67 protein-coding genes and 3 tRNA genes (2 of these 70 running past the window's edge) are annotated in these 51,789 nt (G+C 64.2%); 31 read left to right on the top strand and 39 right to left on the bottom strand.

Annotated features, from left to right (window positions below; all coding sequences use genetic code 11):
* The 5 genes in view from AC3WN8_RS03200 to AC3WN8_RS03180 are tightly spaced (at most 10 nt apart) and all read right to left on the bottom strand, a layout consistent with a single transcriptional unit that may run on beyond the window.
* A protein-coding gene (locus AC3WN8_RS03200) for a carbohydrate-binding protein (protein WP_492667931.1) crosses the window boundary here: on the bottom strand, nt 1–4,405 show its 5' portion. The gene continues 83 nt to the left of window position 1, outside the view; only the first 4,405 of its 4,488 coding nucleotides appear in the window; it begins with the start codon at nt 4,403–4,405; its stop codon lies off the left edge, out of view.
* A gap of 10 nt (nt 4,406–4,415) precedes the next feature.
* Nucleotides 4,416–4,829, bottom strand: a complete 414-nt coding sequence (locus tag AC3WN8_RS03195; protein ID WP_492667930.1) for a DUF6950 family protein — start codon at nt 4,827–4,829, stop codon at nt 4,416–4,418.
* Entirely contained in the window at nt 4,819–5,430 is a 612-nt protein-coding gene (locus AC3WN8_RS03190) for a hypothetical protein (protein WP_492667929.1), read from the bottom strand. The genes AC3WN8_RS03195 and AC3WN8_RS03190 overlap by 11 nt, the downstream gene beginning before the upstream one ends.
* A complete protein-coding gene (locus AC3WN8_RS03185; protein ID WP_492667928.1) occupies nt 5,431–6,024 on the bottom strand; it encodes a hypothetical protein in 594 nt (197 codons plus the stop codon).
* Nucleotides 6,021–8,576, bottom strand: coding sequence for a phage tail length tape measure family protein (locus tag AC3WN8_RS03180; RefSeq protein ID WP_492667927.1), 2,556 nt, complete (start codon nt 8,574–8,576; stop codon nt 6,021–6,023). Before AC3WN8_RS03180 ends, AC3WN8_RS03185 begins: the two co-directional genes overlap by 4 nt.
* A 64-nt stretch (nt 8,577–8,640) precedes the next feature.
* Here AC3WN8_RS03180 and AC3WN8_RS03175 point away from each other — a divergent pair, with 64 nt between their 5' ends.
* Complete coding sequence (locus tag AC3WN8_RS03175; protein ID WP_492667926.1) at nt 8,641–9,084, top strand: hypothetical protein; 444 nt, start codon at nt 8,641–8,643, stop codon at nt 9,082–9,084.
* On the opposite strand, the gene AC3WN8_RS03170 is transcribed toward AC3WN8_RS03175, so the two are convergent.
* From AC3WN8_RS03170 to AC3WN8_RS03045, 26 genes are all read right to left on the bottom strand, one after another.
* Nucleotides 9,081–9,305: a hypothetical protein gene (locus tag AC3WN8_RS03170; RefSeq protein WP_492667925.1), complete on the bottom strand. Its 225-nt coding sequence runs from the start codon at nt 9,303–9,305 to the stop codon at nt 9,081–9,083. The two genes, AC3WN8_RS03175 and AC3WN8_RS03170, sit on opposite strands and share 4 nt — an antisense overlap.
* Nucleotides 9,306–9,364: 59 nt before the next feature.
* A complete protein-coding gene (locus tag AC3WN8_RS03165; protein WP_492667924.1) occupies nt 9,365–9,754 on the bottom strand; it encodes a hypothetical protein in 390 nt (129 codons plus the stop codon).
* A 2-nt stretch (nt 9,755–9,756) separates the two neighbouring features.
* A complete protein-coding gene (locus AC3WN8_RS03160; protein ID WP_492667923.1) occupies nt 9,757–10,188 on the bottom strand; it encodes a phage tail tube protein in 432 nt (143 codons plus the stop codon).
* A gap of 22 nt (nt 10,189–10,210) precedes the next feature.
* Nucleotides 10,211–10,615, bottom strand: a complete 405-nt coding sequence (gp17, locus tag AC3WN8_RS03155; RefSeq protein WP_492667922.1) for a tail completion protein gp17 — start codon at nt 10,613–10,615, stop codon at nt 10,211–10,213.
* Nucleotides 10,616–10,618: 3 nt separating this feature from the next.
* Nucleotides 10,619–11,056, bottom strand: a complete 438-nt coding sequence (locus AC3WN8_RS03150) for a hypothetical protein (protein ID WP_492667921.1) — start codon at nt 11,054–11,056, stop codon at nt 10,619–10,621.
* 2 nt (nt 11,057–11,058) lie between these two features.
* Nucleotides 11,059–11,409 (bottom strand): phage head completion protein, encoded by a 351-nt coding sequence (locus AC3WN8_RS03145; RefSeq protein WP_492667920.1) that lies wholly within the window; start codon nt 11,407–11,409, stop codon nt 11,059–11,061.
* Nucleotides 11,409–11,981 carry a head-tail connector protein gene (locus AC3WN8_RS03140; protein ID WP_492667919.1) on the bottom strand — a complete coding sequence of 191 codons (573 nt, stop codon included), beginning with the start codon at nt 11,979–11,981 and terminating at the stop codon, nt 11,409–11,411. Before AC3WN8_RS03140 ends, AC3WN8_RS03145 begins: the two co-directional genes overlap by 1 nt.
* Before the next feature lies 1 nt (nt 11,982).
* Nucleotides 11,983–12,204 (bottom strand): hypothetical protein, encoded by a 222-nt coding sequence (locus AC3WN8_RS03135; RefSeq protein ID WP_492667918.1) that lies wholly within the window; start codon nt 12,202–12,204, stop codon nt 11,983–11,985.
* A 13-nt stretch (nt 12,205–12,217) separates the two neighbouring features.
* Nucleotides 12,218–12,472: a spike base protein, RCAP_Rcc01079 family gene (locus AC3WN8_RS03130; RefSeq protein ID WP_492667917.1), complete on the bottom strand. Its 255-nt coding sequence runs from the start codon at nt 12,470–12,472 to the stop codon at nt 12,218–12,220.
* A gap of 10 nt (nt 12,473–12,482) precedes the next feature.
* Nucleotides 12,483–12,905: a hypothetical protein gene (locus AC3WN8_RS03125; RefSeq protein ID WP_492667916.1), complete on the bottom strand. Its 423-nt coding sequence runs from the start codon at nt 12,903–12,905 to the stop codon at nt 12,483–12,485.
* Entirely contained in the window at nt 12,902–13,144 is a 243-nt protein-coding gene (locus AC3WN8_RS03120; RefSeq protein ID WP_492667915.1) for a hypothetical protein, read from the bottom strand. Before AC3WN8_RS03120 ends, AC3WN8_RS03125 begins: the two co-directional genes overlap by 4 nt.
* A 50-nt stretch (nt 13,145–13,194) precedes the next feature.
* Complete coding sequence (locus tag AC3WN8_RS03115) at nt 13,195–14,436, bottom strand: phage major capsid protein (protein ID WP_492667914.1); 1,242 nt, start codon at nt 14,434–14,436, stop codon at nt 13,195–13,197.
* A gap of 89 nt (nt 14,437–14,525) precedes the next feature.
* Nucleotides 14,526–15,188 carry an HK97 family phage prohead protease gene (locus AC3WN8_RS03110; RefSeq protein WP_492667913.1) on the bottom strand — a complete coding sequence of 221 codons (663 nt, stop codon included), beginning with the start codon at nt 15,186–15,188 and terminating at the stop codon, nt 14,526–14,528.
* 8 nt (nt 15,189–15,196) lie between these two features.
* Nucleotides 15,197–16,432 carry a phage portal protein gene (locus tag AC3WN8_RS03105; RefSeq protein WP_492667912.1) on the bottom strand — a complete coding sequence of 412 codons (1,236 nt, stop codon included), beginning with the start codon at nt 16,430–16,432 and terminating at the stop codon, nt 15,197–15,199.
* Nucleotides 16,432–18,237 carry a terminase large subunit gene (locus AC3WN8_RS03100; protein ID WP_492667911.1) on the bottom strand — a complete coding sequence of 602 codons (1,806 nt, stop codon included), beginning with the start codon at nt 18,235–18,237 and terminating at the stop codon, nt 16,432–16,434. Before AC3WN8_RS03100 ends, AC3WN8_RS03105 begins: the two co-directional genes overlap by 1 nt.
* Nucleotides 18,182–18,562, bottom strand: coding sequence for a hypothetical protein (locus AC3WN8_RS03095; RefSeq protein WP_492667910.1), 381 nt, complete (start codon nt 18,560–18,562; stop codon nt 18,182–18,184). Before AC3WN8_RS03095 ends, AC3WN8_RS03100 begins: the two co-directional genes overlap by 56 nt.
* A gap of 29 nt (nt 18,563–18,591) precedes the next feature.
* Nucleotides 18,592–18,894 carry a hypothetical protein gene (locus AC3WN8_RS03090; protein WP_492667909.1) on the bottom strand — a complete coding sequence of 101 codons (303 nt, stop codon included), beginning with the start codon at nt 18,892–18,894 and terminating at the stop codon, nt 18,592–18,594.
* Nucleotides 18,860–19,471 carry a type I phosphoribosyltransferase gene (locus AC3WN8_RS03085; protein ID WP_492667908.1) on the bottom strand — a complete coding sequence of 204 codons (612 nt, stop codon included), beginning with the start codon at nt 19,469–19,471 and terminating at the stop codon, nt 18,860–18,862. Before AC3WN8_RS03085 ends, AC3WN8_RS03090 begins: the two co-directional genes overlap by 35 nt.
* Nucleotides 19,472–19,597: 126 nt before the next feature.
* A complete protein-coding gene (locus tag AC3WN8_RS03080; RefSeq protein ID WP_492667907.1) occupies nt 19,598–19,804 on the bottom strand; it encodes a hypothetical protein in 207 nt (68 codons plus the stop codon).
* Nucleotides 19,805–19,806: 2 nt separating this feature from the next.
* Nucleotides 19,807–20,004 carry a hypothetical protein gene (locus AC3WN8_RS03075; protein ID WP_492667906.1) on the bottom strand — a complete coding sequence of 66 codons (198 nt, stop codon included), beginning with the start codon at nt 20,002–20,004 and terminating at the stop codon, nt 19,807–19,809.
* Between the two features lie 44 nt (nt 20,005–20,048).
* The gene (locus tag AC3WN8_RS03070; protein WP_492667905.1) at nt 20,049–20,372 is read right to left on the bottom strand and encodes an HNH endonuclease; all 324 of its coding nucleotides are present in this window, start codon (nt 20,370–20,372) and stop codon (nt 20,049–20,051) included.
* A gap of 14 nt (nt 20,373–20,386) precedes the next feature.
* Nucleotides 20,387–20,463, bottom strand: a tRNA-Met gene (locus AC3WN8_RS03065).
* 138 nt (nt 20,464–20,601) lie between these two features.
* Nucleotides 20,602–21,102, bottom strand: a complete 501-nt coding sequence (locus AC3WN8_RS03060) for a hypothetical protein (protein ID WP_492667904.1) — start codon at nt 21,100–21,102, stop codon at nt 20,602–20,604.
* 219 nt (nt 21,103–21,321) lie between these two features.
* Entirely contained in the window at nt 21,322–21,882 is a 561-nt protein-coding gene (locus AC3WN8_RS03055) for a hypothetical protein (protein ID WP_492667903.1), read from the bottom strand.
* On the bottom strand, nt 21,875–23,401 hold the full coding sequence (locus tag AC3WN8_RS03050; protein ID WP_492667902.1) for a YfjI family protein: 1,527 nt from the start codon (nt 23,399–23,401) through the stop codon (nt 21,875–21,877). Before AC3WN8_RS03050 ends, AC3WN8_RS03055 begins: the two co-directional genes overlap by 8 nt.
* Entirely contained in the window at nt 23,398–24,417 is a 1,020-nt protein-coding gene (locus AC3WN8_RS03045) for a CHC2 zinc finger domain-containing protein (RefSeq protein WP_492667901.1), read from the bottom strand. The genes AC3WN8_RS03050 and AC3WN8_RS03045 overlap by 4 nt, the downstream gene beginning before the upstream one ends.
* Before the next feature lie 306 nt (nt 24,418–24,723).
* Between AC3WN8_RS03045 and AC3WN8_RS03040 the strand changes: the two genes are divergently transcribed.
* From AC3WN8_RS03040 to AC3WN8_RS02965, 16 genes are all read left to right on the top strand, one after another.
* Entirely contained in the window at nt 24,724–25,431 is a 708-nt protein-coding gene (locus AC3WN8_RS03040) for a S24 family peptidase (protein WP_492667900.1), read from the top strand.
* A gap of 191 nt (nt 25,432–25,622) precedes the next feature.
* Complete coding sequence (locus AC3WN8_RS03035; RefSeq protein WP_492667899.1) at nt 25,623–25,844, top strand: hypothetical protein; 222 nt, start codon at nt 25,623–25,625, stop codon at nt 25,842–25,844.
* Nucleotides 25,841–26,110: a hypothetical protein gene (locus tag AC3WN8_RS03030; RefSeq protein WP_492667898.1), complete on the top strand. Its 270-nt coding sequence runs from the start codon at nt 25,841–25,843 to the stop codon at nt 26,108–26,110. Before AC3WN8_RS03035 ends, AC3WN8_RS03030 begins: the two co-directional genes overlap by 4 nt.
* Nucleotides 26,107–26,595, top strand: a complete 489-nt coding sequence (locus tag AC3WN8_RS03025; RefSeq protein ID WP_492667897.1) for a hypothetical protein — start codon at nt 26,107–26,109, stop codon at nt 26,593–26,595. Before AC3WN8_RS03030 ends, AC3WN8_RS03025 begins: the two co-directional genes overlap by 4 nt.
* Nucleotides 26,582–27,208 carry a hypothetical protein gene (locus AC3WN8_RS03020; protein ID WP_492667896.1) on the top strand — a complete coding sequence of 209 codons (627 nt, stop codon included), beginning with the start codon at nt 26,582–26,584 and terminating at the stop codon, nt 27,206–27,208. The genes AC3WN8_RS03025 and AC3WN8_RS03020 overlap by 14 nt, the downstream gene beginning before the upstream one ends.
* Nucleotides 27,205–27,852: a hypothetical protein gene (locus AC3WN8_RS03015; protein WP_492667895.1), complete on the top strand. Its 648-nt coding sequence runs from the start codon at nt 27,205–27,207 to the stop codon at nt 27,850–27,852. Before AC3WN8_RS03020 ends, AC3WN8_RS03015 begins: the two co-directional genes overlap by 4 nt.
* The gene (locus AC3WN8_RS03010; RefSeq protein ID WP_492667894.1) at nt 27,849–28,469 is read left to right on the top strand and encodes a hypothetical protein; all 621 of its coding nucleotides are present in this window, start codon (nt 27,849–27,851) and stop codon (nt 28,467–28,469) included. The genes AC3WN8_RS03015 and AC3WN8_RS03010 overlap by 4 nt, the downstream gene beginning before the upstream one ends.
* Nucleotides 28,466–28,789: a hypothetical protein gene (locus tag AC3WN8_RS03005; RefSeq protein WP_492667893.1), complete on the top strand. Its 324-nt coding sequence runs from the start codon at nt 28,466–28,468 to the stop codon at nt 28,787–28,789. The genes AC3WN8_RS03010 and AC3WN8_RS03005 overlap by 4 nt, the downstream gene beginning before the upstream one ends.
* A complete protein-coding gene (locus AC3WN8_RS03000; RefSeq protein ID WP_492667892.1) occupies nt 28,786–29,106 on the top strand; it encodes a hypothetical protein in 321 nt (106 codons plus the stop codon). The genes AC3WN8_RS03005 and AC3WN8_RS03000 overlap by 4 nt, the downstream gene beginning before the upstream one ends.
* On the top strand, nt 29,103–29,396 hold the full coding sequence (locus tag AC3WN8_RS02995; RefSeq protein ID WP_492667891.1) for a hypothetical protein: 294 nt from the start codon (nt 29,103–29,105) through the stop codon (nt 29,394–29,396). Before AC3WN8_RS03000 ends, AC3WN8_RS02995 begins: the two co-directional genes overlap by 4 nt.
* Entirely contained in the window at nt 29,389–30,603 is a 1,215-nt protein-coding gene (locus tag AC3WN8_RS02990) for a DUF6551 family protein (protein ID WP_492668019.1), read from the top strand. Before AC3WN8_RS02995 ends, AC3WN8_RS02990 begins: the two co-directional genes overlap by 8 nt.
* Nucleotides 30,603–30,860 (top strand): hypothetical protein, encoded by a 258-nt coding sequence (locus AC3WN8_RS02985; protein WP_492667890.1) that lies wholly within the window; start codon nt 30,603–30,605, stop codon nt 30,858–30,860. Before AC3WN8_RS02990 ends, AC3WN8_RS02985 begins: the two co-directional genes overlap by 1 nt.
* Complete coding sequence (locus AC3WN8_RS02980; protein ID WP_492667889.1) at nt 30,857–31,144, top strand: hypothetical protein; 288 nt, start codon at nt 30,857–30,859, stop codon at nt 31,142–31,144. Before AC3WN8_RS02985 ends, AC3WN8_RS02980 begins: the two co-directional genes overlap by 4 nt.
* Nucleotides 31,141–31,386: a hypothetical protein gene (locus tag AC3WN8_RS02975; protein ID WP_492667888.1), complete on the top strand. Its 246-nt coding sequence runs from the start codon at nt 31,141–31,143 to the stop codon at nt 31,384–31,386. The genes AC3WN8_RS02980 and AC3WN8_RS02975 overlap by 4 nt, the downstream gene beginning before the upstream one ends.
* Nucleotides 31,383–31,520, top strand: a complete 138-nt coding sequence (locus AC3WN8_RS02970) for a hypothetical protein (RefSeq protein WP_492667887.1) — start codon at nt 31,383–31,385, stop codon at nt 31,518–31,520. The genes AC3WN8_RS02975 and AC3WN8_RS02970 overlap by 4 nt, the downstream gene beginning before the upstream one ends.
* A gap of 224 nt (nt 31,521–31,744) precedes the next feature.
* Complete coding sequence (locus AC3WN8_RS02965) at nt 31,745–33,088, top strand: tyrosine-type recombinase/integrase (protein WP_492667886.1); 1,344 nt, start codon at nt 31,745–31,747, stop codon at nt 33,086–33,088.
* Nucleotides 33,089–33,115: 27 nt separating this feature from the next.
* On the opposite strand, the gene AC3WN8_RS02960 is transcribed toward AC3WN8_RS02965, so the two are convergent.
* Nucleotides 33,116–33,191: transfer RNA gene (locus AC3WN8_RS02960), tRNA-Ala, on the bottom strand.
* 230 nt (nt 33,192–33,421) lie between these two features.
* On the opposite strand from AC3WN8_RS02960, the gene AC3WN8_RS02955 reads away from it, so the two are divergent.
* Entirely contained in the window at nt 33,422–34,219 is a 798-nt protein-coding gene (locus AC3WN8_RS02955; protein ID WP_492667885.1) for a DUF2171 domain-containing protein, read from the top strand.
* 117 nt (nt 34,220–34,336) lie between these two features.
* On the opposite strand, the gene AC3WN8_RS02950 is transcribed toward AC3WN8_RS02955, so the two are convergent.
* A tRNA-Tyr gene (locus AC3WN8_RS02950) sits at nt 34,337–34,420 on the bottom strand.
* 127 nt (nt 34,421–34,547) lie between these two features.
* Nucleotides 34,548–35,441 carry a KPN_02809 family neutral zinc metallopeptidase gene (ypfJ, locus tag AC3WN8_RS02945; RefSeq protein WP_492667884.1) on the bottom strand — a complete coding sequence of 298 codons (894 nt, stop codon included), beginning with the start codon at nt 35,439–35,441 and terminating at the stop codon, nt 34,548–34,550.
* 161 nt (nt 35,442–35,602) lie between these two features.
* On the opposite strand from ypfJ, the gene AC3WN8_RS02940 reads away from it, so the two are divergent.
* The 5 genes from AC3WN8_RS02940 (at nt 35,603) to AC3WN8_RS02920 (ending at nt 40,351) form a co-directional block, all read left to right on the top strand.
* Entirely contained in the window at nt 35,603–36,772 is a 1,170-nt protein-coding gene (locus tag AC3WN8_RS02940; RefSeq protein ID WP_492667883.1) for a patatin-like phospholipase family protein, read from the top strand.
* A gap of 124 nt (nt 36,773–36,896) precedes the next feature.
* The gene (locus AC3WN8_RS02935; protein ID WP_492667882.1) at nt 36,897–37,682 is read left to right on the top strand and encodes a 3-hydroxybutyrate dehydrogenase; all 786 of its coding nucleotides are present in this window, start codon (nt 36,897–36,899) and stop codon (nt 37,680–37,682) included.
* Nucleotides 37,683–37,827: 145 nt separating this feature from the next.
* Nucleotides 37,828–38,388 (top strand): DUF4893 domain-containing protein, encoded by a 561-nt coding sequence (locus AC3WN8_RS02930; protein ID WP_492667881.1) that lies wholly within the window; start codon nt 37,828–37,830, stop codon nt 38,386–38,388.
* A 95-nt stretch (nt 38,389–38,483) separates the two neighbouring features.
* Complete coding sequence (locus AC3WN8_RS02925; protein ID WP_492667880.1) at nt 38,484–39,797, top strand: amidohydrolase; 1,314 nt, start codon at nt 38,484–38,486, stop codon at nt 39,795–39,797.
* Nucleotides 39,797–40,351, top strand: a complete 555-nt coding sequence (locus tag AC3WN8_RS02920) for an ASCH domain-containing protein (protein ID WP_492667879.1) — start codon at nt 39,797–39,799, stop codon at nt 40,349–40,351. The genes AC3WN8_RS02925 and AC3WN8_RS02920 overlap by 1 nt, the downstream gene beginning before the upstream one ends.
* A 94-nt stretch (nt 40,352–40,445) precedes the next feature.
* On the opposite strand, the gene AC3WN8_RS02915 is transcribed toward AC3WN8_RS02920, so the two are convergent.
* The gene (locus tag AC3WN8_RS02915; RefSeq protein ID WP_492667878.1) at nt 40,446–41,945 is read right to left on the bottom strand and encodes a flavin-containing monooxygenase; all 1,500 of its coding nucleotides are present in this window, start codon (nt 41,943–41,945) and stop codon (nt 40,446–40,448) included.
* A 192-nt stretch (nt 41,946–42,137) separates the two neighbouring features.
* Here AC3WN8_RS02915 and AC3WN8_RS02910 point away from each other — a divergent pair, with 192 nt between their 5' ends.
* From AC3WN8_RS02910 to AC3WN8_RS02890, 5 genes are all read left to right on the top strand, one after another.
* Complete coding sequence (locus AC3WN8_RS02910; RefSeq protein WP_222991968.1) at nt 42,138–42,557, top strand: rubrerythrin family protein; 420 nt, start codon at nt 42,138–42,140, stop codon at nt 42,555–42,557.
* A 138-nt stretch (nt 42,558–42,695) separates the two neighbouring features.
* The gene (locus tag AC3WN8_RS02905) at nt 42,696–44,033 is read left to right on the top strand and encodes a heterodisulfide reductase-related iron-sulfur binding cluster (RefSeq protein ID WP_492667877.1); all 1,338 of its coding nucleotides are present in this window, start codon (nt 42,696–42,698) and stop codon (nt 44,031–44,033) included.
* Nucleotides 44,034–44,038: 5 nt separating this feature from the next.
* Nucleotides 44,039–44,632: a DUF3501 family protein gene (locus tag AC3WN8_RS02900; RefSeq protein WP_492667876.1), complete on the top strand. Its 594-nt coding sequence runs from the start codon at nt 44,039–44,041 to the stop codon at nt 44,630–44,632.
* A 181-nt stretch (nt 44,633–44,813) separates the two neighbouring features.
* Nucleotides 44,814–45,206 (top strand): hypothetical protein, encoded by a 393-nt coding sequence (locus tag AC3WN8_RS02895; RefSeq protein ID WP_492667875.1) that lies wholly within the window; start codon nt 44,814–44,816, stop codon nt 45,204–45,206.
* A 327-nt stretch (nt 45,207–45,533) separates the two neighbouring features.
* Entirely contained in the window at nt 45,534–45,848 is a 315-nt protein-coding gene (locus tag AC3WN8_RS02890) for a hypothetical protein (RefSeq protein WP_492667874.1), read from the top strand.
* Nucleotides 45,849–46,087: 239 nt separating this feature from the next.
* Here AC3WN8_RS02890 and AC3WN8_RS02885 read toward each other — a convergent pair whose 3' ends face one another.
* Nucleotides 46,088–47,689, bottom strand: a complete 1,602-nt coding sequence (locus tag AC3WN8_RS02885) for an isocitrate lyase (RefSeq protein ID WP_492668018.1) — start codon at nt 47,687–47,689, stop codon at nt 46,088–46,090.
* Between the two features lie 142 nt (nt 47,690–47,831).
* Here AC3WN8_RS02885 and AC3WN8_RS02880 point away from each other — a divergent pair, with 142 nt between their 5' ends.
* A complete protein-coding gene (locus AC3WN8_RS02880) occupies nt 47,832–49,217 on the top strand; it encodes a helix-turn-helix domain-containing protein (protein WP_492667873.1) in 1,386 nt (461 codons plus the stop codon).
* 408 nt (nt 49,218–49,625) lie between these two features.
* Here AC3WN8_RS02880 and AC3WN8_RS02875 read toward each other — a convergent pair whose 3' ends face one another.
* Genes AC3WN8_RS02875 through AC3WN8_RS02865 form a run of 3 tightly spaced genes read right to left on the bottom strand, consistent with a single transcriptional unit; the run spans nt 49,626 to nt 50,349 of the window.
* The gene (locus tag AC3WN8_RS02875) at nt 49,626–49,817 is read right to left on the bottom strand and encodes a hypothetical protein (protein WP_492667872.1); all 192 of its coding nucleotides are present in this window, start codon (nt 49,815–49,817) and stop codon (nt 49,626–49,628) included.
* Between the two features lie 51 nt (nt 49,818–49,868).
* Nucleotides 49,869–50,111, bottom strand: coding sequence for a hypothetical protein (locus AC3WN8_RS02870; protein WP_492667871.1), 243 nt, complete (start codon nt 50,109–50,111; stop codon nt 49,869–49,871).
* Between the two features lie 31 nt (nt 50,112–50,142).
* Nucleotides 50,143–50,349, bottom strand: coding sequence for a cold-shock protein (locus tag AC3WN8_RS02865; RefSeq protein WP_489068499.1), 207 nt, complete (start codon nt 50,347–50,349; stop codon nt 50,143–50,145).
* Nucleotides 50,350–50,655: 306 nt separating this feature from the next.
* On the opposite strand from AC3WN8_RS02865, the gene cofE reads away from it, so the two are divergent.
* The gene (cofE, locus tag AC3WN8_RS02860; RefSeq protein ID WP_492667870.1) at nt 50,656–51,456 is read left to right on the top strand and encodes a coenzyme F420-0:L-glutamate ligase; all 801 of its coding nucleotides are present in this window, start codon (nt 50,656–50,658) and stop codon (nt 51,454–51,456) included.
* Nucleotides 51,453–51,789, top strand: the 5' end (the start) of a protein-coding gene (cofD, locus tag AC3WN8_RS02855; protein ID WP_492667869.1) for a 2-phospho-L-lactate transferase. The gene runs 599 nt beyond the window's last position; the window shows 337 of its 936 coding nt (coding positions 1–337); its start codon is at nt 51,453–51,455; its stop codon lies beyond the right edge, outside the window. The genes cofE and cofD overlap by 4 nt, the downstream gene beginning before the upstream one ends.

Raw genomic sequence — 51,789 nt, 5'->3', positions numbered from 1 at the left:
GGATATTGTAGGGGTTGCCGGCAACGATGGAGCCGGCCGGGCTGGGGCCGTTATAGTTCAAGGATCCGCCCAGCGTCCCGACGACGGGTTCGTCGCCGTTATAGGTGAGCGTATGCGTCAGGAATTGCACGCCCGTCGGCGACCAAACCCCCGGCGACGTTTCGATTTCGGCCTGCACGGCGAGATCGCCGACATTGTTGTTTATCCGAACGAACATCTGGAAGAAGAAAAGGATCGACGGAATCGTTGGCACGAGGGTCAGCGGGCCGATAACGGGCGTCCAACTGGTCGACGTGATGTCGACGGTTGTTGGCGCATCGAAAACGTACGGCTTTCCGTCCTGCGGGATCAGGTCGTAGACATAGACAAGCGATACCTTCTGGACGACGTTCACGTTGTCCCTGGACGATACAACCGTGAAAGTGCCCTGTTCCATCACACCGGTAATGGTGATCACACCGCGCGAGCCTGCGGTATTGCTGATCGAAGCCGTGATACCCGTCGTGACGTTGATCAACGACCAGGTCGTCGACTCCGACACGTCGACCAACCCTTGGTAGCGATACATTCGCAGGGTCTTTGGATATGATTTGACGACGCCGGTGTACGAAACATTGACCGTCTGGATCTCGTTGACGCCTTTCAGGAGCGGCACGGTCGCTTCGGTATTGTTCGCATTCGGCGCAGATCGCGAAAGATATGCGTTCACAATCTGATACTGGCTCGACGTGATCGCGCCATGCGCGTTGCGGTAATATCCGCCCTCGACATAGGCGGCATCTGCAGGCGCGAGGACGGGCGTGCCATTGACCGTTGGCCAGTCGCCCGTGGGGGTCATTGCCGTCGTGTTGAACAGCTTCTGTGTCGTACCGACCTGGTTGCCGTCCACGTCGCGGAAGATCAGGTAGATGCCTCCGCCGATCGCGCCGGATCCCACACCCTTGCCGCCGGTATAGCCCCAATAGAAGGCTTCACCCTGCCCACGCACCGGTAGCTTTTCGAACACTTCGGCGAAGAACTCGCTGGACGGCGTCGTGGTCGACACGATCCGCACGAAGTTGGCATATTTATAGCCGAGCGCCGCGCCATTGGTCTGAATGCTGAAGGGTGCAGCCAGTGCGCCGCCAGTGAAAAGACTATCCAACGTGTTGAGCTGGGGATCGGGCCAGTCGTTCCAACTGCTCCCGCCGACGCCATCGGTCCACACGCTTGCCGAGGCATATTTGCCGCCGCCGCCCGTGTCATAGATGAACACGATGACGCCGCGCGTCGTGCCCGCCGCCGCGATCACCTGAGCTTCGGTCATTTGGAAATTGCCGCTGACCACCGTGCCATAGGTCGGCGCTGTGCCCACGATCACATTGTCGGCGTTGCGAACCTCCCATGTCACCGTGCCAGCCGTGAAATTCTCACGCTCGGGGACAAAGACGAAAGTCTGCGTCGTGGGATCGAGCCGCCCCCAGGCGTTGCGGGTCAGGCGGTCGCGGGTCTGGGTCAGCTTGAGGCCATAGGCCTCCTGCCCGGCAAGCGCCTTGCTGACGACGATCGGCACCGTCGGATAATCGACGCCGCCATAGGTCGCTTTGAAGACGACAGAGGTTTGCCCCAGCCCTGCCGCGAGCCCGGTAATCTTGAAATACCCCTTGGGCTTGCCCGTCGTCGGCGTGTTCGTCGCCGTGTTGACCGTCGCCGTGCCCCCACCAGCCGAGACCACCGCCAGGGTGACGCCGGCAGTATCGTTGCTCGGCCCCACCAAGATCGCACTGGAGGTACGGAAATAGAGTTGCCCCTCCAGCGACGTCAGGTAGCCGGGGTCGACGGTGCCGTCCGCCTCGGCGGGCACAGTGAAGCCAAGAGCGTTTGACTCTGTGCGATAGTCGTCGTTGCGCAAGAGGTTCGGTGTCGCGAGCCACAGCGAAGGCGTGATGACGAATGTCGTCGCCGTGCCCGCCGCCCAGGCGAAGGTTTCCCAGAGATAGGATCCGACTGTCACCGCGGGCTCGGTCTGGCTCCAGCCGTCCAGGCTGCCCGACAGGCTGTTGTCGGCGAATGTGAACGTGATGTTGTTGTCCGGCACTGCCGGCGCGACGTTGGTTGCTGTCCGCTTGTACAGGGTCACCAGCGACGTGCTGATCCCCGGCTCACCCGGGATCCCCCTATCCTTGGTGACGCGATAAGTCTTGTCGATCTGCTTGCCGCCGGCGCCGCCGATCGTCGCCCGGACGACGAAGGTCGCAATGTCCGCAGTCAGCGAATGGACGGTGATCCAGCCCTTGGGCTTTCCCGAAACAGGAACATTCGTCGCGGTGTTGATCGATATGTCACCGTCAGGCTCGCTCACGACGGTGAACGCAACGGCCGCGTCATTGGTAATGTCGGCCTCGTCGCGCTTGACCATGAATTGCGAGCCGAGCGCGGCGAGATTGGCTGGTGAAACGGTGCCGTCCGCCGCGGCAGGAACGCCGGTAGCGCTCACAGTCAAAGCCGAATTTGACAGGGTCTCAGCCTGGGTCAGCGCCGGAGCCGACCAGGCACCGGTCAGGATCGAAGCCGTCGGTGCGGTGGATGCGGGATAGGCGCGGATTTCCCAGCGGTTCGAACCGCTGCCGATGCCAGGATCGCTAAGCGACCACCCCGATAGCGTGCCGGTGAGCGCGCCCGTGAGAAACGTATAGGTCAGGGTCGTCGCGGGGACGGCCGGAGGCGTCGCGCTATCGCTGCGGCGATACAGAACCACCGTGGAGGTGTTGACGCCGGCGGCGGCGAACACGGCCACATTGGCATTGGGCGGCGGGGATCCGGCGGACGATGTGTGCGCCGTGGTGACAACATAGGTCGATCCGCCATAGGTGAATAGATCGTCGACGAGATAGGCGGTGCCGGCGGCCCATGCGCCGCGAGAGTTATAGTCATTTCGGCTGAGAACCGCTGCGTCATCGATCTCCTGCGGTGCGGTCAGGGTGGGCGTGGGCGGCGGTGTACCAGTCCTGCCGAGCGCATAATCGTGCTTGGCCTCGGTCTCGCCGATCAGCGACAGCGTCACCTTCAGCGTCGCCGGGTCGACCGACTTTCGCAGGATGATGCAAGGCTGCTCCATCAAGCCTGCATCGGGCAAATCGACAATGAGCATGTCGCCCGCGCCAAATCCGCGCAGCCGCGGCTTGCAGACAATATCGATCGGGCCCAGCTCGCGCGCATTGACCAGGTCATAGGCGGCGAGCTGCGCGACCTGGTCCTTGTCCTGCACCAGATTCCACTGGCGCTCCTCGTTCTTCTCCTCGCCGTCCTCGGTCACATAGGTGGGAACCGTGACGAGGGCAGAGGGGACATATTCCCACTTGTGCGCCTCGCTGCGGTATTTCGGCACGATACCGTTGATGCGAGCCCGCCACGTCTGCATGGCGGTGACGCTGATGTCCTCGTCCGACAGGTCTTCGGCCGTGATCGTGTCGAGGGCGATCCGGGGCGCGTTTATGCGGAGGCCAATCTTCCCGCCCGTGAACACAGGCTCCGCGCCGCCGGCCGCGAGAATATCCTTCAGGTTCTGCCAACGGTCGCCCGGCTCGTAGATGGTGCCGCCGACCTTCCAGCCGTTCGCATCGCAGACATTCGCCAGCTCGACGAAATGCGCGACCTCGATGCCGTCGACCGATTGGCCGATGCCGAAAACCTTCTTGCTGTTCTGATACCGGCCATAGACATAGGTGAGGGCGTGCAGCGCCGGATTCTCGGTATAGGTCCAGGTCGCCTCATTGTTGATGCGTTGCGTGCCGGAGCCGCCCGGATAGGTGCTGTCCGCGCGAGGGTCATAGGCGCGAACCCCCTCCCAAATCGCGCCGAGCTGCGGAACGCCGCCCGCGAAGACCTTGCCCTTCTTGTCGAATTTCAGGTTCCACAGGATGGCCGCTTTGCCCGACAGCTTATGCGCCGCCGTCCAATTTGGCATGCCGGCCCAGTTCGGTGCGAGCGCCGCCGCTTCGGGCGTCGCGCCAAGCTGGTGCGCGGCGTAAAGGAAACCAGCCCAATAGCCCGTGCCAGCGGTGCCGGACATCGGCAGGGCCGCGAAATCGGCATATTTCCCCACCAGGCCGTTCACCGGGCCCGCGACCGAATAGGTCATCACGAGGCCGCGATACGGATTGGGCACGCTGTTGACGGTGCCGCCATAGCCGACGTCGTGGCGCATCACGCCGCCCGAATAGGTGCGCCCCATCAGGTACGGCGATGGCGCATCGGCCATAACAAGGATGCCGCTCGCTGATCCGCGAGCCGCGGGCTTCTTCGCAGTGAGCTGCGCGCCGATCGAGGCGGTGACCGCCACGGCCGCCGCGATCGGCTGCCACGGGCCGGGGATCATGGCGACGACGCCGGCGACAGCGGCGACGGCGCGAAATACGGAACTCATTCGCGCCCCCTCATGTCCGCCATGCGGCCTTGATTTCGAATGGTGTCATCGGGCGAAGCCCGCTCAAATCGTCCGGGTGCCAGCCCAGCACCTTGCCGCCCGCGAAAATGACGATGCTATCGAACCCGTCATTGCCCTCCAGGAGCGCCAGGTCGCCGACGATCATGCGCGCAGGTGCGATCCGCTCGAGCATCGAATCCAGCAACGCGGTCATGTCAGCGAAACCGGTCTGTTTCAGAGCGCGCCGCGCGCCAGTGGGCGACTGGAAATCCGGGATGCGCGGCGGCCGATGTCCCAGGTTGCGGAGCTGGGTCCGGGCAAGGTGGATGCACGTTGCTTGCGCCTTCCAGTCGAAGGGCCGGGTGCGAAATTTCTTGATCGTTCGATTGGTCGCTGTCGTGCGGGCGGCCAGGTCAGTACCCATTGATCAACTCTTGAAGCTTGGTGCCGCCCCAGGCGGGAACGAAACCGGTCATGCTGGATCCGCGCGGAGCCGCCTCGACGCCCCAGGCGACCGAAACGCTGAGCCCGGTGGCGTTGTCCTCGCCCAGCTCGCCGGGCCAGACGGTCTTGTGAAATCGCGGGCTAAGCGAATTGCCCTCGTTGATCGCGAACAGGCGTTCGAGCCGGGACACGAAATTCATGTCGAGGCGGCGCGTACCTCGACCGGTGCGAAGGGTGGTCTGATCGGCCTGCATGTCGGCCTGAAGGTCAGGCGTGCCGATCACTGCTCCGGTCGCTTCGTTGACCTCTGCGATCCAGAACCGCATGCGGCTGCCTTGCATGCCGGGGGCCGACAGGTCCGCCGCGGCTGCCGTGGTCTTGGGCAGGAAGGTCAAGCGGCCCGCCGGCACCTCGTCGCCGACGCCTTCCTCCAGCGATTCGACCTTTTCGATCGTGCCGAAATCCGCGTCGGAACTGGAATATTGCTCGGCGCCCACATTCAGGAAGCCGCCGTCGCACAGGCGCAGCGTCTTACCGGGCAGCTCGATCTTGACCAGCCCGACCAGGAGAACGCGGTCCATCTATTCCGCCTCCTCGATCGTGAATGCGATGCTGTTCATGTGGTTGACGGCCAGCCGCCATTCGGCTTCGTCGCCGACGACCATGCCCTCGATCATCGGTGCGACCAGATGGACCGCGCACCCGTCGGCGAAGCGGACGCGGAGCATCGGCTCGATCGACAGCGCGATCAGCCCGCCGCCGCTCGCGGTCGACGCGGCGCTGATATTGTGCAGATAGTGCTGGCCGGTCGCCGAGACGATCGACACCCAATAGCCCTCAAGCGCCTCATAGCCGGGCGTAGCGTTTCGGACGTTGAGGGTCAGTCCTGCCTGTCCCGCCCCGTTGACGACGGGCGATCCGGGCGCTCCCTGGTCGACGCCGAGCAGGGGCATGGGGATGCGGATCCCCTCGCGCTTGCCGCGGATCAGCCGTGAGACAAAGACCTTGCCGTCATCGGCCGGGATCGGCGGATAGGTGACGTCGATCGCAAAGCGGTTGCCCTGCCGATTGAGACGTAGCAGCTTCCCACCGAGACCCGGCCGCAACACGCCACCGAAATCGATGAGGCGGGCGGACGCGTCATTTGGTGAGGGGATTGCGGGAAGCTGGATCAACGGACCAAGCTCCGGCTGCGCTTATAGGCAACCATCCCCGCGCCACCGACGGTGCCAGCCTGAGCAGAGCCTGCGCCGATCGCGTTCATCTGGTTGAGCAGGTCCTGCGTCATGACCGCGCCGCGCAGGTCGAAACGGAACACGTCACCACCTGGGCCGCGATCCGCGCCCTTCTTGCGGATGTCGACGACCTCGTCCTTCGAACCCCAGAACTGGACGAGGTTGCGATCGATGCCGGGACGCCCGCCGATTTCGAAGCTGCCGCCGTTCGCGAACTTGGGAAAGTTCGCGCTCGATTTGCTGGTCAGGCTCGTCGAGCCGTCCGGATTAGGCCCGCCGCCGAACGTGCCGGATCCAAAAACAGTGCCCAGCGCCTTGCCGATCGAACTGAATATATCACCGCCGCTCCCACCGCTTTGCCCGGCGGCCCCGAAGATGCGACTGAAAAGGTCCGCCAGACCATCGGCGAGCTTGTTCATGGCGGCCTCAAGGCCCCGCGCCGCGGTGTCGGTCAGCCACGATTTGAAGAAACCTTTGAAGTCGCCGTTCAGCGCAGCGCGCAGGCCGTCGCTGAAGGTGTCGCGAAAGGTCTGACGCAGATTGGCGGCGGTTTCGTCCGGGATCGTCTTTGGCAGGAGTGGTGGCGGGTCGCGGTCGAGGACATCGGAATCGGGGAAGTCGAGGTCGTCTTTGCCCCAGCGTTCATCCGCATACTTACGCGTGCGCCGCCGTAGCGCGTCCGCGATTTGCTCTTCGGTGAATCCATCTTTTGCGAGGACCTTCGGCATGTCTGCCATGTCGGCCTTAAATTCATTGAACAGCTTCAGCTCTGGATAGAGCTCGCCCATCAGGCCGCGCACTTTGTCACGCAACGACTGAAATGCCTGTTCGGCTTTAGTTGTCGCCTTCTTCGTCGGCTCGACCATCTCCTTGTCGAGCCGCGCCATATGCTGGCCGATCTCGTCGACCATGTCGGGGATGTAGCTATGGCCGACGACGACGTCGTAGAGCCAGGCGAAGGCCTCGCCGACGCCGCGCACCTTGCGCTCGACCCAATCCCAGACCTGACCAAGCTTGTCCAGGAGCCAGTATTTGATGGCGGCGTAGAGGCGGCCGACCATGCCGGTTATCCCCGGCAGTATCGCCTCGAATATGCGGAGCCAGCCTTGCGCAGCGTCCGATACCAGCTTCTTCGTCGCTTCCCATGCGCCCGCGAAGTCGCCATTCAGCAGGCTCGTGACGATCTTCAACGCATTGCCAATGGTATCAAAGCTGGCCTTCAGCAGCTCGACGAAGCCCGAAATGGCGCGAAGCGCGACCTCTCCGAAAACCTTCAGAAGTCCGGCGAGCAGGTCGCCCAGCGTCGCGATCACACCGCGCGCCAATTCACCGAGCGGGCCATTCCAAAGTTCTGTTAGGACACCGCTGATCGTCTGGATCAGCGACAAGATTTTGGGCCCAAGCACCTCCTGGAATTTGCTGCCGATCTCCGTAAGCACCGGCCCGATACGATCGCCGAATGCGAGCCAGACGGCGGCGATCGCGGCGCCTGCGGCGATGAACGGCGCTGCCGCCGTCGCAGCGGCGCCAAGCGCGGCAACAAGCCCCGCCTCACCGATCAGGGCGATCAGCGGCGCGAACACGGGCACCAGGCCCGCGGCCAGTGACACCAGACCACCAAGCACGGTGACGACGGGGCCAATGGCGGCGGCGATAGCGGCGCCGGCCACCGCGAATTGCTGTGCGCCGGGCGACAACTCGTTGAACCTGTCGAGCACAGTCGCGAGCATCGCGGTCAGCGGCGGCAGCACCTTCAGCACGATTCCGCCGACGGTCTCGTTGAAATCATCCCAAGCGTTCTTAAGGTCCATGCCCGGCGTCGCATCGCGCATCGCCTTGGCGGAGCCGCCGAACTGGCGCTCCAGCTCGGTCAGGATGATGCCCTGCGCCTTCGCGAGCTGGTTGGTTTTGACGAAACCTTCAATCTGGGATTTCTGTTGCTCGGTCAGTTGGATGCCGACTCGACGCAACGCCGCCATACCCTTCACAGGGTCGTTGAGGCTCTTGCCGACCAGCAGGGTCGCCGCCTGAAGGTCGCCGCCCATGCGGGTGGAAAGATCCACCGCGGCGAGCTGCGCGCGATCAAACTGCTCCTTGGCCACATTGCCGAAGGTCAACAGATTTGCGGTGACCTTGCGCAGGATCTCGTCGTCATCGAATGTCGACAACCGCATCAGGCCCTTGGCCTGCTCCTGAAGCTGCTCCGAATTTCTCCCTGCGGCGCTGCCCATACTCTTGAGCGCCGCCTCGACCTGCCCGATCGCCTGTGCGCTTTCCTTCGCGGCCGGGATCGCCTCGCGGACCAGTGCCGCGAATGGCACCGAGAGCGCGGCGGAGAGCCCGAGCCCGATGCCGCTGATCCGTTTGCCCATCTTTTCCATGCGCTTGGTCAGCAAGGTCATCCGACGCTCCGCATCGGCCGCACCGCGACCGACGTCCGCCGCATCAATTCCGAGAATGATTCGGAGCTGGCCGATGATGCTGGATGCCATGGGCAATCCCCCGAACTGGACACGCGCTCGGGCGCCGAATACTCATCGGCGCCGGAGGTGGATCATGTGGATATTGTTGCTATTGGCGGCTGCCGCGCCGGGCTCCTGCCTAAGTCCAGACGACTCAACGCCCCTGGGCAAAGACCAATTGGCGAGAGGCGCTGAATGCAAGAAGCGAGTGCCGTTTCCGCCGGGATATTTCCGGACACCAGGTCCGCTGCCGATGCCCAAACAGATCGCGATCAAAAAGTATTTCGACACGAAATTTTATGACGGCACGTCAATTCGATGGAAGTGGCCAAACCAGGAAAAGAGCCGCACGACTTATTGCGGCTGGCTTAACGCGAAGAACCGGATGGGCGCCTACACCGGCTGGCGAGTATATTACGTATCGTTCGACGATGCTGGGCGCGTGGTGCGAGACAAGGTGCTGGAGGACGGCGAGGACGACGTCTTCGTGAGCTTGATTTGCAAGGAGCAGGTGGCGGCCGGGCCACCAGTCGATTAGCCCTTCTTCCCCTTCTTCGGCTTGCCGCCAAGGAATGCTTCCCAGGCTGCGGCCTGCGCCTTCCATCCCTTGTGCTTCCGTTTACGCGGGTCTTCGCGCTCGCGGGACAGCAGCTTGCGCAGCTCCGGCATTCGCTTGGCCCGGCTGAGCGCCGCGGTCGACCAGGCCTGATAGATGATGCGGTCCTGCTCGGCTTCCTGAGCTTTGCCGACCGCCTCCATGGTCACGACATAAAGACGGGGCGTGGTCGTCCAGAAATGCTCTGGCGACTGCCCCGCCTCTATCCAGCAGCGGTAGCAGTCTTGCCAGTCCCAGCCGCTCCCTTCCTCGGAGGGTTCGCAGTGCCGTCCGTGGCGGCCTCCGGGAAGCTGGCCGACATTGCCTTGATCACCAGCTCGACGGCCTGGACGAGGCCAAGCGCCTGGATGATGTCGCCGGCCGTTTCCGCGCTGATGTCGCCGTGATGGCGCGACAGCGCGATCCGGAAGATCGTTCGGATCTTGCCCGGCGATTTCAGTGCTCCATCGCCGAGCTGATCGACCGACACGCCCAGCGCATCTTCGAGAAGACACAGCGCATTGAAGTCGAGCACCAGCACGCCGCCATTCTCGAAGCCGTCGATCGCGACAGCGGGGAACGAGACTTCCCCCTTGATCTTGTTCGCTGCCATGATCAGGGCGCCGGCGTCATCACGGGCTTGCCCGAGATTTTGAAGGTTGCGGATCCGGTCATCTTGTCGCGCAACGGCGTCGCGGCCGCATGTGCGGTGAAGAAACCCTTGATCGCCAGCTTGGCGCCGTTGGGATATTCGACTTCCCATTCCTCGACGACGTTGGTCGCGAAGCTGTCGCCCACGAGATCGTCGTCCGCTTCGCCCGGGATCAGGTTGTAAACGAGCGAGCACTCGTTCGCGTCGCGGATTCCCGGCTTATATTCGGCCCACATATCGGGGCTGGTCATATGCGTGAAATCGACCGCGTCTCGCGACATCTCGGGCGGGTTGAACTCGACCACTTCGGCCAGAACGGTATAGGTGCTCGGGCCCGTCTTCTTTTTGAAGAGGGTGCCATAACCAATGTCGGTGTCTTCAGCCGTGGCTGCCATGACGTTTCTCCTGTGGTAAAACTTAGGGGAGGCGGACCCACCACACATTCAGATCGATGCGGGTGCGGTAGACGATGCCGGACGGCGTCGAATGGTAATCGCTGGACCGGTCGATACTGAAAATGCGCAGTTTGACGGTGCCGATCACGCCGCGCAGGCCATGGAGGCCGTCAGGCGCGGGGCGCTCGATCAGGTCGGCTATGTCGTCCGCGGCCTTTTCAGTGGTCGCCCAGCTATCGACCTGGACGCGGCAGTCGCGCCAGGCGCCGGGTTTGGCGAGCATGATGTCGAGAATGCCGCTGATCAGATGGATCGAGACGCCGGGATACGGATCGCCCTGCGGGCGGGTGCCCCAGTCGACACGGGGGCCGACGATCGCGGTGACGTCCGACATTCCCTGGATCAGGCCACGAAGGACTTGCTTCATGGGTCACCCTCCCTGCCGGCGAAGCCTGCGGCGCGCTGCTCGTTCCGCCGTGCTGATCAATTCGGCGGCAAGGTCTTCACCGACGCCTTCGAGCAGCGCGTCCTTATGTTCGTCCCAGGCGCCGCGCATGTAGCCGGCCGGCGGATTGTTGGGGGAGCCCATCTCCTGCGGCAGTGCCTGCGGATAGCCCTGTTCGTTCGGGCCCATATAGACCTCGGTCGAAGCCTTATCGCCGCGGAACTTCCGGCCAGCCTTGCCCTGCCGGGTGCTGATGATCAGGCTCGCCTTCAGGTCGCCCTCGTCTTCCGGCGCAAGGTCGACCGCCGTATCGCGCATGGGCTCAAGCCGTTTCTTCCCGACGCGGGTCAGCGCAGCATTGCCAGCGGCTTTACCAATCGCACCAAGGGCGCGGCGGACATCGGCCAGGCCGTCAACGCGCATCCTCACAGGGTCATGTCCGGACGCGCGATCGCGGTGATCTCGATGGCGTCGTCGCGTTCCTCGCTGTCCTTCGTGCCTGTGACCTCGAAGGTTCTGCCCCGATAAACCAGATAGTCCTTGCCGGTGATCGTTATGGTCAGCGGGTTCGAGCGCACGAGGAAGCGCGAGGTAAGATCCTGTCCTTGCTGCGCGGCCCGTACGCGCTCGCCGTCGCTCACATCCGTCTTCTTCGCGGGCTGCGGCGTGCCGAGCTGGACCGGCGTTCCGCGCACGCGGGCGATGCCATCGTCGGTCAGCGGCACCCGCCAGAACTGAATGCGGCGATCAAGCTCGCCAGCGCCGATCCGCGCCATCAGGGATATTTCCGAAGAGGTGCGAGCAGGTTCTCGACGGTCGTGCTCATCGGCACCTTCGTTGCGATCGTGCCCGCCACGGTGGTTTCGCGGAAACGATAGAGGTCACCGACCATCAACAGGATTGCGGCCTTGACCACGGCGAGCGCCGGATCGTCCTCGTCATAGCCAGCATCATACTGGATCTGGACCGCTTCGCGCTGCATCCTGGGCGACGGCCAGGACTTACCGAATGCCGGCGTCAGAGACTGGCCGTAGAGGGCATAGTCGTCGGGATCGACGACCTGGTCGGCGCCGTCGGCATCGATATAGGTAACGCTGATGACGCGCGCGATCTCCGGGTACGGCAGGACGATGGAGCCGCAGCCGAAATTATCGACAAAGGCCTCCAGTACCTGCGCGCCGATCGCCCGCCCCAGCCAGCCGCCCGGGCCATCGAGATTGCCGGTCGCGGCCGCGATTGCGGCCTCGACCTGAACCTTCTGCGTGAGATCGCCGGCCAGGTTCAGATGCGCGTCGGCATCTTCCCATGTGACGATCGGCACAGGCCGGGTGACGACACGAACACGCATATCAGGGCTTCGGCGTCTCGACGGGCTTGGTCGCCTTTTCTTCTTCCTCGACCGCCTTGCCGCGCTTCACCCAGTCGTCGGCGAGGCCTTTCGGGAGGTGTTCGCCGGTTGTGAGCGTGACACCCTTAGCGACCCGGCCGTCGGTGGTGATCGGCCAGTCCTTCACTTCGGGCTTCGTCTTCAGCTCGCCATTCAGGATGGCGATCTTCGTCTTGATCTTCATGGGAGACTCCTCGTTAATCTGCGACAGTTGCCCATGTGCCGGTCGCAGCCGTCACGCGGCGCACGACATAGGGTGGGCTGAAGCCGACGGGACAATCGGTGAAGGTGACAGTCTCGGCATTTTCGTTGCCCTCGGGAACGAGTGTGACATTGCCGGCAGAAGTGCAGACGATCGCCTTTGTATTGACCGGCAGATCGGTTGAGCCGGGGGCGATGGGCAGCCCCTTTGTGCCGAACGTCGTCGGACCCTTTGCGCGCGAAGCGGGCATGCGTGCCTCCTCAGGTGTTGGTCAGGGCGGCGCTGATGACCATGCGGCCATTGGGGAGGATGACGGCCAGATAGGCCGCTTCCGTCCCGGTATCGGTCCAGGTCAGATCGATGTCGCCGTCAGCTTCCGAGATTGCCATGAACAGCTTCTTGGCGACGATCGGCAGCAGCGCGCCGTCGGTGCCGATCGCGATGCCCGTGGAACCGCCAGTGCCGACGAACGCATCGCCATTGGCATCCGCCAGGACAGCAACCCGCACGACGCCGCGGTGGGCGAGGTCCTTGCCCTGTGCGTCCTTGAGCTGGATGGTGATGGCGCGGACATTGGTGTTCTCCGCGCCGACGACGATGCTCGCGCCCGCGACCTGGCCGCCGATGTCCACGACATCGCCGACATCCGACACCAGCGTGCCGGGGTTCGGACGGCGGATCACTTGCCTTTCTCCTTCGAGGGGGCCTTGTTTTCCTCGACCTTCTCTGCCTTGTTTTCGTGGGGCGGTTCCGCCTTCTGGCCCTTGGGCGCCTCCAGCACACCGGGCACCAGATTGGCGACGACGGTGGGATCCGCGAGGCGCGTTTCGCCGACCGCGAAGTGATGAACGACGGTGCCGTCATCGGTGATCTTGTCGCCCGTATGCTCACGCACGACTTTATAATTGACCAGTTCGGCCATGATGCTTCTCCTTTGGGAAAGGTGGGCGGGGCGAGCGCCCCGCCACACAATCAGCCGATGGCGTCGCTGAAGTCGCCGTAGATCAGCGCGAGCGCCTTCTTGATGGCGAGCGCAACGCGCTCCTCACACCGCATGGTGTAAAGATTCTTCTCGAAGTCATCACTGTTCTCAGACGCGATCACGACCTCGGGCGCCATGCGGTCATAGAGCGTCTGGAGCTTGAAGCCGCCGACAAGGAACTTGTCGATGGTCATTGCCGGGGTGGCGACGACCGGCTTCGACCACAGCCGCGGGCCGGCCATGTTCATCGGATTGGCGAAGACATAGGCACCGTCGCCCGTCTTCGTCAGCTCGATGTCCGCCCAGTCGGCAGGGTTGAGGGCGATACCATCCGTTGGGAACAGCGCCAGCTCTGCCTGGAGCAGGGCCAGACGGATCACGTCGATCTTGTTGCGGTTGGCAACAACGATCGGTGCCGCATAGGCGGTGGCGGACGGGATCAGACCGGTAAGGTGCTGGCCCGTGCCGTCGCCAGTCAGCAGCTCGGTTTCCTCGGCGAGCGCCAGACCATAGCGCATTTCGCTATCCACCTCGCCCTGAAGCTGGACCGCATCTTCCAGCGCCTGCCGGGTCAGCTTGGCCAGGTGGGCGATGGTGCGCACCGGCGCGTTGACCAGTTCCCAAATATAGTTGCTGGTCGGCTTGGTCGCGCCTTCCGCCACGACGGCCGCGTTGTTGGTGCGGGTGGTCTGCCGGGCATAGTCGATGCTGCCGCTGGTCGTGGGAACGACGGTCAGCAGATCCCGGATCGTCAGCTCACGACGCGGAAGCGAGACGACCGTCGGGTCGCGCATGCTCCATGCCGCAGCCTGGGCGGCCGTGATCGCCTTCACGCGATCCGAATCCTTCAGCTCGATCCGGATGCTGCCGTCGAAACCCTTCTCGGCAAACGCCTTGAAGCGATCGGCATCGACGACCTGGCCGCCATACGACTTGACCTCATCGTCGCCGTCGCCGGGCTTGCGGGCCATTTTTTGCTCAACCTGGCTGAGCTGTTCGCGCAGGACGTTGATGCCGGTCAGCGCCTCGTCGACCGTCTTCTTGGTCTCCTCCGAAAGCCCGCCGACCCGCTTGGCCTCTGCCATGGCGTCGTCCGCCTTTTTCAGCACTTCCTCGTGCTTCTTGTCGATCGACTTGCGCAGATCGTCGGCCATCTGTTCGACCGACTTGGTTTCGGGGTGGCCCTCGCCATCGCGAATATAGCGACCCAGGCTGCGCTCAGCCTTGGTCATGATGCCGATCCGGGGATTGAAGCCGGCGCGAGCGCCAGCGAGAAGGGAACGCTTCGTCATGATTTTTCTCCAGTGGGGAGTGTGGAAGGTCAGGCGCGCAGGACCTCAAGGAACCTGCGCAGGTGGTCATCGGCCTTCGCTTCGGGCTCCCCCCGAAGATGCGGCGCTGCCTTGCCCGCGATCGCCACGGCCAAGGATTTCGAGAATCCGCCTGCATCCCGCAGGAAATCCTCAAACTCGCGGACAGTCGGCACATTGCCGGCCGCCAGAATATGTTTCACGGCCTCGACGCGCGCGCGATCATTCGCGGCAAACGTGACGATCGAGACCTCTCTCAGTTTCAACTTCTTGAGCGAAACGACGGCCGGCTTCGTGGCGTGCGGGCCCGCATCGAGCGTGCGATAGCCGATCGACAGTCCGTCCAGGGCGCCTGCCTTCAACAGCGCATAGGCTTCGCGCGCCTTCGCGACCTCGTCGATCAACAGCCGGCCGCGCACCTTCAGACCTTTGCGATCCTCGCGCAGATCCTCCCAAACGCCGATCGGCTGTTCGCTGTCATGCTGCCAAAGCATCTTGACGGTGGGCGCCTTCGTGCCGGCCTCAGCCAGCGACTGGGTGAAGGCGCCGGGTTCGACGACCTCGCCATAGCTGTCGACATTGCCGAAGATCGAGCCGTAGCCCTCGAAGCTGCCGTCGTCGGCGATAGCCTTGATGTCCAGCGGTTCGCCGCTGTCCTTGGTGAGCAGGGACATGATCGCTCCTATTCGGCCGCCGGAGTGGCGTTGATCGCGGTGGGCGTGGCCGTCATGGTGAGGGGGACGTTCTGCATCTGGACACGGTTGATGTCCCCGCCGGGCACCGGCGGGAAATTCTCGAAGGCGCAGACCTGGTTGACGTTGAGCCAGCCCTTATCCAGGCCAGCGCCGTAGAAGGCCGCGCGCTCGGCGGGGGAGCCGCGCAACAGGCCCTCCATGTTGAACTCGATCGTGATGCCGCGGGCGATGTCTTCGGGCGTCAGCAACTGCTTGCGCAAAGCGGCCTCGATCTTCTTGAGGCGGCGGCGAAGTGTGAATTTCTCGAAGCTTCGGGTCATGTCGGTGATGCTGCTACCGAGCTGGGTATTGCCCGCCGTATGGCCGATCATGTGTGGCGGAACGCCGAACAGCCGACAGATCTCTTCGACCGAGAAGCCTTTCGATTCCAGCATCTCCAGGTCGGCCGGCGACATGGTGAGCTGTTGCCATTTGAGCCCGTGTCCGAGCACCATCGGGCGGCCGGCATTCGATGCGCCCTGATATTTGCGCTCGAGCAGTTCCTCGACTTCCTTCACCTGTTCGGCGGTGACTTTCGCGTCGCTCTGATAGACCCCGCTGGGACGCATGGCGTTCTTGACGACTGTGCTCGACGTGCGATTGAGCGCCCGCGCATAGCCGAAGGTCTCGGCACCAAAGGACAGCGTCGACAGTCCGCCCAGCGGATCGCCGCCGAAGCCCCGGATGTGAAGAATATTCTCGCTCGTCTCGACGCGCGATTTGCCGTTCCATGTCCAACGATATTCGATCTCGCCGTCTGACCGCCGGCCGCGGGAGACGATACCGGGCGGCAGCGGGTCGAGCCCAATGATCTGCCCGCCCGAGCCGCGAAGCTTTTCAGCGATACCGTCGCCCTGCAACTCCAGCGAGACGCATAGAAATTCCCAGAAGTCGACCGCGGTCTGATCGGCATTCGGATCATCGTGCAGGATGCGATAGAGCCAATGGTCTGTGGCAGCCTCCCGGCCCGCGCCCTTCGGCCGATACACCATCAGGGGCAGGGTGGCCTGCGTCCCGGCCAGAAGCATGATGCATGCCGCAGCCGTTGGCAGCGCGAATACGGTACGCTCGGTGACGATCTCGCCCGCGGTGTTCGCGGTGCCGGGGCCGCCGTCCGCACTGGTGCGCGTGCCCAGGCGGATAATGCCGCTCAGGCGATCGATGAAGCCGGTGAACCAGCTCATCAGGCAAGGCTCGCCAGAAGGGCGGCGACGTCGCTTTCCTGTGGCGGAAGCTGCATCGGCTTCATTGCGTTGATCACAGCGTCGATGCCGTCGATCTTGTTCGGGGACATGGTCGTCTCCTTCTTCGGCAAGATCGATCCGTTGACATGGCGCGTGACCACGGCGTTGCCGATCATCCAGTTCATGACCGGGTTGCCGTCGTGCTGGATCAGGTGAGGACCGGCTTTGATCCGGGCCTCGAAATCCTTGGCGGGGTCAGTGACGTTGCCGGCGTTCTTGTGGAGGATGGAGGCAAAGTCGCCGTCGCCGCCGTCCAGGTCCTCGTTCAGCCGCGAGGCCATTGCCTGGCCGGCTGCGAATTGATCGAAGACGACATTCTTGATCGACAGTACACCGGCCAGCCGGCGGATATGGCGCTCGACGCGGTTATGATCGACGAAGTCGCCGGGCGTCGTCCAGAGCCAGCGGCCATCCTTCCATTGACGATAAAGCTCGACGATCTGCTTCGAAGCGGGGTCCGCCCGGCTCAGCGCGACCTCGGGCAGGAAGAACCATGTCTTCACCAGCAACCGGCCTTCGCGATCGAGGGCGACCAGCGAGACCGCCGTGATGTCGTCCTTGTCGGCGAGATCGGCGCCGATGTAGCAGTCGAGCCCCCGGAAATCACTGAGGCGAAGCGCCTTGTTCGTGCAGGCGATCCAGGCCGGCGCACTCAACCAGGCGGTCGCGGCGCCCATCCAGCGGTTGAGGCGCTTCGTGAAAAACTCGGTCTCGCTACCGGGTGACCCCTTGGCGAGGATGGCGAGGCCGCGCATCGACTTCAGCGATGGCGTCACCGGCATCAGCGGATTGGCTTTCGGCCAGTTCCGCTCGTCATAGGGATCGTCGCCCACGGTACGTTCGGGCGTGAAGTCGGTGGGGCCGTCCAGCGTGAAGATGATGCCGAAGACGTGATCGGCGGTGATGAGCCCGGCCAGCACCTTCGTCAGGAAGGTGCGGACCTCATAGCAGACGCCATGCGTGTTCGTGCCGGCGGTGGTGATCTTCCAATACAGCGGGTTCCGCCGGGCGCCGTCGGCCGAGTGGATCACGTCGTAGAGCGATCGATCCTTATGGGCGTGCAGCTCGTCGAGGACCGCGCAATGCGGGTTGTGCCCGTCCTGGGTCGAACCCTTCGCGTTGATCGTGTGGATGACGCCGCCATTGTCCAGGCATTCGATCGCCTTCGCCCATACCTTCAGCCCGAAGGCTTCGCGGAGCGATGCCAGCTTCGACACCATCTCCTTCGCGGGCTTGAACACCTTGAGCGCCTGGGCGCCGGTGGTTGCGCCGATCAGGTTGAGCGGGCCGGGCTCCTCTTCGCAGCACAGGCAATAGAGGATCACGCCCGCGGTCAGCGTCGACTTGGCGCCCTTGCGCGCCATCTCGATATAGACGTCGGTGAATCGGCGGAGCCCGGTGGCTTTCTCGCGCCAGCCGAACACCATTGCGAGGATGAAGATCTGCGCCGGCTCCAGCGTGATCGTCGGGGTGTCCCACTGCCCCTCGATGTGAGGCAGCTTCTCGATGAAGTCGCAGACGTCGTTGGCGTGCCACTCGTCGAAGCGGAACAGGTAGATCTTCGATCGCGACGCCTTCAGGTCGTCGAGGTGGCGCTGTGCGGCCTGTCGAACGAACTTGCAGTGCTCGACCTGATCCTTGTCCCCCGCAGCCTTCTTGGCATAGGCGAGGGCGATGGCGGCATAATCTCTAGCGTGCCCGGCTTCCGTTTCGGCTGAACGGGTTTGTGTTTTTGCTCGGGTCATCCGCCACCTTGCCGACACGGCTCTTGCGGCCCGCGATGCCCATCAGCTCCGCATATTGGCGAAGGACCGTCAGATAGGCTGCGGGCGGAGGCTGGCCGGCATTGAAGGCGGCGCGCACCAGCGCTTCAGTTGAACAGTATCGGGCGAAGTGCGAACTATCGACCTCGGTGACGCCCGCGATCATCGCCCGGCCAATCTCTTCCTGCCAAACGTCGATCGCCTCGGGCGTGAGATAGTCGGGCATGGCAGGGGGCGAGCCCGGCACCGTGACCTCGCCGGTCTTCGCGTCACGATAAGGGCGGAGGGTGCCGCGCGCTTCCTTCACGCTGCGGGGCTCCGGCTTGCGGCCAGGTTTCATGTCAGCGTCACCGGCTTGCCGGCCGCGTGAGCGCGATCGATCGTATCCTCTGTCCCGCCGCGACGATCGGTGGAGACGAACGCAATCACCTGATCGCAGTCGTCGACGACCACCTGGTTGCGAGCGTAATAGCGCCGGGTTGATTCCCCGCGGCTTCGAACGCCCTTCAGGTCGGGTAGATGCTCGACGACCTGGAGGCCGCGAGCGCGCGCGGCATCGGCCGCCCATATATCAACGCCACGGCATCCGCCGCTGATCACCACGTCATCGGGCTCCAGCCCATTTACGGCCGCTTCCACTGAAGATCGATCGAGGCGCTTCCGGCTTCCCACTATCGCGATCCGGGCCACGCGTGCCTCCAATCCATGCGATGCCGAATGCCTCGACGCCGCGATCGCGCAGCGCGGTCAGCGCTTCCTCCAGATGCCAGCCCGACGTCGCGACATCGTCGACTACGATCAGCGCTGGCGGAGGTGTCGCGACCCATTCGAGGGGCGGCAGCTTGTGAAATTCCTTCGGGTGCGAGACGCCATCGACGAAGCGATCGGCCCAGCACTGGACGAATGGGATGCCCAGATCGGCGGCGACGCCTTCGGCGAGACGCCTGCCCAGGCAGTCAGGCACCCGGCTATGACCGCAGGGCACCGATGTGATGGACGCTTTCGGACTGGATCCGAACAGCTTGCGGATGATCGCAGCGATGTCGGAGACGCCAGCATCGCAGGTGTCGGAACAGCCGTGCGCCTTCGCCGTCTTCAGTGCGCGGATCGTGTCCGCCTTCACGTCGGCCCGCCAACTGCGCGCAGTCATGTAGCTGATCGCGTTCCGGCTGTAGATCGCCGGCCGCTGGACCAGGGAAGCGAGGATTTCGGCCAAGCCGCACCCCCTTTGAAATTTAATTGCGCCCCGAAGTTTAATTCGCGCGTGCAAAAAAAAGACCCCACAACGCGGTCCCCATAGGTGCGCGTCCGGACTTTTGACCCACCCCCTCCCCGATCGGCGTCACGCCCGATGGCGTGCCACCCTGTTCGGCTTGGCGTCATCCTCCATCTCGACCTTGATCTCTGACTTCGTCGGCAGGATCAGCGAGGCGAAGCGCAGGACCTGCAATGCCAACCCGATGCGGAAGGTGAAGCGCTTTACGCCAGTGACACGCATGCGGATCGTGATATCCTTTGCAGGGGCGTTCACGTTGAGCGGATAGATCATGCTCATGCCCAGCAGACCATTGCCCCGTCGATGCGGAACGTCACGGTGATGAACGCGTCCTCGCCGATCGATGCGCGGGTGTCGACGGCAGTCTGTCCGGGAAGCGGATGGCCGTTGCGATCGCATAGCACCAGCGCTCGCTCGCCTTGCCCACCGCCTGGTGCGTCACACACCTTCACGAGTAGTTCGCGACTGGCCATCTTCGGCTCCTCACTCTTGGGTGTGTGCCTCATGAGCAAGCCCATCATGTTCGCTTCCTCGCTTTCGCCCTCGCGCTCTCTGCCGCCGTCTTCACGGTATGGCAGGGGCGGCACAGGGCCTGATAGTTGGTTCGTTCGTCCGATCCGCCTTCAGCCTTCGGGATGCGGTGGTCGGCGATCGTCGCCGCGGTGATCCGTCCTGCCTTATTGCAGATCCTGCACAGCGGTTCCTCGCGCAGCACCTGGGCACGCATCAGGTCGTGGGCACGCCCATAGCCGCGCTCTTGCCGGGATGCCCGCTTGTTCCAGTTCGACGCGATGCACGGCGCGCGGGGTCGGGTGCGGAGGTTCGGGGGCTTGCTGGGCATCGGCCCTCGCTATCTGGACGCAGGAGCGGGATTCGAACCCGCGACCTTCGGAGTATGAACCCGACGAGCTACCGGACTGCTCTATCCTGCATTGAATTGATCATGCCGTAGGACGACCCCGAAACCGCAGTCCCGTGGTAGGTGGCGAGGGGAGCAAGGTTTAACCCGCTCAGCACTGTGCTCGCCTGGTCGCTAGAGCGACGGTGCCCTTCGGCTGGTCCCTATATGCCTAATCTTGGCGCAGAAGGGAAGTGTCGACTTCGATTTCTGTCCACCATCCCGGCAGAAAGACCATGGTGTGCTTACCGTTCGATTCCGTGACGGTGCCGGAGAGGCCCGCGAATGCACCCTCCGGCATGTCGACGACAGCGCCGACGGCCAGCGGCTCGCCCTTGCTGGCTCGCCGAACCTTCCGTCGCAGGATCGCCCGGTTCTCCGCCACACGCAGCGAGCCGAGAGAGGCGTCGGTTATCTTCGGGATGCCGTCGCCATAGTGGAAGATGCTGAATTGCGGGTGCCGCCGGCTCGGGCTCGATACGATGGACATTAGATCGGACTGGTGCTCGGCGCGCGCAAAGGCGAAGGTCGGCAATAGCGCGGCGTCCTGTTCCCGATGAGCGCGAGACCGGGGAACGCGGCGCGTCTGCGTGTGGCGCGGCGTCCAGACCGAATAGCCCGCATTGGACAGCGAATCCACAAGCGCCAGCGTGCGCGCTCCCGATACCCGCAAGATGATCCACTTCCCGCCAGGCTCTACTGTCGCAACTGTCGCAACTGTCGCAGGGGGCTCTGCTACAGAGCTTAGATATTCCCCTATGTTCATATATTGTTCTCCAACATGTATATATATAGCAATAGGTTAGCGCCCCTCATTCCGCTGTTGGAATGTGGTGGAAGACCCTCCGATCGGGGTTGCTGTCGCAGAACTGTCGCAGCCATGTTGCGACAGTTACGGCCCGCTGCGGAATGCGAAGGCTTCCCACAGGAAGGTCCGATGATCCCGCGCCATGCGATAGTATTTCAGGACGCTGCCGCAGCGGTCGCGCATCGCCGCGTGCGAGGTCGTGATGTCGGTCAATTCAGTGTCGAGCCTCGCAAGCGAGATGGCGAGACCATCCCGATCGACCCGCCGCGCGAGCGGATGGATGTGGCACCCGAACAGCTCCAGCGGTGTCCAGCCCAGATCAAGCGCCTGGCGCCCCCACTTCACCGACAGATCGAGCGCGAGCCATACCATGCGATCCCAGGATTTCTCGGACATTGCGATCGGCCGGCGAAGATCCTGCAGGGTCGCGAGACCAGCTGACCATGGAAATTCACCTTCAGGGAGCTGCGACAGTTGCGACTTTGCGACAGTTTCGGCTCGCACAGCTCGAAAACGGCGGAAATCATAGTCTTTGTCCATGCCGGCGAAGGTGTCGACGGCTGCGACAGTTTCCGGGGACGCCTGCGACAGTTGCGACCGTTCGCGCTCAGCCTGGATGAAGCGGGAGGGGTCGAACTTACCCACGGCCGACCTGAACCCGCCAGCATTCGCGGGCATGTTTGCCGCCCACCGGCCCGCCGCTGGGCAGCTTGGGTGACAGGTGGTCGTTGCGGATCAGGGTCTCGATAACCGGGCGGATCCCGTCGGCGCCGATCTTGCGAAACTGGTTCGGACCCTTGTTCGAAATCATCCTGATCGAGATCAGGTTCTCATCCCATTTTTCCTTCAGCCAGTCGGACAACGTGGACGCCATCGCGGTCACCGGGTCTACCGGCTCCATGCCGATCAGGCGCAGCGCCTCGGACAGGTAAAATTCGGCCAGCTCGATACCGCGCGCCAGCAAGGTTGCGTCGATGACCTGGAGCCGTGCGCCTTGCTCGAATGCGCCCAGTACCGCAGCGATGCGCGCAGCCTGTTCGGGCAACTTGCCGACGAAGCCCTGGACGTCCTGCAGATCCCCATTCGGGCCGACCCGCCGCTCATTTACATTGTAAAACTCCCACCACATGCGTTGCGCGTCCTCGGTCATTCGCAGTCCGCGCGGCTTCAGGATGTTGGTCTCTGGGTCGAGTGGTAGCGGTGCGCGGATGATGTCGGAGACGCGTTGGCGATAGTCGCCCATCTCCCGATCGAAACCGTCCATGTCCATCAGGTCGGGATCGACGATGCGCTGGCCGGCGAGGCTTTCGGGCTGGGTGACGAGCAACCGACTCAGGAAGCCCTGCCCCTTCATCTCCGCGTCGCCCATGAGCTTTCCCGCCAGGACGGGCTGGATCATCAGGTGGAATGTGAGACGGCGCCCGTAGAGCATGGACGCGCCCTCTCCCCCGGTCAGGCGCTGGATCGGCTTTCCGTCCCACAGGTCACTGAGCGTGGCGACGGTGTTGAGCCGCTGATCCTCGCTCATCCCGAAGCCGCCAAGCCAGGATCCGCCCTCGTCCGACATGAGGCCGAGCGATGGCCGGGCCTTCTCGAAATATTTGAGCAAGCCCTGGGTGGTGCCGGCGCGCGCGATCAGGATTGGCTCCATGGGATCCGCCGGTTTCTCGCCGATGTCCTTCAGCGCGGCCTCCAGCGCTTGCGGTCCACGCGCCTTGTTCGCCTTAATCGCCTCCGCCTTCGCGGTGTCCCATGCCGCTTTCTTCGCGATCATCCCGCCGTTTTCGAGCGCGTGCTTGTCGTGCAGCTCTTTCTGGTATTCCTCGGCGGGCGCCATGAAATATCCGTCGGACGTCGACTTGCGCTCGCCCGTGGTGGCGATCGTGACGAAATAGAGCGTCGTCGGCCGATATTGGCCAGTTGGTAGCCGGACGTCGAAATGCGCCTGGATGGCCAGCGAGCAAGCGCTGAGCGCCGACTGAGCGGCAAGGCTGGCCGGCACGAAGGCATGACGCATCACCGCGCGCGTCGCGCTCTCCAGCACCGGGCCCAGCGCATGGAGCGGGTATTCCTGTTGCCGTTGGGTGGCGCCGGTCAGCGGGAGCGGATCGGAGGTCGTCTCGCGCGCGCCAGCGCTGCGGTCCTCGAAAATGCCGTCCGTCATGACCGGACACCCTGCAACTCGTCATTCCAATCGCGGAAACCGTCGGACGGGTAGATTTCCGCAACGCGAAGGCCCTGATCGAGATAGGCGGCGCGACTTTCGTCGACCGCCTTCCGGCCAGCGGCGTTGTTGTCGCCGGCCAGCGTGACCTGGACAACAGAAGCAGGGAGGTCGACGCGCGGCATCAGTGCCGTTCCGCACGCGACCCATACATTCCGCCCGGGCAGACCCTGCGCGAGCGAAAGGCCGTCCTCCGGCCCTTCGCAGATCACGACCTCCTCGAGACTGGTTTCGGCAACACCCGCGCGGAACGAAGATCCGACGATGACGCCGAGCGACAACTTCGGCTTGCTCATACGCGCCTTGCTTTTGCCGTCGGGCGCAAGGAATATCCGCTGCACGCCGATGACCTGGCCATGGAGATCGACCAGCGCGCAGATCATCGCAGGATAATCGCGGCCGACCTCGCCGGTTTCGGGATCCTTGAACCGCGGCGTCATCGCGAACCGGACGGACGCCGGCAGGTCCATCGTAATTCCGCGGGACCTGCAATAAATCTCCGCCAGCGTTCCCGCGGCAGGGGCGCCCGATTCCCAGACCGATCGTGCCTCGGCGATCCGCGCGGCCGTGGCGACCGCTTCCTCCTTGCGCAACTTCGCACGCTGTTCGGGCGTCACCTCGGGATAGGTCCCGCCTTCCAGCGTGCGCAGCGCGTCCATGAAGCTGAGCCCGACCTTCGCGCGCAGGAAGCCGATCGCGTCGCCGTGCGCGCCGCACCCAAAGCAGTGATAGAAGCCCTTGCCCTCGTTGACCTCCATCGAAGGAGTGCGCTCGTCATGGAAGCAGCACAGGCCGACCAGTTCGCGCCCGCGCTTTTTCAGCGTCGTGTAGGGTCCGATGATGTCGGTGAGATTGGTCCGCGCCTTTGCATCATCGATGCGCCGCGCGAAATCGGCCTGATCCAGCGCGTCACGCCGGTGTCCGCTACCGGATAACCGGCGCGCTCCCCCGGCCACGGTTATTGCGCCTCTGGTTTAGCGCGTTGCTGCGCCTCGGTCCGCATAAAAGCGCGCACGCGCTCTGCTGTCTCAGGCCAAACCCTTCGGCCCAGGCGCACCTGTCGAACGAAATGGCGGTCGCCGGTTGCGCGCGCGCTGAACCCTGTCGGTGTCATGCCCGTGAGGCCCAAGAAGACCTCGATCTCATCTATGAGTGCATCTGTCATTAACCCCTCTTATGCGTGTGATTGGTCACACTTTCAAGCCATATCGGGTTTTGCGTCACCATATGGCGGGGGGAGTGGTTTTTTGGCACACTGCGACATGGCATCTGAATCAGCAATCGACATCGTGCGTGTCCGACTGGGCGCAGCGATCGCGGCGCGGAACGTCAGCGCCAAGGCGCTGGCCCGAACCGCCGGACTGGGCGAAACGGTCGTCCGCGACATTCTCCAGGGAATGACGAAGGACATAAAGCTCGGGACGGTTGAGAAGCTCGCCCAGGCGCTGGGTCTGACGATCGGGGATCTGTTGCCCGATGCGTTTGGCCGGGCCGCAGCGCGCCAACAACAGGTGGTTCAATCCGACCACCCAATGCTGGTGTCAGCGTCGGCTGGCGATGGCGCGATCGCGCTTCGTCAGGTTGACTTGGGTTATGCGATGGGCCCAGGCGCGGAGATCGAGGATTTCCCTGATGAAATGCCCGTACTGTTCGACCCGGGTTTTCTGCGAGCTCTTACCCAAGCCGCGCCTGAGCGCCTATATGTCGCACGCGGCGATGGGGACAGCATGTTCCCGACAATGGTGAACGGTGACCAGGTAATCATCGACACCACTCAGCGCCGGCTTCACCTTCAGGATCGGATATGGGCGGTCAGCGTGCACGGCGCCAGCATGATCAAGCGGCTGCGCACGATCGGTCCGAACCGAATCCGCATTATGTCGGACAACCCCGTTATTCCTCCCGAGGAGGTCGACGCCGAAGACCTGTTCATTGCCGGACGCGTTGTCTGGATCGGGCGAAAAGTCTGATCACAATGAGAGTGTGTTGAAAAACACTTAACCGCTTGACAGTGTGATACGTCACACGCATACCTGCCTCATCAGCTGATCGCCTACGGGCCGAAGACGCTGGTTCGCGCAGGAACGCACTGACGGCGGTAGTCGGGCAAATGCCCGCCCCATAGCTGGTCGATCCTGTGACTTTGAGCAGGAGACCAAGCATGGCCGACGCCGCCGTTACGCCGAGAATGAGCGCCCTCCAGCGCTTTCTCGCAGCAATCGAGCCCTGGTATGACTGGGGTACGATCAACACCGTGAACATGGACGCACGCACCTTCGACGATCAGGTCGACGGCGAGGTCCGCTTCTTCGAGATCCAGTGGTTCGGCCTGCACTTCGGGGTGCAGTTTGGTCGCGTGCCCCGGAACGGGGGTGGCCAGTGACCGTCAACATCAACAAGGGCGCCCCGCGCCTTCCCCAATACGACAACCTTGCCGCCGCCTCCGCGCGGATCAGCAATGACATCAGCGTGATCGACGTGCTGCAGCTTGCTCAGCGCGAAGTCACCGCAATGCTGCGGGCGGCCTTCGAGGACTGCGACGAGGCCGATCGGCTCATCTTCATCGAGCATTCCCTGAACATCCTCGATCAGGCGAAGAAGACCGTGGCAACGATGATGAAGGCGCCAAATGTGGAGCTGGCATCGTGAACGCAGTCTATTGTGAGGCGCGTGTGCCAGCGCTGACCCGGGTCGCCGCTGACACCGGCATCCAGCTTCGCGTCTTCGTAGCACCGCCTCCCCGACACCTTCTCCACCTGAACGAGAATCCGGCCCTCCGGCCCATTTTGGAGGCGGGCGAGGTCGCGGTGGTCGATCCTGATTATCACTGGCCGGAGGAGGGGCAGTTCTTTCTTAGGATGTCGCAGTGTCGAGAATGGTCAGGCGGGACATTCCGCCGGTCATATTCGATCGTCGAGACGTCGCGCTGCCACAAACGCGGCTTGTGGATGACCCACCCATTCTACCGGTCTCCGAATTATAAAGCCGCCGTCCGCGCAGGTGAGCGCATCCGCCCCGGCGGATTCTCGGACGGCCCGTACATCGACGACGTCGGGGTGGCTGACATGCTGCTCGGCAAGGTCGTCGGCATCCTTCAACCCACATTGATTGGAGCGAGCAATGGCGCGCACTGATAAGCCGAGGGTCGACCTGTCGAAGGCCGAACCCATCGAGACGGCGATCGCGACGCTGGAACGATACGACGTCGAGGTTGATCCAAAGCGCTATGCGCTGGCGTTCCTGACTGCGCTGGACGCGTCCGACATCAGCATCATCGTCGAAATGTCGTCGGAAGGCGAATGCCTTCGCGCCGGCATAAAGATGGACGAGCAGGAGCGGCTGCGTGTCGCGCGCCATGACGCGCTGTTCGAGCATCTCAAGGAAGTCCCCGCGCGTCGCGCCGCCGTGATCGCGTATCTGAACAGCGCTGGTCGGTTCGACGACAGCCGCAGCTACGACACTGCCGAGGAAGCCGTCGCCGCCATGCTCGCGATCGGCGGGTGCCTCATGCTGGACCCGACAGGTGAGCTGGATGAGAAGTTGCGGCTTCCGCCTGGAAAACATGTGGTCGAGGTCGACGTCTGCGAGGGCTGGCCCCGCAAGCGGGTGCTTCACCGATACCGCAACACGATCAGCGACAAGGTCGTCGCCGAGCAGGTTCGTGCGATCGTTCGCGCCCAGGGCTTCCTGCATGTCGGGTCCGGCTGGTTCGTCCTCGAGAACGGTTCCGCGCAGGTGGCACCATGAGCGGCCAGCCCACCCGGCGGGCGCTACTCGGCGCAGCCGCAGCCCTTCCGGTATTGTCCGTGTCCTGCGCGCCTCAGCCCGCCGCCGCGGTCCCCGCCGCAACGGATGTACGGTTCATGCGCCTCTATCGCGCATGGGAGAAGGCCAACGCCATCAACGAGCGATATTGCAGCGAGGTATGGGAGCCAGCGCATGATCGCTTCGAGGCGGCGGTCGCCGCGATCCCGCACGAAAACTGCCCGCACTCCTTTGTGAACTTCAAGGGTGAGGTGCATCGGTTCACGACCGATGGCAATGCCGCCCGCATGGCCCGGCAGGTCCTGCGGGACGAAGGGGAGCCCGCCCCTGGTCCGGCCGACTCTGATTTCATCCGTGATTGCCGCTGGCTGGTAGACGCAGACGATCGCCGCAACTTCCAGATCGAAGCCCTGAAGGTCAGCACCGGCTACGACGCGGCGACCGATCGCGAACAGACGCTGGGCGACCGCCGATACGCGCTGGAATGGGCGGCGATCGAATGCCCGGTGACGACGCTCGCCGCGCTGGCGCTCAAATGCAAGCTCGTACGCCGACACCCCGATTGCGAGCCTGAGACCTATCTGATCGCGGACATCCTCCGCATGGCCGGGGAGACGCCAGCATGAGCGCGTATATCGTAATCAAGAAGGCCACGCCGCATCCGCTGGATGCGAGCTGGGCGGCGGCAAGCGAGGCTCTGTCCAACGCGGAGGCAGCGCTGGAAGCCTTGGGCGACGACTTCACCGACGAGCAGTTGAATGCGGCGGGCGACGCGCGGACCTGGGCAATTTTGGCAATCCAGGCGCTCCCCGCGCGCAACATCGACGACGTGCTTGTGAAGCTCGATGCAGCGCGCAGCGAGGCCGACGATCACGTCATCCGGAACGATTGCTCGTTGGCGAAGATCTCGGATGAGCTGTGTGACGTCTTAAACGCGGCCTTGGCCCCGGCTGCCAGTCCTGCTGATTGGAACACGGCAGTGGAGAACTACGAGGCCGCGAAGGCAACATATGATGCCGCCGACGCCATGGCCAAAGAGCCGGCGAACATAGATGAACTGGTCGTCGCCATGTACGCGGCGATGGATCGGCTGGCCGATTGTCCGGCCCCTGATCACGCCGCCCTCGCCTTCAAAATCGCGCTCCTGCGCGACCGTTACGACGGCAGCGGACTGCCCGACGACGTATTCGCAACATGGATCGCCGACGTCTGTCGTCTGGGTGGCCTGGAGATGATGGCGTGACCGACGATCGCCTGGATAGCCTGTGCGGCACCTGCCACTATTGGGCGCGGGGCGCGTCGCATTTCGCCGCCGAACCCGTGAAGATCAACCCGAATAGCGAGATCGGCGCGTGCCTGTGCGCACCGCCCGTTGTGCTCGTCACGGGCACTGGGAATGGCGTGACCATCAACCCGATGACCCATGAGACGCGCAGTTGCGAAATGTGGTGTCCGGATCCTGGTGGGGTCGATTACGATCCTGACCCGCCCGCGCTGATCGTGCCGGAGCGCGCAGGCTCGCACCTTCGCGCCGTCGAAGACGGGCCGAGGGCTGCGGCATGACGCTGAAACGAGATGCCAGGGCGGTCGACGCCTACCGCGACAAGCTGCGCGACGGTTTCATGACGACGGTGATCGAAGCCAGCATCGTCGACAATTCAGACGGCACCCGCACCGCGGCGATTATCAGCGGCGATGTTGTGGACGAGCTGCTGAACGTCATGGCGCTCCTGATCCACTCGTCTGTCGACTGCGCGACACCTTCGAAGACGCGCGCCACCTGCGATGTGCTGGCGCGGAAGCTGCAGCGTCGCGTCGCGGCCGTGAAAGGGACGGACACCAGTTTCATGACCACGATCCATCTGGACGATCCGCAATGACCGATCCCGTCACCACACCGCGCGAGAGCTATGCCTTCGCCGTTTGGCGCAAGGGCAAGCCGATGCCGCACCAGCGCGAGCAGTCGCTGGACGCCGCGCGCGACGAGGCCGCCCGGCAGGCGAAGCGCCGGCCGGGCGCGAAGATCATCATCATGCAGGAGATCGAGCGCGTCTCCGTCCTGAAACCCATTCCGTCCGACGCCCCACGGACGGACGAGCCGGGCGGTCACCACCCCCGATCGCCCGGCTCAACCATAAGCGGCGGAGGGGGCGGTGCCGATCATGGGTGATGCTCCACAGCTGGCGGTCCAATCCTGGATCAACAAGGGCTCGAACCCGTATCCCGATTGGATTCAGGAGCACGTCGCCGGCAAACGCGAGCCTAACGGATCGTTCCTGATCCATACGATGATCGGGCGCGCGAAGGTGCAAGCGATCGTTCTTGTCGGCATGATGGCCATCCTGCGTAAGGGCGTCGTCTATGCGCGACACCCAAGCGAGGCCCGCGCGCTACTCGTCGAACTGGACGAGCTCGAAGCGCCGGCCCCGCCGCATTCGCGGACCAAAGATCCTGAAGCGGCCATTGCGGATCGGCGCGACGACACCGACGACATCAGCGCGCGGATCACGGCGCAGCAACGTGCGGCCAAGCCTGCCCCCGTCGCAGCCGCGAAGCCAAGGCCGAAGGCGCCGGAACGACGGCAGGCATACCCAGCCCCGCTGGGTGCGCCGCCGACAATCGAATGGATCGGTGTCGACCGGCTGTCGATCGACGACGCCTATCAGCGCTCGACGGACAACGACGCATCGCGCCGTCTGATCGCCAGCATCGCCGCGAAATTCGACTGGCGGCTCTGCGCACCGCTGGTCGTATCGCGCCGGCCCGACGGCCGGATGGCCGTGATCGACGGCCAGCACCGGACACTTGCGGCTAAGCGCCGCGCGGACATCCCTCACCTCCCCTGTTGCGTCTTCAGCTACGACGGTCCCGAGGAAGAGGCGCGCATGTTCATCGCCGCGAATCGATCGCGGAAGCCTATGAACCGGCTGGACGATTTCCACGCCGCGCTGGCGGCGGCGGATGACGAGGCCTTGGAGATCCAGCGCCTTGTGACCGATGCGGGGCTGACCATCGCCCGCAACACGTCATCGACGGCATGGGCGCCGGGTGAGATCGCGTTCACCGCCTCAATCGCGAGCACCATGCGCAAGCACGGTGCTGCGGTCACGTCGGCGGCACTGACCAATTTGGCCGGGGCGTTTCCCAGTCAGCGCGTCGTCCATTCCGGTTCAATCTTTCTCGGACTGGTGAAGGTGCTCGCGCATCCACCGGAAGGCCTCGACCGCGATCGGCTGTTCCGCGCGCTGGTTCGGTACAACGCCGAGGAATGGGGCGCCTTCGTGCAAGGCCTGAAGGGTGGGGACACCCGCGCCAGCGCGATCCAGGAAGCCCTGATGATGGCTTACGACGAAACGCCAGCGGAGGAGCCGGCATGATGACCAACGATATTCTGGGGTGCGGTGAGAAAGTGCGCCAGCTGGGACTCGATCCGCCATCGCTAGACGATCTGGCGCGAGATCTGGGGTCTGCCGGCGACTGGCTGAACGCTGCAGTCGTCTATCTGAAAGACAAGGTGTCTGGACGCGACGATGGCGCGGTGCGCGTGTCGGTCGCGGCGCTTAGCCTGCTGCTTGCGCACCTCGACCAGCTGGAGGCCCGCGAAGCCGAAGCGGACCGGCCGGGCGCCGCATGACCGAAATCGAGCGCCTGATGATCAGCCTGGGCGTAGAGGCTGAGCGCGAAAGACTGGAGCACCCTGAGCGATGGCGCACGAAACGCCGCGCGGTCGGGATATGGGACAATGCGGCGATCGTCGCCTTCACCGCGATTGTCACAGCGATCCTGGTCAAGGGGTTCACGCGGGAAGTCGTGAGCAGCGTTCTGGACATCGTCAGCGGCAGCGTCGTAACGCTGCTGCTGATCTACCTCTATCCACCCGAGGTCCGGACCATTCACAAGCGGAGACGCGGGGTATGAGCGCCGATGTGATTGACCACCCGTCTCGCACGACCGCGCGGAAAGCGCGCGACTGGATAGCGGCATGGGAACGATGCGGCGGGCGCTTCGCGATCGTCGACGACGAAGTCGCCATGCATACCGCAGATATTCCGAAGCCGATTGCAGAAGAAGTGGTCGACCTGGTCCTGTGGACCGTGGCGTGGCCAGGGCACTGGAAGACAGTGCAGCGGATCATTGTTGCCGAGGATAAGGCGATATGATCACCATGATCGCCACCGCGTTCGGCGCGGCGGGCTGGCTGGCCGCGATCGCGCTGGGCATCGCGTGGTTCCGCGCGCACGACGCTGCAGAGATCGCGACGGTCCGGCTTGAGGCGATGGAGCGGCACAAGTGATTGTGTATTGGTTGTGTAAATATCGCTTGCGTTACGCTGCATCATTGTGTAGTGGATACACACACGATGGATAGTCAGCCCTTCACGGAGATGACCGCCATCCTGGAGCGCGCGGCGCGGAACGGCACCAAGGCCCACCTTGGCGCCGACCTTGCCCGGGCTCTGATTGGACACCCGGCCTATGCCCAGTTGCTGGCCGCGCGAACAAAGGAGTTGTTGGGGTCATGGCAAGACGAGCAGCCGCAGCCGATGCCGATCGGGTCCAGCTTGGAGAATACTGGCTTGATTACCGCGCCGAGCGGGACGACTGGTGCATCGCCTGGTACGATTCCGCCGCACGTACACGCCGCCGCCGAAGCACGGGCATTGGCGGAGGCGACAAAGCGAACCCCCCGGAAGCAGCACGGAAAGCACTAGCCCTTCATTATCTGGAGGCGAGCAAGCCGGCAGCGCCGCAGGCGCAGACCGACGCCGCTGTCGCCGAGCTGCTGGCCGGCTTCCTGAAGGACCACGCGTCCACGAAGGCTGATCCGGATCGCTGGCGCTATTCCGTCGCGCACCTGCTGCGCTTCTTCGATCGCGAGCGCCAGCTGGGCAGGATCATCGGCGGCGTCACCGTGGCCAACGTCAACAAAGCGCTGGTCGACCGCTTCATCGCCTTCCGCAAGGCCGAAGGCGTCGGCGGACACACAATCAGCCGAGATCTCGCAGCCCTTCGCAGCGCGCTGAACTGGGCATGGCGCGAGGAATTGATTGTCGCCGCCCCCTTCGTGAAGGACGTCGACCCGCGCGACAAGGCGAAGCCGCGCGAACTGATCTACAGCATGGAGCAGGTCGCCGGGTTGCTGGAAGCGGCATGGGGTCGGCCTGAGCGCCACCATGTCATGCTCTATACCATGATCGCCCTGAGCAGCTGCGGGCGCAGCGAGGCGATCCTGGACCTGCACGATCACCAGCTAGATTGCGGGCTCATGTATTTCCTGGATCCGGAGCGCGACCAGACCAGCAAGCGCCGGTCCATCGTGCCGATCGCGCCGACGCTGGCGCCGTGGCTGGAGGGGATCGAGGGCAAGGTGATCAAGTATCGGGCGGAGAAGGCGCGGGACACCTGGGCCGATCCGAAGACCCCCGAATATTTCGAGCGCGACTGTTACGACCTGGGCAAATCATTCGATCGATGCCTGATCGATGCCGGGATCAGCCGGCCGGTGCTGAACGCCAGCCGCGAGCCGGTGATGCTGCCGGCGCGTCGCAAGCTGGGCGAGACGGAGCCTCGGCCGCAGCTGCGCGGCCTGGGCACGCCGAACACGCTTCGCCACACGGCTATCTCCGAAATGCACAAGCGCGGCGTGGACGAGCGGCAGATCGATATGGCGGCGGGCCATGCGCCGATCGGGACCGGCAAGCGCAACTACATGCACTTGCGCCCTGACTTCCTCCGCGAGCTGATCCTGGCCGTCGAGGACTACTGGAGCGAAATGCGCCGCTACACCACGGTGCATCTGCGGACCCAATGCGGACCCACCGTCGTCAGCATGGCCGCCGCGCGGGCGGGTCGTCGCGCATAATGTCCAGGATTTCCGCGATGTTAGGGGTGGTGGAGCTGAGGGGAATCGAACCCCTGACCTCTGCAGTGCGATTGCAGCGCTCTCCCATCTGAGCTACAGCCCCGCCCCATACCCGGCGGTTTCGCGCGGGCCGCTCCCTTTAGCTTCACATTTCGGCCGATGCAACGGGCTTGATCAGGCAGCCCGTCGATCGTTTCGTTTGCGGCGGACCGTTCATCCATGCAGGTGCACGATTGAGCGACTCTCCGGGGAACAACACCCATCGGAGCTCCATTTTTTCGACGGATTGCGCATGGCGTGACGCCTTGCGCATCGCTGTTGAGGAGAGGTTCGATGGGCTATTATCGAAACGACCGCAGCTTCCGGGACGGACGCCGCGACGATCGGGATTATCGCTTCCGGGATGATCGTGGCGCACGCGCTTACGGTGGTGATCGCGATCATGATCGCGACCGATACGACAATGACCGTCCGGGCCGACCATATGCGCCACGCGGGGATCATGAACGTGGACGCTACGCCCGAAGCGATGGGCCGGCGGATTATGATCATGACGATCGCGGCTTCTTCAGCCGCGCAGGCGACGAGGTCCGTTCCTGGTTCGGCGATGAGGAGGCCGAACGCCGGCGCGAACTCGACGCGCGTTATGACGAACGCCATGAACATCCGGCGCCGCGCGGCGGCTATGATTCCAGCTACAGCCATTGGCGCAACCGCCAGATTGCCGCGCTCGATCGCGACTATGACGAATATCGTCGTGAAAATCAGTCGCGCTTCGACAGCGAGTTCGGATCATGGCGCAATCGTCGGAGCGATCAGCGTGGTTCGCTGCAGCGGGTGACCGAACATATGGAAGTGCTCGGCAGCGACGGCGCACATGTGGGCACGGTCGACAAGGTGCGCGGCGATCGCATCGTCCTGACCAAATCCGACAAGGATGCCGGCGGACATCATCATTCAATCCCGTCGGCGTGGATCCAGTCGGTCGACGATCGCGTCACCATCTCCAGGACTGCCGAAGAGGCGCAGAATGCGTGGCGCGACGAAGAGCGGCGCGGTGCCCTTTTCGGCGATGACGATGTCGGGCGGAGTGCTTCCTACAGCTATACCCGCTTCATGGGTTTCTATTGAACCCTTGTTCGATCCCGCGCCCGCAGATGTGGCGCGGAGAGGGAGGGGAAGGCCGGCATGGCGACATGTCGGCCTTTTTCCGTGGCGGCTCCGGTCTATCGGATTCGTTTCCGCTTATGGTGGACGGGGAAGGAATTCGCACCTTCACAGCATCAGCGGGGGATTTACAGTCCCTTGGGTTCACTCATACCCAGCCCGTCCGCATGAGACGGGCGCAACTCGCCCGTCAGTTGGAGCGGGGGTATCGGTAGCCAAGAGCGGACATGGTCATGGCCACGCCGTCTAGTGGCGAGCGTCGCGATTGTCCATTATTCGATGCGCAGCCCGTTCAGAGAGCACCCCTGAACGTGTCGCACTGCGCGGGATCGCCGGTTTCGAGCCCGCGCTTCAGCCACTGCATGCGCTGTGCCGAGGTGCCGTGAGTGAAGCTCTCGGGCACGGGGCGCTGGCCGGCCGCCTTTTGCAGCGTATCGTCGCCGATGGCGTTGGCGGCGGTCAGTCCTTCCTCCATGTCGCCGGGCTCCATCAGATTCTTGTCGTTGGCCGCCCAGACGCCGGCATAGCAATCGGCCTGCAACTCCATGCCGACCTGCAGCGCATTGCCCTCGGCCCGGCTTGCACGTGCCTGCGCGGCACGGACCTTGTCGGCGATGCCGGTGACGGTCTGAACGTGATGGCCGACCTCGTGCGCGATCACATAGGCGCCGGCAAAATCGCCCTTCGCGCCGAAACGGTTGGCGAGTTCGTCGAAGAAGGAGACGTCGAGATAGATACGGTGATCGGCCGGGCAGTAGAAGGGGCCCATCGCTGCCTGTGCCGCGCCGCAGCCCGACTGGTCGTTATTGGTGTAGAAGACCAGGACCGGTTTCTCATAGCGCTCGCCGCTCGCCGCGAAGATGTCGGTCCAGCGCCGCTCGGTCGATCCCAGCACTTTCAGGATCGTGCTGCGCAGCTGCGGGTCGATCGTCGATCCGTCCGCGCCGGCCGGCGCCGCGGGCCCCTGGGTTTGCGGTGCGGGCGTGCTGAGCTGGCCATCGCCGAGCAGATTCAACGGATTGATGCCGAGCAACAGTGCGATCACCAGCAGGATGACGATGCCGCCGCAACCGAGCCGGCCGCCGCCGAGCCGCAGCCCGCCGCCACCCGGAAATCCGAAGCCGCGGCCACCGCCACTGCTGCGATCCTCGAAGCTGCTGCTTTCCTGTTCGTCGTCCAACCGCATGGTGCCGCTCCCCAGCCTTTGTGCGTCTCAATCCGCTTCAACGATGCGCCACCCCAGGGGTTGCGTGGACCGAACTATGGCGCAGCCCGCGCGTTGAGGACAGTCCCTCTTGCGTCGGAAGCAATAGCCCCGAGGTGCGTCTTCTGATATTGCGCTGCACAATGGCCAGGTCCGATCCCGCTTCCCGCCACCGCACGGCGCGCAACGCTGCGTTGCCGCTGCCCGATCAGGTTGCTCTGGTGCTGCAGGGCGGCGGCGCGCTGGGCAGTTATCAGGCCGGCGTGTTCGAAGCGCTTGCCGACACCGGCATCGAGATCGACTGGGTGGCGGGCATTTCGATCGGAGCGGTCAATGCGGCGCTGATCGCGGGCAATCCGCCGGAACGCCGCGTCGAACGGCTCCGCGCTTTCTGGGACCGGGTGACCGCGGCCCTGCCGAGTTTCCCGGTCTGGCATGACGACCAGCTTCGCGAATTCCTCCACGAATGGTCGGCGGGTTTCGTCGCCGGTTTCGGCGTGCCCGGTTTCTTCAGCCCGCGGCCGATTCCGCCGATGCTCGCGGCACCCGGCACGATGCAGGCGCTGAGCTTCTACGACAGCGCGGCGCTGGCCGGCACGCTCGACGCGCTGGTCGACTGGGATCTGCTCAACGACGGGCCGATGCGGTTCTCGGTGGGCGCGGTGAATGTCGAGTCGGGCAATTTCCGCTATTTCGACAATCGGATCGAGCGGATCGACGCCCGCCATATCATGGCGTCGGGCGCATTGCCGCCCGGCCTGCCGCCGATCGAGATCGACGGCTGCCTGTGGTGGGATGGCGGGCTGGTGTCGAACACGCCGCTCAGCCATGTGCTCGACAATCAGTCGGGCGACCTGCTGGTGTTCCAGGTCGATCTGTTCCCCGCCGCGCACGATCGCCCGCGCACGATCATGGACGTGATGGCGCGCGAGAAGGAGATCCGTTTCTCCAGCCGTACGCGCCAGGTGTCGGATCAGTTGCTGAAACTGCGCAAGGAACGCGAGGCGATCCGCCGCGCGCTCGTCAGGCTGCCCGCCGATCTGGCCGAGGATCCCGATATCAAGGCGCTGGCGGAACTCGCGCACGAAAGCGCGGTCAATCTGGTCCACCTGATCTATCGCGCCAATGCCTGGGAGGGCGGATCGCGCGATTATGAATTCTCGGCGCGGACCATGGCCGAACATTGGCTGGCGGGGCATCAGGCGGTGTCCGGCGCGATCTCCAAGGCGGGATTGCTCGCGACCAACATCATCGACGGCAAGACCGCCGCGTTCGACCTGTCTCCGCCGGCGGCGGCGAAACCGGGCATATGAGTTTCCTGAACAACTTGTCATGCCCGCGAAAGCGGGGATCCACACTGTGTCGGGCATCATGTCCGACGACACCGGATTTCCGCCTGCGCGGGAATGACACCGAGATATCGAAAGGCTGATCAGAATGTTCCTCAAGGGCAAGACCGCGCTCGTCACCGGCTCCACCTCAGGCATCGGCCTCGCTTATGCGAAGATGCTCGCCGGCGAAGGCGCGAACCTGATCATCAACGGCTTCGGCGATTCCCAGGCGATCGAGACCGAGCGCGCGGGGCTGGAGCAGGCAAGTGGCGGCGGCGCCATCTATAGCGGGCACGACCTGACCAAGGTCGATCAGATCGAGGCGATGATGGCGGAGGCCGCCAAGGCGTTCGGCGGCGTCGACATCCTGATCAACAATGCCGGCGTCCAGCATGTCGCACCGGTCGAGGACTTCCCGCTCGACAAATGGGATCTGATCATCGCGCTCAATCTGAACGCGGCATTCCACACCACCCGCCTTGCCATCCCCCATATGAAGCAACAAAAATGGGGCCGGATCATCCAGACCGCGTCGGCCCATTCGCTCGTCGCCTCGCCGTTCAAATCGGCCTATGTCACGGCCAAGCACGGGCTGGCCGGTTTCACCAAGACCGTCGCGCTCGAACTCGCCACTTTCGGCGTCACCGCCAATTGCATCTCGCCCGGCTATGTCTGGACACCTCTGGTCGAGAATCAGATCCCCGATACGATGAAGGCGCGGGGCATGACGCGCGAGCAGGTGATGAACGACGTCCTGCTCGCGGGCCAGCCGACCAAGACCTTCGTTACCGTCGAACAGGTTGCCGCACTCGCGCACTTCCTGTGCCGCGACGAAGCGAGCACGATCACCGGCGCCAATCTGTCGGTCGATGGAGGATGGACGGCGCAATAAGGGTTTTCCGCGCTGGCCCTTTGGTGACGGCCCTGTCATGCTGCCGTCTTGTAAACCGCACGATAGGGTCGCCATGAATGCAGTTTTCCGGGGGGCGTTTGTCGTCCTTCTGGTCGCGGGATGCGCTTCGAAGGGGCCGTCCACGGTGGAGTCGGCCTCCGCGCCGGTCGCGGCCGATTGGCGCAAGGTTGCGACCGCCGCCGATCGGCAGAGGCTGCGGGACTGGCGGACGGCTTTCACGACGGCGCTGCGCCAGGCGCGCGTGTCGCACGCCGCACAGGTCGCGAGCCATGGCCGGCTGCTCGAACCCGACGCGGCAATCGCCGATCCGGACGGCATCCCGGCCGGTACCTATCGCTGTCGCGTCATCAAGCTGGGCGCAAAAAGCGCGGGCATGAGCGACTATACCGTCTATCCCGCCTTCAACTGCACCATCGCCGACGAGGGTGGCGTGTCCAGCTTCACCAAGACCAGCGGATCGCAGCGGCCGGTGGGCCTCGTGTTCGACGGCGACGGCGCCCGCCAGATCTTCCTCGGCACGCTGATGCTCGGCGACGAGAGCCAGGCGATCGATTATGGCCGCGATGCCGATCGCGACATGGCCGGCGCGGTGGAGAAGATCGCGCCGCGCCGCTGGCGGCTGATCCTGCCCTGGCCGCGCTTCGAATCGATGATGGATGTGGTCGAGCTGGTGCCGGCGAGCTGACACTATGCTCCCTTTCCTGTCGCTTGAGCGACGGAAGGGTTTTGAGTTCAGATCCTTTTCGGCCTAGCGTCCCGCGCATCATCTGGGAGACCCGAATGCGCCGTCTTGTTCTCGCCGCTTTGCCTTTGCTGTTCGCCACCCCCGCGCTTGCCGATCCGCTGCGCGATGCCGTCGCGAAGGACATGCCGGCGGTGATGCCGCTCTATCGCGACCTGCACGCCAATCCCGAACTGAGCATGAAGGAGGTCAACACCTCTGCGAAGCTGGCCGTCGAGGCGCGCAAACTGGGTTTCAAGGTGACCGAGAAAGTCGGCGTCACCGGCGTGGTCGCGGTGATGGAGAATGGCCCGGGCCCGGTGCTGCTGATCCGCGCCGATATGGACGGCCTGCCCGTCCCCGAGCAGACCGGGCTCCCGTTTGCGAGCAAGGCCAAGGGCGTCAGCGCCACCGGCGTCGAGACGAGCGTGATGCATGCCTGCGGCCACGATACGCATATGACGGCCTGGGTCGCCACGGCGAAACGGCTCGCGGCGATGAAGGATCAATGGTCGGGCACGCTCGTCATGATTCTCCAGCCCGGCGAGGAGACCAGCGAGGGCGCCAAGGCGATGCTCGCCGACGGGCTGTTCACCAGATTCCCCAAGCCGCAATATGCGCTGGCTTTCCACGACAGCGCCTCGCTGCCCGCGGGAACGATCGGCTATACCTCCGGCCCCGCCGCTGCGACGGTCGACAGCGTCGACCTGCTGGTCAAGGGGTTGGGCGGGCATGGCGCGGTGCCACAGGCGACCAAGGATCCGATCGTGATCGCGTCGCGCATCGTCGGCACGCTCCAGACGCTGGTCAGCCGAGAGCTCGATCCCCAGGATGCCGCGGTGGTCACCGTCGGCAGTTTCCAGGCGGGCGCCAAGCACAATGTGATTCCCGACGAGGCGAAGCTGCTGCTGACCGTGCGCACCTATAACGACAAGGCGCGTGAACTGATGCTGGGCGGCATCGCCCGGATCGCGAGGGGCGAGGCGATCGCCGCCGGCGTGCCGGAGGACAAGATGCCCGTCGTAACGGTTCAGCGTGAAACCTCCACCCCGGCCGCGATCAACACGCCCGAATTCACCGCGCGCATGGCGGGCTTCTTCGCCACGCGCTTCGGCAAGGATCGGGTGACCGCGGTCCCGCCGCCGATGGTGGGCGAGGATTTTGGACGCTATCGCGATACCGACAAGTCGATCCAGAGCCTGCTTTTCTGGGTGGGCGGCGTGCCGAAAGCGAAATGGGATGCGGCCGGTGGCGATCCGACCAGGCTGCCCTCGCTGCACAGCCCGTTCTGGGCGCCCGAAGCGGAAACGGTGATCTCGACCGCCACCGAGGCGATGACGGCCGCCGCGCTGGATATCCTGAAAAAGAGCTGATGCTTTTCCGGCGCGAAACTCTGGACGGTATCGCGTCGGGCGCGGTCACGCTCCAGTTCCGCCGCTGGAAGAAACCCGGCGCGACGGCGGGCGGCACGCAGCTTACCCAGGCCGGGCTGGTCGCGATCCATGCGGTCGACCGGGTGACGGAGGATGGATTGACCGACGCGGATGCGCGCGCGGCGGGCTTTTCCGATCTCGCCGCGCTTCGTGCCGAACTGACGGGGCGAGAGGGCGATCTCTACCGGATCGCGCTCGGCCCGGCCGGTGCGGATCCGCGCACGGCGCTCCGCGAGGATGCGGATCTTTCGGACGCGGAGATCGCAGCGCTGCTCGGGCGTGCCGATCGGGAATTCGTGAGCGCCGCGCTGGGCTTGATCGCGCAATTCCCCGGGAGACGCGCTCCGGAGCTTGCCGAACTGCTCGGGCTGGAAACCGCGATCTTCAAACCCCGCGTCCGCGCGCTCAAGGCGAAAGGACTGACCGAGAGCCTGGCGGTCGGCTACCGGCTGTCGCCACGTGGCGAGCGGGTGCTGCGCTGGCTGGAGGAGTAGGTCCGGCTCTTACCTCCGTTCGTGTCGAGCGAAGTCGAGACACGCCCGCACGGTACCGACGTCCCTCGACTTCGCTCGGGACAAGCGGATTTGCTTACGCCGGCTCTGGCGTCAGTTGTCCCGTCGCCCGCACCGCCACCGGTGCCGGGTTCGAAAACCGCATCGTGCCGTCATCGACCTTGCCATAGCGCAGCATCATCAGGTCGCGCGCGTAATTCTGGTGGACCTTCCAGGGCAGCTTCGATCCCTGACGCGGTAGCTTCGCCTTGGCGCGCTGGACATAGCCCGAGCTGAAGTCGAGGAAGTCCTCGTCCGTCACGCTCGGATCGTCGAGCGTCGGCGTGCACTGGCGCGTGCCCGTCCGGTCCATATGGTTGAGCAGCCGGCAGACATATTCGCAGGTGAGGTCCGCCTTCAGCGTCCAGGATGCGTTGGTATAGCCGAAGCTCGTCGCGAAATTGGGCACGCCCGACAGCATCATCGCCTTGTAGCTCAGGCATTGCGCAGGCTCGACGGGGGCGCCGTCGACATCGAGCGTCATGCCGCCGAGCAATTGCATGTCGAGCCCCGTCGCCGTCACGACCAGATCGGCGTCGAGCCGCTCGCCCGATGCCAGCGTCAATCCGGTCTCGGTGAAGCGATCGATCGTGTCGGTCACGATCGACGATTTGCCCTCGCGGATCGACGCGAACAGGTCGCCGTCGGGCACCAGGCAGACGCGCTGATCCCAGGGATTGTAGCGCGGGGTCAGGTGGGTGGCGACGTCATAGCCGCTGGGCAGCTCCGCCTTGGCGAGCGCGATCAGCTTCGCCTTCACCTTGGCGGGTTTCTTGCGCGCCATGCGGAAGAAGAACATGCCGAGCAGCACATTCTTCCAGCGGGTGATGCCATAAGCGAGCTTGCTCGGCAGCATCCGGCGCAGATTGTTCGCGATCCTGTCTTCGGCGGGGCGTGAGACGATATAGGTGGGCGAGCGCTGGAGCATGGTGACGTGCGCCGCCTGCTTCGCCATTTCGGGCACCAAAGTCACCGCGGTCGCGCCGCTGCCGATCACGACGACGCGCTTGCCGGCATAATCGATATCGTCGCTCCACAGCTGTGGATGGACGATCCTGCCCTTGAAGTCCGCGAGACCGGCAAAGTCGGGCGTGTAGCCCGCGGCATAATTATAATAGCCCGAACACATGAACAGGAAGCCGCAGGTGAAGCGCGCCGGCTGTCCGTCGATCTCGACCTCCACCGTCCAGCGCGCGTCGGCGGTCGACCAGCCGGCATGGCGGACCTTGTGGCCGAACCGGATATGGCGATCGATGCCGTGATCGCGCGCGGTTTCGTCGAGATAGTTGAGGATGGCAGGGCCGTCGGCGATCGCCTTGGCCTCGGTCCAGGGGCGGAAGGAATAGCCCAGCGTATACATGTCCGAATCGGACCGGATGCCGGGATAGCGGAACAGATCCCAGGTTCCGCCGATCTGCGCGCGCCCTTCGAGGATCGCATAGGTCTTGCCCGGGCAATTGGCCTGCAGGTGATAGCCCGCGCCGATGCCCGAGATTCCCGCGCCGACGATCAGCACGTCGAAATGTTCGATCGCCATCCTACCTCTCTTCCGCGGCCATTGCCGTCATTAATTACTAACATGCTTGTCAGCGTCGCGATAGCGGTCCGCTGATCGCTTCAGTTGATCAGAAACTGTCAACAAATCGATTTTGCTGGCGATTCCGGTGCTGCTAGCCTGATGATGCCGCGACTATGCGGACGACTCAGACAGTTTTGCGAGGGACACGCCATGACTTTGAAGGGTACGAAGACCGAGGATAATCTGAAGGCCGCATTTGCCGGCGAAAGCCAGGCCAATCGCCGTTATCTCTATTTCGCGCAAAAGGCCGATATCGAAGGCTATAACGACGTCGCGGCGGTGTTCCGTTCGACTGCCGAGGGCGAAACCGGCCATGCGCACGGCCATCTCGAATTCCTCGAGGAAGCCGGCGATCCGGCGACCGACCTGCCGATCGGCCCGACCTCCGACAATCTCAAGGCTGCGATCGCGGGCGAGACCCACGAATATACCGACATGTATCCCGGCATGGCGCGGACCGCGCGCGACGAGGGTTTCGACGAGATCGCCGACTGGTTCGAGACGCTCGCCAAGGCCGAAAAGAGCCATGCCGGCAAATTCCAGAAGACGCTCGACACGCTCGACGCCTGAGGGCTGATATCCCTCACCGGAACCGTTCGGGCTGAGCCTGTCGAAGTCCTGCCTTTCTTTGACCGATGCAAGGAAAGGCATGGTCTTCGACAAGCTCAGCCCAAACGGAATGTTGCTTTTCGCATAAGGGGGATCCGCATGAAGGAAGGCAGTCTCGACGCGCCGACCCGCCATCCGATCGATTGGCAATCCGAAGCTTTTTACGACGAGGACGCGCTCGATGCCGAGCTGCGCCGCGTCTTCGACATCTGTCATGGCTGCCGCCGCTGCTTCAATCTGTGCGACAGCTTCCCGACCTTGTTCGACATGGTCGACGAAAGCCCGGACGAGGATGTCGAAAGCCTCGCATCGGAGAGTTTCAAGGGTGTCGTCGACGCCTGCACCCTGTGCGACATGTGCTTCATGGTGAAGTGCCCCTATGTGCCGCCCCATGAATTCGACCTGGATTTCCCGCATCTGATGCTGCGCTATCGCGCGGTCGAGCATCGCAAGGGCGAGACCGGCCTTGCCGATCGCGAACTCGCCAAGACCGATCGCAATGGCAAGCTCGGCACGATGCTCAACGATGTCGCCAATTGGGCGACGAAGGAGTCGAACGGGCTGACGCGCGGCGTGATGCAGGCGACGCTCGGCATCGACAAGCGCGCGCATTTGCCCGATTTCGCCGAAGTGCCGCTGACCCGTGCGGTCGAGAACCGCATTCCCCCGCCCAACGCGCAGGCGCCCGGTTTCGGCCGCAAGGTCGCGCTCTATGCGACCTGTTACGGCAATTTCAACGATCAGACGCCGGGCGAGGCGGCGATCAAGGTGCTGGCGCATAATGGCGTCGATATCCGCGTGGAGCATCCGCAATGCTGCGCGATGCCCAAGCTCGAAAATGGCGATCTCGCCGCTGTGGCCGCCGCCGCCGAACAGGTCGCGGCCTGGTTCGGCCCGCTGATCGACGAGGGGTACGACATCGTGCCGCTGACGACGAGCTGTGCGCTGATGCTCAAATTCGAATGGCCGTTGCTCCATCCCGGCAATGAAGCGGTCAAGCGGCTGGCCGAGCATACATACGACCTCTCGCAATATGTGGTCGCGCTGTCGAAGGAAGCGGGGCTCGTCCCGATCGACGCGATGCCCGCCTCGATCGGCGTCCATTTCGCCTGCCACAGCCGCGCGCAGAATATGGGGCCCAAGGCGATGGAGATGCTGCGGCTGATCCCCGGCGCCACCCCCGCGCTCACCGAACGCTGTTCGGGCCATGGCGGCAAATGGGGCGTCATGGCGGAGAATTTCGACACCGGCATCAAGGTCGGCCGCCCCACCGCCCGCGCGCTGGCCAAGACCGATCCGGACTATATGGTCAGCGAATGCCCGCTGGCCGGCCCCCATCTGCAGCAGGTCATGAAATTGTCGGGATCGGAAAAAGTGCCCGAACGGATCGGCCATCCGATCGAGATCATGGCCAAGGCCTATGGATTTAAGGACTGAACGAGATGCCCCGCGAAACGCGTACCATCACCCCGGCCGATATCCTGTCGGTCCCCGACTATGACCGCATCCGCAAGGCCAAGCGCGACGAGAATATCGTGCGCAAGCGGTTGCGCCGGCTGTCGGTGGGCCCGCATGCGACGGTGCTGTTCGAAAGCTGGGATTCGATGTGGCTCCAGATCCAGGAGATGCTGCGGATCGAAAAGGGCGGCGATGCGCAGCTGCCCGACGAACTCGCCGCTTATAATCCGATGATCCCGGACGGCAGCGAACTCACCGCGACGATGATGTTCGAGATCGACGATCCGGTGATCCGCGGCCGCGTGCTCGGTCAGCTCGGCGGGGTGGAGGACCGGATCTTCATTTCGATCGGCGACGAACGCGTGCCCGCGGTGCCGGAGGGTGACGTCGAACGTAGCCGTCCCGACGGCAAGGCATCGAGCGTCCATTTCTTCCACTTCCCCTTCACCGCCGGCCAGATCGCGGCATGGCGCGCGGGAACGGCACCGGCGATGTTTCATGTGGAACATCCCAATTACGGCCATATCGCGCTGATCGGCGACGAGATGCGGCGGGAATTGACGCGGGATTTTGGGTGAGGCTTCGAATTCGGCACTTTGCGACCGATCGTTAGGCTCGAATCCCCAAACCCGTTTGTGTCGAGCGAAGTCGAGACACGTGGCACTGAACCAAACGTCCCTCGACTTGCTGAGTTGAGGCGATTGTACAGGCTGGATGCCCATACACGTGCAATTCACCCAATAGCCGCTAGATAGCACCATGCATTCCGCCGCCGACATCCAGCCTGAAAGGCCGCGCCTTGCCCGGCGCCTGATGTCGTGGCTGGCGCTGCTGCTGCTTGCCGGACACCTGGTGGCGGCGGGTCCACGCCTTGAAGCACCCGATTCGCCGAACCGGCCGCTGTCGATCGAGGCGCGGCCGATCCAGGCGATCATCGCCCAGGGTCGCACCGCGGATGTCGTCAAGGCCGGGCGTTTTCAGGCGCCCGACAAGCCCGGCCAGGGCAGCGGCGATCCGCCGCTTGCCGGCAGCGCGCCGATCGTCACGACACCGGCCGCGACACTGGTCCAGACCTATGCCGCGATCGAATCCGATGCGCCCCCAAGCACGGTTTCCGGCGCCCATCGCGCCCGCGCACCCCCTGTAGTTTGATTCGGACCGGCTGAATCCCGCCATGTCATCCCCGCGCAGGCGGGGATCCAGCGAGAGGCTCGTGTTCCGCACCGCTGAACCGCGGGCCTGGAGTCGTATCCGGTTAAGTCGAATCCTCCCCTCCCGTTTACGGGAGGGGCTGGGGGTGGGAATGTCGAAGCGCGCGCTGTGTGTACCGCAGGCCCACCCCTAACCCCTCCCGTAAACGGGAGGGGGACTGGTTCGAGCATAGCCTGAATCCTCCAGACCCAAATCCAAAACCGGCGATCGCCGCGCCGTCAGGGCGTGGGCCGCCGCCGCGCATCTGCGCAATCGAAGAGACCTAACATGACCAATATCCAGATCATCGACCATGTCCCCGCGGACGACCGCGATCATCGCGACCATATCGCGACGCTGCTGCGCCGTTACCCGCAGCTCGACGAGGCGGAGACCGAGACGCTGCTCGACTTCCTCGCCAACGGCCCGATCATCGAGGTCGGCCATCTCGCCGGCGATCCGGCGTTCAAGGCGATCGTCGAACGCGTGAAGCGCGAGCATCCCAAGCGTTTCGGCGTCAGCCTGGGCCGCAACCTGCTGATCGGCCTGGCGCTGATCGCCCCGCTGCTGGCGTTCTGCTGGTACGCCTGGGGTTCGAAATAGTGATTTCAAGTCGGATGGAATCATCCGGCGGCTCGGAGCCGTAGGCCAGCGAAGCTAAATCACGGCAAACAAGAACTAACCCGGAAAGGACAGCGCCCGCCGGTGGATTTCTCCACCGACGGGCGTGCTTTCCTCCCCAGGAAACTTTCAAAAGGCCGGTATTCCGGACCCCTCCACCACCGATCTTCGATCGGCGGTCCCCCTCCCCTTCAGGGAGGATCTTTATCGCAGCGTGCGGCTTAAGCTGCCTCGCTGAACTGGTTCATCGTGTTATCTTTTCCGCCGGCTTTCAGCGCGGCTTCACCGGCGAAATATTCCTTATGGTCGTCGCCGATGTCGGAGCCCGACATGTTCTGGTGCTTCACGCAGGCGATGCCCTGACGGATCTCCTTGCGCTGCACGCCGGCGACGTAGCCGAGCATGCCCTGCTCGCCGAAATACTCCTTGGCGAGATTGTCGGTGCTGAGCGCCGCGGTGTGATAGGTCGGCAGCGTGATCAGGTGATGGAAGATGCCGGCACGCTTGGCGGAATCGCGCTGGAAGGTGCGGATGCGCTCATCGGCTTCGGCCGCCAGTTCGCTCTCGTCATAGCTGGCGCTCATCAGGTTCGCACGGTCGTAATCCGACACATCCTTGCCCGCCTGGGTCCAGGCGTCGAACACCTGCTGGCGGAAATTGAGCGTCCAGTTGAACGACGGCGAATTGTTATAGACCAGCTTGGCGTTGGGAACGGCCTCGCGGATGCGGTCGACCATGCCCGCGATCTGCTCGATATGCGGCTTCTCGGTCTCGATCCACAACAGGTCGGCACCGTTCTGGAGCGAGGTGATGCAATCGAGCACGCAGCGATCCTCGCCGGTGCCGGCGCGGAACTGGAACAGGTTGCTGGGCAGCCGCTTGGGACGCAGCAGCTTGCCGTCGCGGTTGAGGATCACGTCGCCGTTGCGCGCGGTCGCCGGATCGATCTCCTCGCAATCGAGGAAGGAGTTGTACAGGTCGCCGATATCGCCCGGCTCCTTGCTCACCGCGATCTGCTTGGTCAGGCCGGCGCCGAGCGAGTCGGTGCGCGTGACGATGATGCCGTCCTCGACGCCCAGCTCGAGGAACGCGTAGCGGCAGGCGCGGACCTTCGCGAGGAAGTCCTCGTGCGGCACGGTGACCTTGCCGTCCTGATGGCCGCACTGCTTTTCGTCAGACACCTGATTCTCGATCTGCAGCGCGCAGGCGCCGGCTTCGATCATCTTCTTCGCGAGCAGATAGGTCGCCTCGGCATTGCCGAAACCGGCATCGATATCGGCGATGATCGGCACGACATGCGTCTGGAAGCCTTCGATCTTGGCGAGCGCGTCCTTTTCGCGGGCGGCATCGCCGGCGTCGCGCGCCGCGTCGACCTCACGGAACAGGCCGCCCAGCTCGCGCGCATCGGCCTGGCGCAGGAAGGTGTAGAGTTCCTCGATCAGCGCGGGCACGCTGGTCTTCTCATGCATCGACTGATCGGGCAGCGGCCCGAATTCGGAACGCAGCGCGGCAACCATCCAGCCGGACAGGTAAAGATATTTGCCCTTGGTGGTGCCGAAATGCTTCTTGATCGAGATCATCTTCTGCTGGCCGATAAAGCCGTGCCAGCAGCCCAGCGACTGGGTGTAATTGGCCGGATCGGCGTCATAGGCGGCCATGTCGGCACGCATGATCTTCGCGGTGTAGCGCGCAATGTCGAGCCCGGTCTGGAACCGGTTCTGCAGGCGCATGCGCGCGACCGCTTCGGCGCTGATCCCGTCCCATGTGCCGCTCTTGGAGCGGATGAGCTGGTCGGTCTGCGTGATATGATCCTGGTACGACATGGAACGGCCTTTCATTCGATTGACCATTTGATGGCGCAGGCGCGGACCGGGAGCGACTCAAGATTGTAAAGTTTCGTGTGCGAATGTCGCCTAGTGTCGCTCAAGGCTTGTCATTCTGTAAATAAAATTACAAGATCGCGCCATGGCCGAGACCAAATTGTTTGCCGGGCACGCGGTGAAGCGCGTGCGCCGCGCCCAGGGGATGACCCAGGCGGCGATGGCCGACGCGCTGGCGATCTCGCCCAGCTATCTCAACCTGGTCGAACGCAACCAGCGGCCATTGACCGCGGCGCTGATGCTGCGCCTGGCCGAGCGGTTCGATTTCGATCCGCGCGCGCTGGCCGCGGGCGAACCGGGCGGGGGGGCGGAGGCGATCCGCCGCCGCCTCGCCGATCCGATGTTCGCCGATCTGGAGATCGATCGCACCGAACTGGCCGACTGGCTGGCCGGCGCGCCGGGCGGGGCGGAGGCATTCGCGCGCGCCTTCGACGCGTTGCGCGCGGGCGCGGCACCCGCTCCGGAGGATGACGGCATTCCCGAAGTGCGGCGCGAGATCGAGCGCTGGCGCAATCATTTCCCCGATCTCGATGCGCAGGCGGAAACGCTGGCCGACGAATTGCGGCTGGGCGCGGGCGATCTTTACGGCGCGATCGCCGAGCGGCTGCGCGCCAAGCATCAGCTCGCGATCCGCATCCTGCCCGTCGACGTGATGCCCGACATTTTGCGCCGGCTCGACCTGCATGCCCGCCAGCTGCAGCTCTCCGAAACGCTCGACACCGCGTCGCGCACCTTTGCCGTCTCGTTCCAGCTCGCGCAGATCGAGGCGCGGGCGGAGGTCGATGCGCTGGTGCGTGGCGCCGGATTCGCCGAACGCGCGAGCGAACGGCTCTATCGCCGGCATCTGCTCGGCTATTTCGCCGCGGCGATCATGATGCCCTATGCGCGTTTCCTGCGCGCCTGCGAGGCGACGGGTTACGATGTCGAACTGCTCCAGCGCCGTTTCGGCGCCGGTTTCGAACAGGTGTCGCACCGGCTGACCACATTGCAGCGCGTCGGCGCGCGCGGCCTGCCTTTCTTCATGATCCGGATCGACCGGGCGGGGCAGGCGTCGAAACTCTATGCGGGCGCCAGCGGCGCGGCCCTGGCCGAAAGCCCGGTGCGCTGCCCGCTATGGCGGCTGCACAATGCGTTCGACCGGCCGGGCCGGCTGGTCCGCCATCTCGTCGCGCTGGAGGATGGCAGCCGCTGGTTCACGATCGCGCGCACCGTCCAGCCGCAGGGCCGCCGATATGGCGCGGTCGCCGCCGAATTCGCGATCGGGCTGGGGCTCGACGCAGCGCTCGCCACGCCGCTCGCGGCCGCGACGGGCATCGATCTGCGCGCCGGTCCGGCAACGCCGATCGGCCTCGGCTGCCGCCGCTGCACCCGCCCAGACTGCCCGCAACGCGCACACCCGCCGGCCGGGCGGACCCTGCTGATCAACGAACGCGAACGCGGGGTCTCACCGTTCAGCTTTGCGGGGGATTAGGGGGGCATCCATCGGGATGGAGGCACCCAAACTGTCATTCCCGCGAACGCGCACTGGTGTCCGGGATTTTATTCTGGGCATCCGGTGCGGTGCAGCAATTCCGTATGATGAGCCGCTCTTCTCGTTGTCGAGACATGATTTGGCTCCGTCGAACTCTCCATCGTCATTGCGAGCGAAGCGAAGCAATCCAGGGATGCTTCAACCGCTGGATTGCTTCGTCGCTACGCTCCTCGCAATGACGACGGTGGAGGTGAAATAAGCAGGAAATGCCTCCTCCCAGCACGGTCCAACCGAATCCCGGACACCAGTGCGCGCACGCGGGAATGACAAAGGATGGTCGATCCAGCCGCCAGCTCTCGCGGCCAACACGTCACGCCCGAGCCCTTCGGCCCGGGCGGACGCCCGCAATCAAGCGTCGGCCAGCCGATCCGCTTCGCGGCTTGCGCGCAGCGAATCGGTGTGGAGCAGCCTGTTGGCCATCTCGCGCCACGCCGCTTCGGATCGCCGACAGCGATCGCGGACATTGTCGAGCTTGGTGGCTTCGGCGTCGCGTGCGCATTCGGCGGCGCGCTGAAGGTAGAAATCGACGGTGGCGGACATGGCTCACTCCGGGTTGAGTGGGTCGGCGGACAAGGCGCCGCCGACTTGGGATCAGTCGATCATCTCTGCGACGATCCTGCGCAGCTCGGGCTGCGATAAAATGGCCGAAGCCGGAATTTCCGCCGCATATCGGACGGTCAGGCGCCGGTTGCGGCGCGATCTGGTCTTGGAATTGAAGAAATCGGGTAAATTACGCTGTGTTTGAATGTGCATGATGTCCTTGGGCGCGATACTGTGCGCCCCATGAAATGTGCCGGCCGGGCCGACCGGATCGAATGATCCGATCGCGCCCATGCCGGGGTTGGCGGGTTTCCCCGCCGGTCGGTCAGGCCGACTGCAGGTTGACTGCCGAGGTCTTGCCGCGGCGGTCGGTTTCCAGCTCGTAGCTCACGCGCTGATCCTTGTTGAGCGTCGCCATGCCGGCGCGCTCGACCGCGGTGATGTGCACGAAGCTGTCGCCCGAGCCGTCCTCATTGGCAATGAAGCCATAGCCCTTGTCGGTATTGAAGAATTTGACGGTGCCGATCGGCATGATGACTTCCTTTCACGAAAACAGGTTTCCCACGGGCGCAAAGCCGGTGGAGCAAGTAGCGTGGAGAGGAAGGATCAGCCGGTGGCATCAAATTCGTCGCAGGCGACGTTAGCGCGCCCTATATAGGGCCAATCCGGCGTTTTGGCAACGAAGGCGGGATTCCGCCGTTTTTGCGCCGCGAATCCGCGTCTCGCCCGATCCGCCACGCCCATCGCGCCTTTGCCGCAGAATCAGCGCGGGCGACGGCGCTTGACCTCGATCGGAAACCCGATCAACCGTCGCGGCCATCGCTTCATAAAGGGGCCCATGGCCGCAAATTCCCCCATTGGCGAGTCGGTCGCCCTGACCCTGACCGCCCTTGGCGGCATGCCCATGATCGCGCCCGGCGACGATCTGGCCGGCGCGATGCTGGCCGCGCTCGACGCGTCGGGACAGGTGCTGCGCGACGGCGACATCCTCGTGCTCGCGCAAAAGATCGTGTCGAAGGCCGAGGGGCGCATCGTCCGCCTGGCCGATGTCACCCCGTCGCCCGCCGCGCTCGAGCTCGCGCCGCGCTGTGCCAAGGATCCCCGCCTCGTCGAACTGATCCTGTCGGAAACCGAAGCGGTGATGCGCGTGCGCCCCGGTGTGCTGATCGTGCGCAACCGGCTCGGCCTCGTCCTCGCCAATGCCGGGATCGATCAGTCCAATGTCGATCAGGGCGCGGGTGAGACCGCTTTGCTGCTCCCCCTCGATCCCGACGCCACCTGCCGCGCGCTGCGTGCCGCGCTGCGTGCGCGGACCGGCGTCGATGTCGCGATCCTGATCATCGACAGCCTCGGCCGCGCCTGGCGCATGGGCACCACCGGCACCGCGATCGGCGTCGCCGGCATCGCCGGCCTGCTCGATTTGCGCGGCGCGCCCGATCTCCATGGCCGTAAGCTGGAGACCAGCGAACTCGGCCTGGCCGACGAGATCGCCGCCGCCGCTTCGCTCGCCATGGGCCAGGGCAATGAGGGGCGCCCGGTCGTGCTGATCCGCGGCCTCGTCCCCGGCGCCACCAGCCCCCGGCGCGACGGCAGCGCCGCCGAGCTGATCCGCCCCGCCCATCTGGACCTGTTCCCATGATCCTCGCACTTGCCGGGGGCGTCGGCGGCGCAAAGCTCGCCAACGGCCTCGCCGCCATCCTCCCGCCCGAACGACTGGTGATCGCCGTCAACACCGGCGACGATTTCGAGCATCTCGGCCTGCCGATCTGCCCCGATATCGATACCGTCGCCTATACGCTGGCGGGCATCAACGATCCCGTCCAGGGCTGGGGCATAAAGGGCGAGAGCTGGGCGTTCATGGACGCGATGGCCAGGCTGGGCGGGGAGACATGGTTCAAGCTGGGCGATCGCGACCTCGCCACCCATATCCGCCGCCGCGAACTGCTGGCCGCCGAACACAGCCTGTCCGACG

This window comes from Sphingobium sp. FW305-3-2-15-F-TSA7 (genome assembly GCF_058787155.1).
Note: the sequence above shows the minus strand (reverse complement) of the source record. Positions and strands in the feature narration are given on the sequence as shown.

Coding starts and splice junctions, on each gene's coding strand:
- AC3WN8_RS03050 (WP_492667902.1), bottom strand. CDS start 23,401: ATGACGGACGGCATTTTCGAGGACCGCAGCGCTGGCGCGCGCGAGACG.
- AC3WN8_RS03170 (WP_492667925.1), bottom strand. CDS start 9,305: ATGGAGGCGGTCGGCAAAGCTCAGGAAGCCGAGCAGGACCGCATCATC.
- AC3WN8_RS03080 (WP_492667907.1), bottom strand. CDS start 19,804: ATGATCTATCCGCTCAACGTGAACGCCCCTGCAAAGGATATCACGATC.
- AC3WN8_RS03165 (WP_492667924.1), bottom strand. CDS start 9,754: ATGGCAGCGAACAAGATCAAGGGGGAAGTCTCGTTCCCCGCTGTCGCG.
- AC3WN8_RS02880 (WP_492667873.1), top strand. CDS start 47,832: ATGGCCGAGACCAAATTGTTTGCCGGGCACGCGGTGAAGCGCGTGCGC.
- AC3WN8_RS03010 (WP_492667894.1), top strand. CDS start 27,849: ATGAGCGCGTATATCGTAATCAAGAAGGCCACGCCGCATCCGCTGGAT.
- AC3WN8_RS02895 (WP_492667875.1), top strand. CDS start 44,814: ATGCATTCCGCCGCCGACATCCAGCCTGAAAGGCCGCGCCTTGCCCGG.
- AC3WN8_RS02980 (WP_492667889.1), top strand. CDS start 30,857: ATGACCGAAATCGAGCGCCTGATGATCAGCCTGGGCGTAGAGGCTGAG.
- AC3WN8_RS02940 (WP_492667883.1), top strand. CDS start 35,603: ATGGCCAGGTCCGATCCCGCTTCCCGCCACCGCACGGCGCGCAACGCT.
- AC3WN8_RS03160 (WP_492667923.1), bottom strand. CDS start 10,188: ATGGCAGCCACGGCTGAAGACACCGACATTGGTTATGGCACCCTCTTC.
- AC3WN8_RS02990 (WP_492668019.1), top strand. CDS start 29,389: ATGGGTGATGCTCCACAGCTGGCGGTCCAATCCTGGATCAACAAGGGC.
- AC3WN8_RS03145 (WP_492667920.1), bottom strand. CDS start 11,409: ATGGCGCGGATCGGCGCTGGCGAGCTTGATCGCCGCATTCAGTTCTGG.
- AC3WN8_RS02870 (WP_492667871.1), bottom strand. CDS start 50,111: ATGGGCGCGATCGGATCATTCGATCCGGTCGGCCCGGCCGGCACATTT.
- AC3WN8_RS02970 (WP_492667887.1), top strand. CDS start 31,383: ATGATCACCATGATCGCCACCGCGTTCGGCGCGGCGGGCTGGCTGGCC.
- AC3WN8_RS03100 (WP_492667911.1), bottom strand. CDS start 18,237: ATGACCCGAGCAAAAACACAAACCCGTTCAGCCGAAACGGAAGCCGGG.
- AC3WN8_RS02935 (WP_492667882.1), top strand. CDS start 36,897: ATGTTCCTCAAGGGCAAGACCGCGCTCGTCACCGGCTCCACCTCAGGC.
- ypfJ (WP_492667884.1), bottom strand. CDS start 35,441: ATGCGGTTGGACGACGAACAGGAAAGCAGCAGCTTCGAGGATCGCAGC.
- AC3WN8_RS02920 (WP_492667879.1), top strand. CDS start 39,797: ATGCTTTTCCGGCGCGAAACTCTGGACGGTATCGCGTCGGGCGCGGTC.
- AC3WN8_RS02865 (WP_489068499.1), bottom strand. CDS start 50,349: ATGCCGATCGGCACCGTCAAATTCTTCAATACCGACAAGGGCTATGGC.
- AC3WN8_RS03190 (WP_492667929.1), bottom strand. CDS start 5,430: ATGGACCGCGTTCTCCTGGTCGGGCTGGTCAAGATCGAGCTGCCCGGT.
- cofE (WP_492667870.1), top strand. CDS start 50,656: ATGGCCGCAAATTCCCCCATTGGCGAGTCGGTCGCCCTGACCCTGACC.
- AC3WN8_RS02905 (WP_492667877.1), top strand. CDS start 42,696: ATGAAGGAAGGCAGTCTCGACGCGCCGACCCGCCATCCGATCGATTGG.
- AC3WN8_RS02900 (WP_492667876.1), top strand. CDS start 44,039: ATGCCCCGCGAAACGCGTACCATCACCCCGGCCGATATCCTGTCGGTC.
- AC3WN8_RS03105 (WP_492667912.1), bottom strand. CDS start 16,432: ATGAGCTGGTTCACCGGCTTCATCGATCGCCTGAGCGGCATTATCCGC.
- AC3WN8_RS03040 (WP_492667900.1), top strand. CDS start 24,724: ATGGCATCTGAATCAGCAATCGACATCGTGCGTGTCCGACTGGGCGCA.
- AC3WN8_RS02995 (WP_492667891.1), top strand. CDS start 29,103: ATGACCGATCCCGTCACCACACCGCGCGAGAGCTATGCCTTCGCCGTT.
- AC3WN8_RS03070 (WP_492667905.1), bottom strand. CDS start 20,372: ATGCCCAGCAAGCCCCCGAACCTCCGCACCCGACCCCGCGCGCCGTGC.
- AC3WN8_RS03195 (WP_492667930.1), bottom strand. CDS start 4,829: ATGGGTACTGACCTGGCCGCCCGCACGACAGCGACCAATCGAACGATC.
- AC3WN8_RS02890 (WP_492667874.1), top strand. CDS start 45,534: ATGACCAATATCCAGATCATCGACCATGTCCCCGCGGACGACCGCGAT.
- AC3WN8_RS02925 (WP_492667880.1), top strand. CDS start 38,484: ATGCGCCGTCTTGTTCTCGCCGCTTTGCCTTTGCTGTTCGCCACCCCC.
- AC3WN8_RS03075 (WP_492667906.1), bottom strand. CDS start 20,004: ATGGCCAGTCGCGAACTACTCGTGAAGGTGTGTGACGCACCAGGCGGT.
- AC3WN8_RS02885 (WP_492668018.1), bottom strand. CDS start 47,689: ATGTCGTACCAGGATCATATCACGCAGACCGACCAGCTCATCCGCTCC.
- AC3WN8_RS03175 (WP_492667926.1), top strand. CDS start 8,641: ATGTGGATATTGTTGCTATTGGCGGCTGCCGCGCCGGGCTCCTGCCTA.
- AC3WN8_RS03115 (WP_492667914.1), bottom strand. CDS start 14,436: ATGACCAAGGCTGAGCGCAGCCTGGGTCGCTATATTCGCGATGGCGAG.
- AC3WN8_RS03135 (WP_492667918.1), bottom strand. CDS start 12,204: ATGAAGATCAAGACGAAGATCGCCATCCTGAATGGCGAGCTGAAGACG.
- AC3WN8_RS03110 (WP_492667913.1), bottom strand. CDS start 15,188: ATGTCCCTGCTCACCAAGGACAGCGGCGAACCGCTGGACATCAAGGCT.
- gp17 (WP_492667922.1), bottom strand. CDS start 10,615: ATGAAGCAAGTCCTTCGTGGCCTGATCCAGGGAATGTCGGACGTCACC.
- AC3WN8_RS03140 (WP_492667919.1), bottom strand. CDS start 11,981: ATGCGTGTTCGTGTCGTCACCCGGCCTGTGCCGATCGTCACATGGGAA.
- AC3WN8_RS02875 (WP_492667872.1), bottom strand. CDS start 49,817: ATGTCCGCCACCGTCGATTTCTACCTTCAGCGCGCCGCCGAATGCGCA.
- AC3WN8_RS02915 (WP_492667878.1), bottom strand. CDS start 41,945: ATGGCGATCGAACATTTCGACGTGCTGATCGTCGGCGCGGGAATCTCG.
- AC3WN8_RS03035 (WP_492667899.1), top strand. CDS start 25,623: ATGGCCGACGCCGCCGTTACGCCGAGAATGAGCGCCCTCCAGCGCTTT.
- AC3WN8_RS02955 (WP_492667885.1), top strand. CDS start 33,422: ATGGGCTATTATCGAAACGACCGCAGCTTCCGGGACGGACGCCGCGAC.
- AC3WN8_RS03180 (WP_492667927.1), bottom strand. CDS start 8,576: ATGGCATCCAGCATCATCGGCCAGCTCCGAATCATTCTCGGAATTGAT.
- AC3WN8_RS02985 (WP_492667890.1), top strand. CDS start 30,603: ATGACCAACGATATTCTGGGGTGCGGTGAGAAAGTGCGCCAGCTGGGA.
- AC3WN8_RS03150 (WP_492667921.1), bottom strand. CDS start 11,056: ATGCGCGTTGACGGCCTGGCCGATGTCCGCCGCGCCCTTGGTGCGATT.
- AC3WN8_RS02910 (WP_222991968.1), top strand. CDS start 42,138: ATGACTTTGAAGGGTACGAAGACCGAGGATAATCTGAAGGCCGCATTT.
- AC3WN8_RS03120 (WP_492667915.1), bottom strand. CDS start 13,144: ATGGCCGAACTGGTCAATTATAAAGTCGTGCGTGAGCATACGGGCGAC.
- AC3WN8_RS03015 (WP_492667895.1), top strand. CDS start 27,205: ATGAGCGGCCAGCCCACCCGGCGGGCGCTACTCGGCGCAGCCGCAGCC.
- AC3WN8_RS03000 (WP_492667892.1), top strand. CDS start 28,786: ATGACGCTGAAACGAGATGCCAGGGCGGTCGACGCCTACCGCGACAAG.
- AC3WN8_RS02975 (WP_492667888.1), top strand. CDS start 31,141: ATGAGCGCCGATGTGATTGACCACCCGTCTCGCACGACCGCGCGGAAA.
- AC3WN8_RS02965 (WP_492667886.1), top strand. CDS start 31,745: ATGGCAAGACGAGCAGCCGCAGCCGATGCCGATCGGGTCCAGCTTGGA.
- AC3WN8_RS03130 (WP_492667917.1), bottom strand. CDS start 12,472: ATGCCCGCTTCGCGCGCAAAGGGTCCGACGACGTTCGGCACAAAGGGG.
- AC3WN8_RS03020 (WP_492667896.1), top strand. CDS start 26,582: ATGGCGCGCACTGATAAGCCGAGGGTCGACCTGTCGAAGGCCGAACCC.